At 70.6% G+C, this 56,977-nt stretch carries 52 protein-coding genes and 1 riboswitch (2 of these 53 running past the window's edge); of the genes, 41 read left to right on the forward strand and 11 right to left on the reverse strand.

Going from position 1 to position 56,977, the window contains the following annotated elements; genetic code table 11:
- From thrS to ACFT2C_RS09395, 8 genes are all read left to right on the forward strand, one after another.
- On the forward strand, positions 1-816 hold the 3' end of the coding sequence (gene thrS / locus ACFT2C_RS09360) for a threonine--tRNA ligase (RefSeq protein ID WP_377206764.1). It extends 1,224 nt beyond the left edge of the window; 816 of the gene's 2,040 nt are visible here — the last part of the coding sequence; the start codon falls outside the window, past its left edge; its stop codon occupies positions 814-816.
- A complete protein-coding gene (locus tag ACFT2C_RS09365; RefSeq protein WP_377206765.1) occupies positions 816-1,388 on the forward strand; it encodes an HIT family protein in 573 nt (190 codons plus the stop codon). Before thrS ends, ACFT2C_RS09365 begins: the two co-directional genes overlap by 1 nt.
- A complete protein-coding gene (pgsA, locus tag ACFT2C_RS09370; protein WP_377206766.1) occupies positions 1,388-2,008 on the forward strand; it encodes a phosphatidylinositol phosphate synthase in 621 nt (206 codons plus the stop codon). The genes ACFT2C_RS09365 and pgsA overlap by 1 nt, the downstream gene beginning before the upstream one ends.
- Positions 2,008-2,961: a phosphatidylinositol mannoside acyltransferase gene (locus ACFT2C_RS09375; protein WP_377206767.1), complete on the forward strand. Its 954-nt coding sequence runs from the start codon at positions 2,008-2,010 to the stop codon at positions 2,959-2,961. The genes pgsA and ACFT2C_RS09375 overlap by 1 nt, the downstream gene beginning before the upstream one ends.
- A 29-nt stretch (positions 2,962-2,990) precedes the next feature.
- On the forward strand, positions 2,991-4,187 hold the full coding sequence (locus tag ACFT2C_RS09380) for a glycosyltransferase family 4 protein (RefSeq protein WP_377206834.1): 1,197 nt from the start codon (positions 2,991-2,993) through the stop codon (positions 4,185-4,187).
- A complete protein-coding gene (locus ACFT2C_RS09385) occupies positions 4,184-4,771 on the forward strand; it encodes a hypothetical protein (protein ID WP_377206768.1) in 588 nt (195 codons plus the stop codon). Before ACFT2C_RS09380 ends, ACFT2C_RS09385 begins: the two co-directional genes overlap by 4 nt.
- 100 nt (positions 4,772-4,871) lie before the next feature.
- Positions 4,872-5,786 (forward strand): pyridoxal 5'-phosphate synthase lyase subunit PdxS, encoded by a 915-nt coding sequence (pdxS, locus tag ACFT2C_RS09390; RefSeq protein WP_377206769.1) that lies wholly within the window; start codon positions 4,872-4,874, stop codon positions 5,784-5,786.
- Between the two features lie 583 nt (positions 5,787-6,369).
- Complete coding sequence (locus tag ACFT2C_RS09395; protein WP_377206770.1) at positions 6,370-9,396, forward strand: family 43 glycosylhydrolase; 3,027 nt, start codon at positions 6,370-6,372, stop codon at positions 9,394-9,396.
- A gap of 260 nt (positions 9,397-9,656) precedes the next feature.
- Here the strand turns inward: ACFT2C_RS09395 and ACFT2C_RS09400 are convergent, their stop codons facing one another.
- A complete protein-coding gene (locus ACFT2C_RS09400) occupies positions 9,657-11,474 on the reverse strand; it encodes a non-reducing end alpha-L-arabinofuranosidase family hydrolase (protein ID WP_377206771.1) in 1,818 nt (605 codons plus the stop codon).
- Positions 11,475-11,816: 342 nt separating this feature from the next.
- Between ACFT2C_RS09400 and ACFT2C_RS09405 the strand changes: the two genes are divergently transcribed.
- Positions 11,817-12,464 (forward strand): hypothetical protein, encoded by a 648-nt coding sequence (locus ACFT2C_RS09405; protein ID WP_377206772.1) that lies wholly within the window; start codon positions 11,817-11,819, stop codon positions 12,462-12,464.
- A 77-nt stretch (positions 12,465-12,541) separates the two neighbouring features.
- Positions 12,542-13,576 (forward strand): hypothetical protein, encoded by a 1,035-nt coding sequence (locus tag ACFT2C_RS09410; protein ID WP_377206773.1) that lies wholly within the window; start codon positions 12,542-12,544, stop codon positions 13,574-13,576.
- An 18-nt stretch (positions 13,577-13,594) separates the two neighbouring features.
- On the opposite strand, the gene ACFT2C_RS09415 is transcribed toward ACFT2C_RS09410, so the two are convergent.
- Together ACFT2C_RS09415 and ACFT2C_RS09420 are read right to left on the reverse strand one after the other, a co-directional pair.
- Entirely contained in the window at positions 13,595-14,614 is a 1,020-nt protein-coding gene (locus tag ACFT2C_RS09415) for a LacI family DNA-binding transcriptional regulator (RefSeq protein WP_377206774.1), read from the reverse strand.
- A gap of 325 nt (positions 14,615-14,939) precedes the next feature.
- Positions 14,940-16,439 (reverse strand): SDR family NAD(P)-dependent oxidoreductase, encoded by a 1,500-nt coding sequence (locus tag ACFT2C_RS09420; RefSeq protein WP_377206775.1) that lies wholly within the window; start codon positions 16,437-16,439, stop codon positions 14,940-14,942.
- Positions 16,440-16,535: 96 nt separating this feature from the next.
- A riboswitch (TPP riboswitch) is annotated at positions 16,536-16,649 on the reverse strand.
- Between the two features lie 87 nt (positions 16,650-16,736).
- Here ACFT2C_RS09420 and ACFT2C_RS09425 point away from each other — a divergent pair.
- From ACFT2C_RS09425 to hrpB, 4 genes are all read left to right on the forward strand, one after another.
- Positions 16,737-17,597, forward strand: coding sequence for a phosphotransferase family protein (locus ACFT2C_RS09425; RefSeq protein WP_377206835.1), 861 nt, complete (start codon positions 16,737-16,739; stop codon positions 17,595-17,597).
- Between the two features lie 39 nt (positions 17,598-17,636).
- A complete protein-coding gene (locus tag ACFT2C_RS09430) occupies positions 17,637-17,885 on the forward strand; it encodes a ribbon-helix-helix protein, CopG family (protein WP_377206776.1) in 249 nt (82 codons plus the stop codon).
- Positions 17,882-18,223: a type II toxin-antitoxin system PemK/MazF family toxin gene (locus ACFT2C_RS09435; protein ID WP_377206777.1), complete on the forward strand. Its 342-nt coding sequence runs from the start codon at positions 17,882-17,884 to the stop codon at positions 18,221-18,223. The genes ACFT2C_RS09430 and ACFT2C_RS09435 overlap by 4 nt, the downstream gene beginning before the upstream one ends.
- A gap of 465 nt (positions 18,224-18,688) precedes the next feature.
- Positions 18,689-21,214 carry an ATP-dependent helicase HrpB gene (gene hrpB, locus ACFT2C_RS09440; RefSeq protein ID WP_377206778.1) on the forward strand — a complete coding sequence of 842 codons (2,526 nt, stop codon included), beginning with the start codon at positions 18,689-18,691 and terminating at the stop codon, positions 21,212-21,214.
- Positions 21,215-21,259: 45 nt separating this feature from the next.
- Here the strand turns inward: hrpB and ACFT2C_RS09445 are convergent, their stop codons facing one another.
- The gene (locus ACFT2C_RS09445; RefSeq protein WP_377206779.1) at positions 21,260-22,441 is read right to left on the reverse strand and encodes an epoxide hydrolase; all 1,182 of its coding nucleotides are present in this window, start codon (positions 22,439-22,441) and stop codon (positions 21,260-21,262) included.
- Positions 22,442-22,633: 192 nt separating this feature from the next.
- On the opposite strand from ACFT2C_RS09445, the gene ACFT2C_RS09450 reads away from it, so the two are divergent.
- The 3 genes from ACFT2C_RS09450 to ACFT2C_RS09460 all read left to right on the forward strand — a co-directional run bounded on the left by ACFT2C_RS09450 (position 22,634) and on the right by ACFT2C_RS09460 (position 26,337).
- Entirely contained in the window at positions 22,634-23,671 is a 1,038-nt protein-coding gene (locus tag ACFT2C_RS09450; RefSeq protein ID WP_377206780.1) for a hypothetical protein, read from the forward strand.
- Positions 23,668-25,248: a CoF synthetase gene (locus ACFT2C_RS09455; protein ID WP_377206781.1), complete on the forward strand. Its 1,581-nt coding sequence runs from the start codon at positions 23,668-23,670 to the stop codon at positions 25,246-25,248. The genes ACFT2C_RS09450 and ACFT2C_RS09455 overlap by 4 nt, the downstream gene beginning before the upstream one ends.
- Positions 25,249-25,320: 72 nt before the next feature.
- On the forward strand, positions 25,321-26,337 hold the full coding sequence (locus tag ACFT2C_RS09460; RefSeq protein WP_377206782.1) for a serine hydrolase domain-containing protein: 1,017 nt from the start codon (positions 25,321-25,323) through the stop codon (positions 26,335-26,337).
- Between the two features lie 70 nt (positions 26,338-26,407).
- Here ACFT2C_RS09460 and ACFT2C_RS09465 read toward each other — a convergent pair whose 3' ends face one another.
- On the reverse strand, positions 26,408-27,091 hold the full coding sequence (locus ACFT2C_RS09465) for an SDR family oxidoreductase (protein ID WP_377206783.1): 684 nt from the start codon (positions 27,089-27,091) through the stop codon (positions 26,408-26,410).
- Between the two features lie 127 nt (positions 27,092-27,218).
- On the opposite strand from ACFT2C_RS09465, the gene ACFT2C_RS09470 reads away from it, so the two are divergent.
- The 6 genes from ACFT2C_RS09470 to ACFT2C_RS09495 all read left to right on the forward strand — a co-directional run bounded on the left by ACFT2C_RS09470 (position 27,219) and on the right by ACFT2C_RS09495 (position 32,354).
- The gene (locus ACFT2C_RS09470) at positions 27,219-27,821 is read left to right on the forward strand and encodes a TetR family transcriptional regulator (protein WP_377206784.1); all 603 of its coding nucleotides are present in this window, start codon (positions 27,219-27,221) and stop codon (positions 27,819-27,821) included.
- 95 nt (positions 27,822-27,916) lie between these two features.
- Positions 27,917-28,633 (forward strand): response regulator transcription factor, encoded by a 717-nt coding sequence (locus tag ACFT2C_RS09475; protein ID WP_377206785.1) that lies wholly within the window; start codon positions 27,917-27,919, stop codon positions 28,631-28,633.
- A 162-nt stretch (positions 28,634-28,795) separates the two neighbouring features.
- Complete coding sequence (locus tag ACFT2C_RS09480; RefSeq protein WP_377206786.1) at positions 28,796-30,076, forward strand: cytochrome P450; 1,281 nt, start codon at positions 28,796-28,798, stop codon at positions 30,074-30,076.
- Positions 30,069-30,293: a ferredoxin gene (locus tag ACFT2C_RS09485; RefSeq protein WP_377206787.1), complete on the forward strand. Its 225-nt coding sequence runs from the start codon at positions 30,069-30,071 to the stop codon at positions 30,291-30,293. Before ACFT2C_RS09480 ends, ACFT2C_RS09485 begins: the two co-directional genes overlap by 8 nt.
- Complete coding sequence (locus tag ACFT2C_RS09490; protein ID WP_377206788.1) at positions 30,290-31,534, forward strand: NAD(P)/FAD-dependent oxidoreductase; 1,245 nt, start codon at positions 30,290-30,292, stop codon at positions 31,532-31,534. Before ACFT2C_RS09485 ends, ACFT2C_RS09490 begins: the two co-directional genes overlap by 4 nt.
- Positions 31,518-32,354 carry an SDR family oxidoreductase gene (locus tag ACFT2C_RS09495; RefSeq protein ID WP_377206789.1) on the forward strand — a complete coding sequence of 279 codons (837 nt, stop codon included), beginning with the start codon at positions 31,518-31,520 and terminating at the stop codon, positions 32,352-32,354. Before ACFT2C_RS09490 ends, ACFT2C_RS09495 begins: the two co-directional genes overlap by 17 nt.
- 53 nt (positions 32,355-32,407) lie before the next feature.
- Here ACFT2C_RS09495 and ACFT2C_RS09500 read toward each other — a convergent pair whose 3' ends face one another.
- A complete protein-coding gene (locus ACFT2C_RS09500) occupies positions 32,408-33,121 on the reverse strand; it encodes a TetR/AcrR family transcriptional regulator (RefSeq protein WP_377206790.1) in 714 nt (237 codons plus the stop codon).
- Positions 33,122-33,232: 111 nt separating this feature from the next.
- Between ACFT2C_RS09500 and ACFT2C_RS09505 the strand changes: the two genes are divergently transcribed.
- The 14 genes from ACFT2C_RS09505 to ACFT2C_RS09570 all read left to right on the forward strand — a co-directional run bounded on the left by ACFT2C_RS09505 (position 33,233) and on the right by ACFT2C_RS09570 (position 47,107).
- A complete protein-coding gene (locus ACFT2C_RS09505; protein ID WP_377206791.1) occupies positions 33,233-34,516 on the forward strand; it encodes an FAD-dependent monooxygenase in 1,284 nt (427 codons plus the stop codon).
- On the forward strand, positions 34,491-35,147 hold the full coding sequence (locus tag ACFT2C_RS09510) for an NUDIX hydrolase (RefSeq protein WP_377206792.1): 657 nt from the start codon (positions 34,491-34,493) through the stop codon (positions 35,145-35,147). The genes ACFT2C_RS09505 and ACFT2C_RS09510 overlap by 26 nt, the downstream gene beginning before the upstream one ends.
- Before the next feature lie 360 nt (positions 35,148-35,507).
- Positions 35,508-35,762, forward strand: a complete 255-nt coding sequence (locus tag ACFT2C_RS09515; RefSeq protein WP_377206793.1) for a hypothetical protein — start codon at positions 35,508-35,510, stop codon at positions 35,760-35,762.
- Positions 35,759-36,406, forward strand: a complete 648-nt coding sequence (locus tag ACFT2C_RS09520) for a hypothetical protein (protein ID WP_377206794.1) — start codon at positions 35,759-35,761, stop codon at positions 36,404-36,406. Before ACFT2C_RS09515 ends, ACFT2C_RS09520 begins: the two co-directional genes overlap by 4 nt.
- 108 nt (positions 36,407-36,514) lie before the next feature.
- On the forward strand, positions 36,515-37,156 hold the full coding sequence (gene pdxT, locus ACFT2C_RS09525) for a pyridoxal 5'-phosphate synthase glutaminase subunit PdxT (RefSeq protein ID WP_377206795.1): 642 nt from the start codon (positions 36,515-36,517) through the stop codon (positions 37,154-37,156).
- Positions 37,157-37,236: 80 nt separating this feature from the next.
- The gene (locus ACFT2C_RS09530; protein WP_377206796.1) at positions 37,237-37,998 is read left to right on the forward strand and encodes a YebC/PmpR family DNA-binding transcriptional regulator; all 762 of its coding nucleotides are present in this window, start codon (positions 37,237-37,239) and stop codon (positions 37,996-37,998) included.
- Positions 37,999-38,075: 77 nt separating this feature from the next.
- Positions 38,076-38,642, forward strand: a complete 567-nt coding sequence (ruvC, locus tag ACFT2C_RS09535; protein WP_377206797.1) for a crossover junction endodeoxyribonuclease RuvC — start codon at positions 38,076-38,078, stop codon at positions 38,640-38,642.
- A gap of 132 nt (positions 38,643-38,774) precedes the next feature.
- Positions 38,775-39,401: a Holliday junction branch migration protein RuvA gene (ruvA, locus tag ACFT2C_RS09540; RefSeq protein ID WP_377206798.1), complete on the forward strand. Its 627-nt coding sequence runs from the start codon at positions 38,775-38,777 to the stop codon at positions 39,399-39,401.
- On the forward strand, positions 39,394-40,476 hold the full coding sequence (ruvB, locus tag ACFT2C_RS09545; protein WP_377206799.1) for a Holliday junction branch migration DNA helicase RuvB: 1,083 nt from the start codon (positions 39,394-39,396) through the stop codon (positions 40,474-40,476). Before ruvA ends, ruvB begins: the two co-directional genes overlap by 8 nt.
- A gap of 142 nt (positions 40,477-40,618) precedes the next feature.
- Positions 40,619-41,050, forward strand: coding sequence for a preprotein translocase subunit YajC (yajC, locus tag ACFT2C_RS09550; RefSeq protein WP_377206836.1), 432 nt, complete (start codon positions 40,619-40,621; stop codon positions 41,048-41,050).
- 81 nt (positions 41,051-41,131) lie between these two features.
- Positions 41,132-43,009 carry a protein translocase subunit SecD gene (gene secD, locus ACFT2C_RS09555; protein WP_377206800.1) on the forward strand — a complete coding sequence of 626 codons (1,878 nt, stop codon included), beginning with the start codon at positions 41,132-41,134 and terminating at the stop codon, positions 43,007-43,009.
- Positions 43,009-44,100 (forward strand): protein translocase subunit SecF, encoded by a 1,092-nt coding sequence (secF, locus tag ACFT2C_RS09560; RefSeq protein WP_377206801.1) that lies wholly within the window; start codon positions 43,009-43,011, stop codon positions 44,098-44,100. The genes secD and secF overlap by 1 nt, the downstream gene beginning before the upstream one ends.
- Positions 44,101-44,122: 22 nt before the next feature.
- Positions 44,123-44,695, forward strand: a complete 573-nt coding sequence (locus ACFT2C_RS09565) for an adenine phosphoribosyltransferase (protein WP_377206837.1) — start codon at positions 44,123-44,125, stop codon at positions 44,693-44,695.
- A gap of 75 nt (positions 44,696-44,770) precedes the next feature.
- On the forward strand, positions 44,771-47,107 hold the full coding sequence (locus ACFT2C_RS09570) for a RelA/SpoT family protein (protein WP_377206802.1): 2,337 nt from the start codon (positions 44,771-44,773) through the stop codon (positions 47,105-47,107).
- A 76-nt stretch (positions 47,108-47,183) separates the two neighbouring features.
- Here ACFT2C_RS09570 and ACFT2C_RS09575 read toward each other — a convergent pair whose 3' ends face one another.
- Positions 47,184-48,374, reverse strand: a complete 1,191-nt coding sequence (locus ACFT2C_RS09575) for an ATP-dependent DNA ligase (RefSeq protein ID WP_377206803.1) — start codon at positions 48,372-48,374, stop codon at positions 47,184-47,186.
- A 197-nt stretch (positions 48,375-48,571) separates the two neighbouring features.
- On the opposite strand from ACFT2C_RS09575, the gene ACFT2C_RS09580 reads away from it, so the two are divergent.
- Positions 48,572-48,841, forward strand: a complete 270-nt coding sequence (locus ACFT2C_RS09580; protein WP_377206804.1) for a Rho termination factor N-terminal domain-containing protein — start codon at positions 48,572-48,574, stop codon at positions 48,839-48,841.
- Between the two features lie 74 nt (positions 48,842-48,915).
- Here ACFT2C_RS09580 and ACFT2C_RS09585 read toward each other — a convergent pair whose 3' ends face one another.
- The 4 genes from ACFT2C_RS09585 to ACFT2C_RS09600 form a co-directional block, all read right to left on the reverse strand.
- Positions 48,916-50,019, reverse strand: coding sequence for a DNA polymerase domain-containing protein (locus tag ACFT2C_RS09585; protein ID WP_377206805.1), 1,104 nt, complete (start codon positions 50,017-50,019; stop codon positions 48,916-48,918).
- Between the two features lie 10 nt (positions 50,020-50,029).
- Positions 50,030-50,650, reverse strand: coding sequence for a hypothetical protein (locus ACFT2C_RS09590; protein ID WP_377206806.1), 621 nt, complete (start codon positions 50,648-50,650; stop codon positions 50,030-50,032).
- A gap of 75 nt (positions 50,651-50,725) precedes the next feature.
- A complete protein-coding gene (locus tag ACFT2C_RS09595) occupies positions 50,726-52,933 on the reverse strand; it encodes a DUF349 domain-containing protein (protein ID WP_377206807.1) in 2,208 nt (735 codons plus the stop codon).
- Complete coding sequence (locus tag ACFT2C_RS09600) at positions 52,930-53,703, reverse strand: peptidylprolyl isomerase (protein WP_377206808.1); 774 nt, start codon at positions 53,701-53,703, stop codon at positions 52,930-52,932. The genes ACFT2C_RS09595 and ACFT2C_RS09600 overlap by 4 nt, the downstream gene beginning before the upstream one ends.
- A gap of 298 nt (positions 53,704-54,001) precedes the next feature.
- Here ACFT2C_RS09600 and ACFT2C_RS09605 point away from each other — a divergent pair, with 298 nt between their 5' ends.
- The 3 genes from ACFT2C_RS09605 to ACFT2C_RS09615 all read left to right on the forward strand — a co-directional run.
- Positions 54,002-54,685 carry a DinB family protein gene (locus ACFT2C_RS09605; RefSeq protein WP_377206809.1) on the forward strand — a complete coding sequence of 228 codons (684 nt, stop codon included), beginning with the start codon at positions 54,002-54,004 and terminating at the stop codon, positions 54,683-54,685.
- 30 nt (positions 54,686-54,715) lie between these two features.
- A complete protein-coding gene (gene hisS / locus ACFT2C_RS09610) occupies positions 54,716-56,095 on the forward strand; it encodes a histidine--tRNA ligase (protein WP_377206810.1) in 1,380 nt (459 codons plus the stop codon).
- A gap of 67 nt (positions 56,096-56,162) precedes the next feature.
- Positions 56,163-56,977, forward strand: the 5' portion of a protein-coding gene (locus ACFT2C_RS09615) for an Rv2578c family radical SAM protein (RefSeq protein ID WP_377206811.1). It continues 319 nt past the right edge of the window; only the first 815 of its 1,134 coding nucleotides appear in the window; its start codon is at positions 56,163-56,165; the stop codon falls past the right edge of the window.

Genomic DNA, 56,977 nt, shown 5'->3' on the forward strand with positions numbered 1-56,977 from the left:
CTGACCCGCGTGCGCGGGCTGACCCAGGACGACTCGCACTCCTACGTGACGCCCGAGCAGGCGCCGGGGGAGGTCAAGCACCTGCTGGAGTTCATGCTCAGCGTGCTGCGCGACTTCGGCCTGGACGACTTCTACCTGGAGCTGTCCACGCGGGACGACTCGAAGCCGGACAAGTTCGTGGGCTCGGAGGAGGACTGGTCCGCCGCGACGAAGATCCTCGAGGAGGTGGGCCGCGAGACCGGCCTGGAGCTCGTGGCCGACCCGGGCGGCGCCGCGTTCTACGGCCCGAAGATCTCCGTGCAGGCCAAGGACGCCATCGGGCGGACCTGGCAGATGGGTACCGTGCAGTACGACTTCAACCAGCCCAAGGGCTTCGGGCTGGAGTACACGGCCGCCGACGGCACGCGCCAGCAGCCGGTGATGATCCACTCGGCGAAGTTCGGCTCGATCGAGCGGTTCATGGGCGTGCTCATCGAGCACTACGCGGGCGCCTTCCCGGCGTGGCTCGCGCCGGTGCAGGTCAAGATGGTTCCCGTGGCCGAGGCGTTCGACGACTACGTGAAGGACGTCGCCGCCCAGCTCACGGCGCGCGGCATCCGCGTCGAGCTGGACCTCTCCGACGACCGGTTCGGCAAGAAGATCCGCAACGCGTCCAAGGAGAAGGTGCCGTTCACGCTCATCGCGGGCGGTGAGGACGTCGAGGCCGGCGCCGTGTCGTTCCGGTTCCGTGACGGTACGCAGGAGAACGGCGTGCCGGTGGCGGACGCCGTCGAGCGCATCGCGGCGGCGGTGGCCGAGCGGTCCCAGCAGGCCTGATGGAACCCACCGCCCAGGACGCCGCGGACTTCGGCCCGCCGGGTGACGGGTTCCAGCGTCTCTGGACGCCGCACCGCATGGTCTACATCGGCGGGCAGGACCGGCCCGCCGACTCGACCATCGCGACGTGCCCGTTCTGCCGCATCCCGGAGGGCGACGACGAGATGGGCCTCGTCGTCGCCCGCGGTGAGCTGTGCTACGTGGTCCTGAACCTGTACCCGTACAACTCGGGGCACCTGATGGTGCTCCCGTACCGGCACGTGTCGGACTACACGGACCTGACCGACGTCGAGACGGTCGAGCTGGCGAAGATGACGCAGCAGGCCATGCGCGTGTCGCGCGCCGTCTACGCGCCGGCAGGCTTCAATCTTGGTATCAACCAGGGAGAGGTGGCGGGCGCGGGTATCGCTGCGCACCTGCACCAGCACGTGGTGCCGCGCTGGCAGGGCGATGCGAACTTCCTGCCCGTGGTGGCCCAGACCAAGGCGATGCCCGAGCTGCTGGGGGAGACCCGCCGTCGGCTCGCTGAGGCGTGGGAGACCACGGGGGGCGGAGAAGAAGAGGAGAGCTGATGCTGCGGGGCCTGCGTTCCTTCATGGCCATGGTGTTCACGCCCCTGGCCCGGTTGCTGCTCGCCCTGCATGTCTCGCCCGACGCCGTGACCATCGCCGGCACCGTGGTGGTCACCACCATCGCCCTGACGCTGTTCCCCGCGGGGTACACGCTCGTGGGCGGCCTGCTGGTCGGCTTCTTCGTCCTGTTCGACTCCCTGGACGGCGTGATGGCGCGCATGGCCGGGCGCTCCGGCCCGTGGGGCGCGTTCCTCGACTCGACGCTGGACCGCGTGGCCGACGGCGCCGTGTTCGCCGGGATCACCCTCTGGTTCGTGCTGCACCCCGACGAGCACCATGGCCTGTGGGGCCTCGCGGCCGCGCTGGCCTGCCTGGTGCTGGGCAGCGTCGTCCCGTACGCCCGGGCCCGGGCCGAGAGCGTGGGGGCCACCGCGCAGGTCGGCATCGCCGAGCGCGCCGATCGGCTGGTCCTGGCGCTCGTGCCGTTCACCTTCCTGCAGGTCGGCCTGCCCGTCGTGGTGCTCGAGGTGGTGCTGACGCTGCTGGCCCTCGCGAGCCTCGTGACCGTCTTCCAGCGCATGGCCACCGTGCGTGCGCAGCTCACGCGGCGGGAGGCCTGATGAACGTCGCGTCCTTCTACACGTTCGCGTGGCGGAACGCCACGAAGATCCCCGAGCCGGTCCTGCGGGGCCTGTTCACGGTCGTGGCCGACATCACCTGGCTGCGGCGCACCAAGGGCGTGCGCCGCATGGAGGCCAACTACGCGCGCGTCCGGCCAGACCTCGACGACGCCGCCGTCCGCAGGCTCTCCCGGGCCGGCATGCGCAGCTACATGCGGTACTTCCGCGAGGCCTTCACCCTCCAGGGCATCAGCCCGGAACGGCTCCAGGCGCGCGTGCGCGTGGAGGGCTACGACGAGCACGTGCGCCCCGTGGTCGACGCCGGGGGCGCCGCCTCGCTCGCGCTCGGCCACCTCGGCAACTGGGACCTGGCCGGCGCGTACGGCTCCCGCTACCTCGCGAGCGTGCTCACCGTCGCCGAACGGCTCAAGCCCGACGAGCTGTTCGAGGAGTTCGTGCGGTTCCGCAGCTCCCTCGGCATGCAGGTGCTGCCCCTGGGCAACGGCGACACGCTCGGCGCCCTGATCCGCGGCGCCAAGGAGGGCAGCAAGCTCATCCCGCTGCTCAGCGACCGCGACCTCACCGCCAGGGGCATCGAGGTCGACCTCGCCGGGCACCGCGCCCGGGTCGCCGCCGGACCGGCGCTGGTCGGGCTGGACGCCGGCGTCCCCGTGCACGCGGTGGGCATCACCTACGAGCGGCTGCGCGGCGCCCGCCGTCGGGCAGCGGGCACCCCGTGGGGGATCGTCATCCGGTTCCACCCGCCCCTGCCCGTGCCCGACGCCGGTCTGCCGCGCGACGAGCGCGCGCGCCTGCTCACCCAGGGCTGGGTGGACCAGCTCGCCGGGACCATCGTCGAGCACACCCACGACTGGCACATGCTGCAGCGGGTCTTCCTCGCCGACCTCGGGCCCGCCCGGCGGAGGGCCGCCGACGTGCGGGGCACCGGGTGAGAGGCGTCCGGCGGCGCAGCCACCGCGTCCTGCGCGTCGGCCTCGTCTGCCCCTACTCCTTCGACGCCCCCGGGGGCGTCCAGTTCCACGTGCGCGACCTCGCCGAGGCCCTCCAGGCCGCCGGGCACGAGGTCTCCGTACTCGCCCCCTCCAGCGACGACACCGAGCTGCCCGCCGTCGTCACCGCCGCCGGCCGGGCCGTGCCCGTGCCGTACAACGGGTCGGTCGCCCGGCTCACCTTCGGCCCGCTGACCGCCACGCGCGTGCGCCGCTGGCTGGAGGGCGGCATCGGGGGTCACCCCTTCGACATCGTCCACCTGCACGAACCGATGGTGCCGTCCCTGTCCATGCTCGCGCTGTGGCAGGCCACCGAGCCCGTGGTCGCGACCTTCCACACCTCGCAGGCGCGCTCGCGGGCGCTGCAGGTCGCCTACCCACTCGTGCGCCAGTCCCTGGAGAAGATCGCCGCCCGCATCGCCGTGTCCGAGGACGCCCGCCGCACGCTCGTGGACCACCTCGGCGGCGACGCCGTCGTCATCCCGAACGGCGTCTACACGCAGGTGTTCGCGGACAGCCCCCGGCGGCCCGAGTGGACCGGCACGCCCGAGGCGCCGACCGTCACGTTCCTCGGCCGGCTCGACGAGCCGCGCAAGGGCCTGTCCGTCCTGCTGCAAGCCGTGCCCGCCATCCTCGACGCCCTGCCCGGCACGCGGTTCCTGGTGGCGGGCCGCGGCGACGGCGCGGCCGCCGAGACCCGCGAGCTCCTGGGGGAGCGGGCCTCTTCCGTCGAGCTCCTGGGCGGTGTGTCCGACGCCGACAAGGCCGCGCTGCTGGCCTCCGCCGACCTGTATGTCGCGCCGCAGACCGGCGGCGAGAGCTTCGGCATCGTCCTCGTCGAGGCGATGAGTGCCGGGGCCGTGGTCGTGGCCAGCGACCTGGGCGCCTTCCAGCGCGTCCTGGACGACGGCGCCGCCGGCGCCCTGTTCCGCACCGGCGACCCCGCCGACCTCGCCGCGACAGTGCTGGCACTGCTCGCCGACCCCGCGCGCCGCGACGCCTACCGCGCCCACGCCGCCCAGTGGGTGCAGCGGTTCGACTGGTCCGGCGTGACCGAGCAGGTGCTCGCCGTGTACGACATGACGCTCGCCGCCGACAACGCGATCGGCGGCGACGTCGTCGGGCGCATCATGGGGCTGTTCCCGCGCCGGGTCGGAGGCGACGCATGACCTGGTCCGAGATCGCGCTCATCGCGCTGGCCGCGCTCGGCGTCGGCCTGCTGCTCGCCTGGCGCGGCGCGTCCCGGCTGGACCGCCTGCACCGCAAGGTCGCCGCGTCTCGGATAGCGCTCGACGCGCAGCTCGTGCGGCGCGCGTCCGCGGCGGTCGAGCTCGCGGCGTCGGGCGCGCTGGACCCGGCGAGCGCCGTCCTGGTCGCCGACGCCGCCTACGCGGCGTCGGACGTGGCGCCCGTCACCTCGCCCGCGGCCGCGCTGAAGATGGACGGGCTCGGCCCGGACCGCGAGCGGGCCGAGTCCGGGCTGACGGCGACGCTGCGGGAGGCAATGGGCGCCCCCGAGGCGATCCGGGTCCTGCTGTCGGGGCCCGCGGGCGAGGTGGTGGAGGCGCTCGCCGACGCCTGGTACCGGGCGACGCTGGCCCGCCGCTTCCACAACGAGGCCGTGGCGCAGGCCCGGCGGGTGCGCCGGGTCTGGTACGTGCGGCTGTTCTACCTGGCCGGCCGGGCGCCGATACCGCGCACCGTGGAGCTGGACGACGTCCTGCCGCACGCCCTGGAGCCCAACGGCGGGTGACGCTCTGCGGGTCCGGGCGGGCGATAAGATCAAGTCAGGGCGCCGACAGCGCCTGGAACGACCCCGTCGATCCCACCGGCGAGAACTATGCGAGGTAACCGTGACTGAATCCGTGACCGGCGAGAACACTGTGGGCACGGTCGGCACCGCGCGCGTGAAGCGCGGCATGGCCGAGATGCTCAAGGGCGGCGTCATCATGGACGTCGTCACGCCCGAGCAGGCGAAGATCGCCGAGGACGCGGGTGCGGTGGCCGTCATGGCGCTGGAGCGGGTGCCCGCGGACATCCGCGCGCAGGGTGGCGTGTCGCGCATGAGCGACCCCGACATGATCGACGGCATCATCGAGGCCGTCTCGATCCCCGTGATGGCGAAGGCGCGCATCGGGCACTTCGTCGAGGCGCAGGTGCTGCAGGCGCTCGGCGTCGACTACATCGACGAGTCCGAGGTGCTGACCCCCGCGGACTACACGAACCACATCGAGAAGTGGAACTTCACCGTGCCGTTCGTGTGCGGTGCGACGAACCTGGGCGAGGCGCTGCGCCGCATCACCGAGGGTGCCGCGATGATCCGCTCGAAGGGCGAGGCCGGCACCGGCGACGTCTCGAACGCGACCACCCACATGCGTCAGATCCGCCAGCAGATCCGCCGCCTCACGTCGCTCCCGGAGGACGAGCTGTTCGTCGCTGCCAAGGAGCTGCAGGCGCCGTACGAGCTGGTCAAGGAGATCGCGACCACCGGGAAGCTGCCGGTCGTGCTCTTCACCGCGGGCGGTATCGCCACCCCGGCGGACGCCGCGATGATGATGCAGCTCGGCGCCGAGGGCGTCTTCGTCGGCTCGGGCATCTTCAAGTCGGGCAACCCGGCGCAGCGTGCCAAGGCGATCGTGCAGGCCACCACGTTCTTCGACGACGCCGACGTGATCGCCAAGGTCTCGCGCGGTCTCGGCGAGGCGATGGTCGGCATCAACGTCGAGGAGGAGCCGGCGCCGGTGCGCCTGGCTGAGCGCGGCTGGTGAGCTAGGTCGTCGGAAGGCCCCGCGGACGTCGTGTCCGCGGGGCCTCTCTGCTTTGGGTCAGCAGGGTTGGCTGACTCGCGTTCAGTAGGTTTGGCGGAGCCATAATTCGTCCGATAAAGGTCGCCTGCCGCCTGCTGAATCAAGGTCAGGGGTCGCAGGGATGGTTTGCCCTGGCCTTGACCGGGGCAAACCAGGTGTCAGTCGCAGTTGTTGTAGTTGTACCCCGCTGCTCGCTTGACGCCGTCTCCGGCGTAGAACTCGTACCGGCCCTCAGTGTTGCGGGTCCTCGGTCGCATCCCGGGTGTTGTCACCGAAGAGCCCGTCGATGTCTGACTGGTCGAACGCCGTACCGCGGGAAGGTGCGAACGCCTTGACGAGGTGGCGTGTTAGCGCTCACAATCTGGTCAAAGCCGACGAAGCCGGGGCTACAGGGCATCTTGCTTCGTTCGAGTTTGGATCAGGCGTGGCCGCGCCATGAGCAGCACAGATGCGAGCGCTCACAGTTCTCCCGCAGGCGCACGGGTATGGGTCGCGGTGCACTCTCTCCGGGTGAACCGTCCGGCTTTCTTGATCAAGGAGGATCATGTCTGCCTTTTCTCGTTCTTCATCGGTCGCGCCGCAGTCGCGGCGACGACGCTGGTTCATGCGGTTCGTCGCCGCCGGGGTGGCGGCAGTGGTGGCCGGTGGCGGCGCGGTCCCGGTCACCGGACCGGCCGCAGCCGCCACGGTCGACCCCGACGTGTCCGCGTCGGCGGGCGCCGCCCAGGCCGCCGACGAATGGAATCCCGAGTCGTCGTACACGACGACGGATGCCGGCGACGGCTCCTACACGGTTCCCATGCTGAATTCCGACGTGCCGGATGTCAGTGTCGAGCGCGTCCCCGCGTCGCAGAACGACGAAGGGCGCGACACCTATTACATGGTCAGCACGACGATGCATCTCAGCCCTGGCGCACCGATCATGAAGTCGTACGACCTCGTCAACTGGGAGATCGTGAGCTACGCGTTCGATCGCCTCGACATCAGTGATGCCGCGTCCCTGCGGAACGGCTCGAACTCCTACGGGCAGGGACAGTGGGCGTCGTCTATCCGCTTCCACGACGGCACCTTCTACGTGCTGATCAATTCGCTGAACCTCGGCGGCGCCTTCCTCTACCGCACCGACGACATCGAGAACGGAGCGTGGACGAAGACGGCGTTCGGTCGAGGCTTCCATGATCCTTCGCTCTTCTTCGACGACGCCAACGGCGGAACGCCGTACATCTTCTATGGTGGCGGTGGCTCCAGCGCGGTTCGGTTGAACCCGACGCTGACGGCGGTCGAGCAGGACTATCCGGACGTGATCCGGCGCAGCGACTACGCGGACAAGCCGTACATCGGCACCGATACGATCTTCGAGGGCGCCCAGGTGTCCTACATCGACGGGTACTACTACGTGGTGATGATCACCTGGCCCGGCGACGGTCGACAGGTCGTCATGTTCCGCTCGACCGACCTGCTCGGGCGCCTCGCAGACACACCGGCGCCCTACGAGTCCCGCGGGGTGCTGAACTCGAACGGATTCGCGCAGGGCAGCCTTGTGCCCATCAAGAATGACGCGGGCGGCGACGACTGGCACGGCTTCTTCTTCCGCGACTCGTATCCGGTCGGTCGCATCCCGGCGCTGATCCCGGCGACCTGGAGCAACGGGTGGCCGACCTTCGGCAACAACGGCGTCGTGCCGGTCGACGGCATCTTCGAGAAGCCGATCAGACTCACCCCCGAGCAGGAGCGCTTCGAACGACTCAAGAGCGTCGTCGCGTCCGACGACTTCGACAACGATGCACCGCACCACGCCTTCCAGGACGAGCAGTGGACGCTGCCGACACCGCCCGACATCGATGAGGAACTGGTCGGCGTTGAACTCTTCGGCAATCCCGGCGTCGAGTCCGGAAGCACGGAGAGCTGGATCGCCAACGACGGCGCGACGCTCTCGCCGACGACGGACGCGCACACGGGCTCGACGGCTCTCGCGGTCACCGGGAGGACCTCCACAGGATCGGGGCCGGCGCAGGACGTCACCGGCAAGGTGCAGCACGGCGTCACCTACGACGTCTCGGCATGGGTCAAGTACGACAACCCTGCGAGCCCGGAGACCAAGCAGTTCCTCATCACTGCCCGGTACGGCGGCAACAGCACCACCTTCACCAACCTCACGCCCGCCACGGCCGTGACCCGTGGGAGCTGGGGCAAGGTGTCCGGGTCGTTCACGATTCCTGCGACGCAGGCCCTCTCCGACGTCCGCATCTTCGTCGAGACTCCCTGGGTGAGGGATCCGTCGTCAGACCCCAGCACCCACCTCATGGACTACAAGGTCGACGACGTGTCACTCGTCGGGCATCCCTCGGTCGGCGGGGAGCTGCCACATCCCGATGAGATCGCCCCGAACGGGTCGAACCTCGACATGGCCTGGGAGTGGAACCACACGCCTGACAATCGGTACTGGTCGCTCACCGATCGCGAGGGGTGGCTGCGTCTGACGGCCGGCAAGGTCGTCACCGGTGCGTACACGCACCGCGACTCCGGTGGCGAGCTCACCTGGCTCGAAGAAGCGCGCAACACGCTCTCGCAGCGCTCTTTCGGGCCTCGGCAGTCGGCCGAGACGAAGCTCGACATCTCTGGCATGAACGACGGCGACGTCGCCGGTCTTGCGGCGTTCGGCCAGGACTTCTCGTACATCGCGGTCCAGCGCGTGAACGGGGTGAACACGGTGGGGGTCGTCCATCGCGGACGTCCCTTCCCCGCATCGACCGACCAGGCGGCGGTCGAGACCTTCGTCCCGGGCACCGCTACGGCGCTCGGGGATGCCACGGAGGTGTACCTCAAGGCGGATCTGGACTTCACCCGGAGTGAGGGGCAGCTCTTCACGACCCTCTATTACAGCTTGGACGGGATCGACTGGACCAAGCTCGGCGACGCCGTCGGACCGCTCCAGTTCGGCGGATCGATACACTTCATGGGACACCGGGTCGCACTGTTCAACTACGCGACCCAGCAGACCGGCGGCCATGTCGACTTCGATCGCTTCCTGCTGAGCGACACCCTGACGGCGCAGAACCAGCCGCTCGACAAGAGCGACCTGGAGGCAGCGATCGCCTACGCCGAATCGCTCGACTCGGGGGACTACCCCGCCGAGGCATGGGCGGCGATGCTCGACACGCTCGCTGAGGCGCGCACGGTGGCGGCAGGGGTGGTCGGTACGCAGAACCAGATCGACGCCCCCGAGCGAGCGCTCAGCTATGAACTCGCTCGCCTCGGAACCCTGAAGGCACCGGCCCCGACACTCGACGTCGAACTGACGGCCGGCACCCGCTGCGTGGCCGGAAAAGTAGTGGTCACCGTGCGCGCGACCAACGCGGAGGAGGTGCCGATCACGGTCGCCTTCGAGACGCCGTACGGCAGCAAGTCCTGGGCGTCGGTCGCCCCCGGCGCGAACGCGGTACATGCATTCACGACCCGACAGGTGAGCGTGCCAGAGGGAGCGGCATCCGCTGAGTTCTCGGCGATCATCGACGGCGAGTCCGTCTCGACGGAGAGCGAGGCGTCGTACCCAGCCCGCACCTGCAATTGATCTGAGCAGCACGGACCCGCCGACCCGGGTCCGTGCCGCGCGGAGCCTCGATCCCAAGGCCTGCCTCGGGACCGGGGCTCTGTCGCGCATCAAGGGACTGATTTCTTCAGTCTCGAAGTCCGGGATGGCGTGGGACGAAGCCACGTCGTGATCTTCCCATCACGAAGGGGCATCGAGTCGTGGTTGACCCGATGCCCCTTCTGGAATGAATCCGACGTGCCGTCCGGCGAATTCCCGGCCCGCCGGACGGGTACCCGCCTCTAGCCCGCGGTGTACTCGATCGTGCGCTCGTACGAGACCGGTCCCGTCGCGCCCTCCTTCGTGGCGTCGACCGTGATCGTCCCGCTGGACTTCTCCGCGAGGCGCGTATTGAAGGCAACGGAGGTCGTCTTCCCCGGCATGAGATTGTGAATCGTCTTGGTTCCGAAGTCGGATGTGACGGTCAGCGACACCGGGGACGAGTCGTTGTTCGTCACGGACACGACGAGGTTGACCTTCCCGGCGACAGTCCTCTGCGACACAGACGACTCGACATCGACGCACATGTCGGAGATCGGGTTGTCGCCGACCGCCGTGAGGAGGCCGAGCTTGTACGGCAAGCTGATGTAGTCGGGCGCTTCTGCCGTGTGGGATACGCCCTGGTAGAGCATGCGCATCGGCTCGCACGGGTCGAGGGTGAGGTTCTGATCGGATCCGGAGCGGATCATCTCACCGTGCGACACCTGCTCCTTCGACCAGATCTCGTTCTCGAAAGTCCGGTTAGCGGGACCTGCGAAGGGGTCCGCCTCGGTCGCCGCGAGCGGCGTCCACGGACCTGCCAGATCGTCGGCGGTCCAGGAGCTGAAGTAGCGCCCCGGGTGCCCGATCGCCTCGACCATGGTGATGTACTTGTCGGAGCCGTCGAGCTTGTAGGTCATGCTGGCTTCGAAGACGTTGTCGGTCGTGTCCTGGAGCTCGAGCTCGGGCGCTCCGAAGCCGTTCGGGAACTGCTCGATCGACGTCTCTGCGCGCCAGAGCCTGCCGTTGTCGCCGGTAGCGAAGAGATGGCACAGCTCCGCGTCGCAGATGTTGAAGAAGTCGAGCCATCCTCCGGTCTGTTGGATGACCGTCGGGGTTCCGTTCGGGTACAGGGGACGGGGGGATGTCCAGGACATCGGGTCGTCGATGTTCGCCGTCGTGGAGTAGAACGGGTCGCCGGCCTGGTAGATGAGGTACCACAGGCCATCGGGCTCGAAGAAGAACACCTGCGGGGCGGCGGTGTAACCGGCGCCGATGGGTGAGTCCGCCAGATACGTGATCGGCGCTTCGGCTGCTTCGGACCAGTCTGTGAAGCTGGTGGTGGCCATGCTCCAGCCGTTCTGGCTGGCGGTCGTCATGAACACGTGGTACTTGCCGTCGGCGAACACGACAGTCGGGTCCTTGACTCCGAGCGACGGGTGCTCCTCGGTGGGCTGCGGCACGATCACAGGGTCGCTGGACGACCACTCGAACGTCGGCTCCACCTCGAACAGCGAGACGTCGTCGACGTTGAAGTCCATGAGGTTCGCCGCAGGGTCCGCGGAAGGATCGGGCACCCATGGTGTCTCGATGAAGACACGTGCGCCCGTGACAACCTGCTCCTCGGGAATCGTGAACGAGCCCTTGACGGTCGTCCACTGCCCTCTCGTCGCGACCGCGCGAGCGACGTTGATGTATCGATCGCTGTAGGCCAGCGTGAGGATGAACTCCTTGGTGTCCGGGCCAGAAGTGAACTTCACTGTCGCCGAGATGTCGTACGACGACCCGGGCGTGAGCTTTCCGCCGAGGTCCTGCCAGGGGCCGGACGACGTGCGCGTCCGCTCGGTCACCTTCAGGCTCGCCGCTCCGCTCGCAGCGACCTCCGTGTCGGTGGAAAGCACCCCACCATCCGGACTCGTCCAGGGTGCGACCCCGTTCTCGAACCCTCCGTTGCTCACCAGATCGGTGCGGACGACGCTGGCCTCGGCGCCCGACGGTGGCACGGCCAGGCCGGCCACGACAAGGGCGGCGGCGATCACGGTCGCGCCGAACCATCGAACTTTCATCGGTCTCACATGCATGACCAGCTCCTTTGCTGAGTGTTGCTGTTCCCGGCTCATCGCGCGCCCAGCGCGACGTCGCTGTCAATGGGTTCGTACAGACCGGCTGTCGCATGTTACCGGGAACAACAATTGTTTCGAAAGGGCGCCAGCGATTCGGTTTCGTCACCTCGCTGATGGATGAAAGTTGCCAGACCCGACCTTTGTTCCCGTTAACATGCCTGGAACGTGGTCCACAGACGGAACGCGACGAAGGCAACGATGCCGACCGAGGTCGCACGCGAAGCCTGAGGAGCGAATCGACAGCCTGGGGCTGATCGCTGATTCGGCACGGCTGACGCCGACCGAGAAACTGGAGTAGACATGAAGATCACCAAGGGAACCGCGGTCCGTTGCGCGGCAGGCATCCTCGGCGGAGTGCTGCTGGCAGGCGTTGGCGGCGCCGCCGCCTTCGCGGCGTGGCCGGACGAGGAGGACAGCTCGGGCGTCGACGTCAAGGTCGACATCGCCCCCGTGGCGGGCGGTGCGCTGAGCCTGACCGTCGACGGCACCGAGTCCGTGCTGACCGAGACCGGCTCGACGGCCACCTACCGTCAGTTCACCGGTGCCCTGCCGAACGTGACGGTGACGGACACTCGCACCGACGTGCCGGCCGGCGTGTACTGGTACGTCACTGGTCAGGCCGGTGACTTCACGGGGGCCGCCGGGCAGCCGAGCATCACGCCAGACCACCTCGGCTGGACGCCGGCGCTGGTGACGACCGGCAACGGCGAGGTCACCGCCGGCGATGCAGTCGCCACGTCGAAGGATGACCCGACGCCGCCGGTGCCGAACAACGTCGGTCTCGTCGGTCAGGAGATGCTTCAGCTCGCGCTCGACTCGGCCGAGGCGAAGGCCGCGGCCGGGCAGTGGACGGCGAACGCGGACCTCGTCCTCAAGACCGACGTGAACGTCGCTCCGGGCAGCTACACGTCGCTGCTGACACTGTCACTCTTCGAAGACGCGTTCTGAGCACCATCCGAACGAGGGGCTGGGTCCGGGCGACCGGCCCAGCCCCCGACCACCTGATCGGTATTCCCGTGAAATCTGTGCGACTCCGCCGTGTGCTGGTGAGCGTGCTGGCCGCGCTTGCCCTACTTGGCGCACCCGCGGCGGCTGGCGCCGAAGACGACGCGCCGATCTCGTGGTCGGTGACGCCTGCCGACGGATCCGGACCGGACGGGCGCTTGTTCGTGGAGCACGCGGTCGACCCCGGTGAAACCGTGGAGGACGATCTGGCGGTGCGCAACCTCGGCGCCGAGCAGGTCACTTTCCGCCTTTCCGCCGCTGACGGCTTCTACAACGCGAACGGCCGATTCGACATGCTCCGATCGGATCAGGAGTCGGTGGCGGCCGGAACCTGGATCAGGCTGCCGGACAGCGTCATCGTGGCACCGGGGGCGACAGCGGTGGTTCCGTTCTCGTTGACGGTCCCCGCGGATGCGGAGCCGGGCGATCATGCTGCAGGCATCGCCGCGTCCGTGATCTCCGGAGCGCACGGCGACGGCACCGGGGTGGGCGTGGAGAGCAGGGTCGGCTTCAAGGTGATGACGCAGGTCACCGGCCCGCTGATGCCGGCGTTCTCCGTCGAGCAGGTGCAGACCGACTACCTGCTCTCCTGGAATCCGTTCCGCGCCGGAGACATCGCGATGACGTTCACCGTGGTCAACACCGGGAACACCCGGCTGATGGTCGAGGGCGTGCTGGACGTGGCCGGCCGGAGAGTCGCGTTCCCCGCCGAGGGGGAGCGTCGAAGCGAGATCCTGCCGGGGGAGGAGAGACCGTACGCCTTGGCCGTCGACGACGTCTGGCCGTTGTTCGGCTTCCCCGCCGACCTCACGGTCGCACCTGTGGTGTCCTCCATCGCCGATGAGACGGCCGCGGTCCCACCCTCGGCCACCGCCCACTTCGTCTGGGCCATGCCCTGGCCCCAGCTGCTGACGCTCGCCGGCGTCGCCCTGCTGCTGATCGCGCTGCTCTGGAACCGCGTCCGTTCGCGTCGGCGGCTCGACACCCTCATCGAGAACGCCGTGGAGCGGGGACGAGCAGAGGCGCGCGCGTCGGACGCGGCCGAGCGCCTGTGACACATCCGCCCGCGGACATCAACGCACCTCCCGAGGCGGCGCCGTGGATGCTCGGGTGACGATCTCGGTCGGGATCCGTGTGAACGCGGGGATCTCCCGTTCCTCGATCGCCGCACGCAGCATCTCGACCACCGCGACACCGAGGGCATGGAAGTCCTGGCGGATCGTGGTCAGCGGCGGCAGAACGTGACGGGCAAGCGGGACATCGTCGAAGCCGACCACACTCAAGTCGTTCGGGACATCGAACCCCTTGTCGTGCAAACCGTGGATGAGCCCGACCGCCATTTCGTCGTTCGCAGCGAAGACGGCGGTGTAGTCGGGCAGTCGATCCAATCCCATCGCGAAGTCGTAGGTGAAGTCGGCGCTCCAGTCGCCCACCACGATCGGACGTTGGCGGATGCCCCACGACTTCGTCCTGAAGTGAAACGCGCGCTCCCTGGCACGCGCGTCGAGCCAATCGAGCGGACCGGAGATGTGCAGGATGTCTCGGTGTCCGAGCGCCACCAGATGGTCGACGAGCAGCATCGTTCCGGCCTGCTGATCGATCGACACCGTCAGGAAGGTGGGGTCGGCGTCGGCCTTCACGACGAGCATCGGCACGTTGATCACCACCCGACGCAGCGCCGCCACCGATGAGGATCGCGGCGCGATCACGCACAGCGCGTCGATCCCCTGCATCATCAGACTCTCGACCGCCGCCTGCGGTGACAGCCCGTCACCCTCGTGCAGTGGGATCTGAGCAACGGAGTAGTCCGCACCGCGCGCTGCCAGTTCGATGGCGCTCAGGACGCTGGTGGGTCCGAAGGCCCCGGAGCTGTCGACGATCACACCGATGCGGCGGGATCGCTGCGTCGCCAGTGCGCGGGCCGCGAGATTCGGCCGGTAGTCGAGCTCCTCGATCGCCTCGAGCACCCGCCGACGCGTGTCCGGCTTGATGTTCGGGTGATCGTTCAACACGCGAGACACCGTCATGTGCGACACCCCGGCGATCACAGCCACCTGCCGGATGTTGGGCTTGTGCGATCCGACGCTCACCATACGCACCTCCGTCGGCCGCACCTGCAGTGATGTTGCCGAGAACAGCTCCGTAGACGCAATCGTCGTGCTTCAGTCAACCATCTGGAAGATCGCATCGGCACGAGCGCCGTCGGTGACGATGGGATCCACCCAGGCTTGGAAGTTGCGATGATGCAGATACCTGTCGGGGATCCGCACAACGTTGACCGCCGCGGCCGCGGTCAACGTGCCAAGTCCGAGTTGATCGTATCCCGGATGTCTGCCAGGGCGGCAAGGTGGACCACTGGGGCGGTGGCTGGGTCGGGTTCAGTAGGCTCGGGCAGGCCCGGACCCCGGCGTCGCTGTTCTACCAGGGCGACGGCTCGTAGTCCTTGAGGAAGCAGCCGTACAGGTCCGTCCCGGCCTCGCCCTGGACGATCGGGTCATAGACGCGGGCGGCGCCGTCGACCAGGTCGAGGGGCGCATGCCAGCCCTCGGCGGCGATCCGCAGCTTCTCCTGGTGCGGGCGCTCGTCCGTGATCCACCCGGTGTCCACCGCGGTCATCAGGACCCGGTCCTTCTCGAACATCTCCGCCGCGGAGGTCCGGGTCAGCATGTTGAGGGCGGCCTTGGCCATGTTGGTGTGCGGGTGTCCCGCGGACTTGTAACGGCGGGAGAACTGCCCCTCCATCGCCGAGACGTTGACGACGTACCCGCGTCGCGCCTTGGATGTCGCGGCCCGCATCGCGGGCCGCAGCCGGGAGATGAGCAGGAACGGCGCGATCGCGTTGCAGAGCTGGACCTCCAGGAGCTCCAGCGGGTCGACCTCGTCGACGACCTGGGTCCACGAGTTGGTCGTCTGCAGGTCGGGGAGAAGCCCGCCGGCATCGACGGCCGTGCCGGCCAGGTGGGCATCCAGGGAGGCCGAGCCCGCCCGGAGCGCCAGCGCCGTCAGGGACGCCGCGGTGTGCATCGCGACGGCGTCGTCCTGCGACTGCCCCTCGTGGTGGGCGACCGACAAGGCGGTCAGTGCCCCCGCTATCGCGGCAGGGTGCGCCTCCGAGACGTGATCGAACGTGACCATCTCCGGCTGTTCCAGCCCGTGGGGAAGCGGGGCGACCGGCGACGACTCGCCCGCGACGAGCTGCGAGTAGGCACCCGGGGACCGGCGGACCGTCTGGCAGGCGTTGTTGACCAGGATGTCGAGCGGGCCCGCCGCGGCGACGTCGTCGGCCAGGGCGATCACCTGGGTGGGGTCACGCAGGTCGATGCCGACGATCTTGAGCCGGTGCAGCCAGTCGGCGGCGTCGGGCATCGCCGAGAAGCGGCGCACCGCGTCCTTCGGGAAGCGGGTGGTGATGGTGAGGTGAGCGCCGTCGCGCAGCAGGCGCAGCGCGATGTACATGCCGATCTTCGCCCGGCCCCCGGTGAGCAGGGCGCGGCGGCCGGTCAGGTCCGTGCGCTGGTCGCGCCGCGTATGGCTCTTCGCGGCACAGGCCGGGCACAGCCAGTGGTAGAACGAGTCGACCAGCGTGTAGTCCGTCTTGCAGATGTAGCAGCCGCGGGCGGTGCGCAGCTCCCCGGCGAACGCCCCCGGCGCGGTCGAGACCAGCGGGATGCCGGCGGTCTCGTCGTCGATCCGCGCCGCCGAACCGGTCGCCGTCTGCTCGATGACGCTCCGGTCGTGCGCCTGACGCTCCTCGCGGATCGCGGCCTTACGGGACTTCTTGAGCAGCTTCCACATGTAGCCGGTCGCCCGTTTGACCGTCTGGACGTCGGGATGGTTGGGCTCGAGGTCCTGGAGCCGGCCCAGCACCCGAAGGGTGGTGGCGAGCTCGTCCGGGTCGATCCCCGCTTTCGTTGGCACGCCGTAGGGTAACCGGCGCCCGGGCCTGGCGCCCGGCTCGGTCCACGTCAAGCGCCATCGCGGCTTGCCCGACGGAGGCTGCCCGTCAGGGCATGAAAGGACCTGCGAGGCGATTTCCCTTCGCCGGCATTGTCCGGATCAGGTTGTGGGGGTCGCCAGCCGGCCTTTCGACCTTCTGACCTCTCAGCCTCTCGGCTCCCTCGCCTGTCTCGCAGGCCAACAACCACTTTGCCCCTGCCCGGGCTGGTTGGGTAGGGACTTTAGTCCCTAGTTTCATGCCAAGATTCGTGGGTGGAGATGACGGACGTCACGCATGCGATCGCAGCTGCGACGTCGGTCGCCGCATCGCTGGATCTGCCAGCGAACGATGCGATCGTTCTCCACAACTCGAACAAGCTGGCACTGCGGCTGACGCCATGTGACGTCTTTGCCCGGGTCGCTCCTCTGGGGCAAGAGGTGGCACAGCTCGAAGTCGAGCTCGCTCAACGGCTCGCCGACGTCGGAAGCCCGGTGGGCCGGTTGGAGCCGAGGGTGGACCCGCGTGTGTACACGCGCGATGGCTTCGCAGTGACGCTGTGGACCTACTACGAGCCCGTGACACCCCACATCTCACCGGCCGACTACGCCAAGGCGCTGGAGCAGCTCCACGCCGGCATGCGCAAGGTCGACGTGCCGAGCCCGAGGTTCACGGACCGGATCACTGAGGCGGAAGAAATCGTCTCCAACCCGGACCGCTCGCCGGAGCTTGCCGACGCGGACCGCGTGTTCCTCAGCGGCACTCTGGCGAGCCTGCGACGAGCGATCGGCGGCCGCGGCGCCGTGGAGCAGCTGCTCCACGGCGAGCCGCATCCAGGCAATGTGCTCAGCACGAAGAGCGGCCCTTTGTTCATCGACCTCGAGACGTGCTGCCGCGGACCCGTCGAGTTCGACCTCGCCCATGTTCCGGAGGCGGTCTGCGAGCACTACCCCAGCCTTGACCAAGAACTGCTGGACGAGTGCCGGCAGCTCGTCATCGCGATGGTCGCCGCCTGGCGTTGGGACCTTGACGACCAGTTTCCGAATGGGAGGCGATTCGGGGTGGAGCTTCTGCGCTTGCTACGCGAGGGTCCTCCGTGGCCGACACTCGACACAGTGACCAGGCAACTCGATGGCCTGTAGATCCTGGCGAGCGGGTAGAAAAAGTTATACCGTTGATCCATGAAGACAGCGATCAGCCTCCCGGACCACACTGCGGAGCGCTTCGACCACATCGCGCAGAAGCACGGCATGACGCGGTCGGAGTTCTACCGGCGTGCCGCTGAGCACTACGCCGACGAGCTGACCGGTGCGGACCTGACCGCCCAGATCGACGACGCTATCGAGGCCATCGGCCAGCCCGGCGACGACGACGCCGACTTCCGTCGCACTGCGAACGCCCGCCTGGTCGAGGCCTCGGACGAGTGGTGATCCGGCGCGCAGAGGTGTGCTGGGTCGATTTCGGAGAACCCAAGGGGAGCACTCCCGCCAAGCGGCGACCTGCCGTCGTCGTGCAGTCCGACCAGTACAACAAGTCCCGCATCGCGACCGTCGTCGTCCTGCCGATCACCTCCAACACGGCCCATGCGCGGCATCCGGGCAACGTCTTCCTGCCAGCCCTGGCGTCCGGGCTGCCGAAGGACTCGGTCGTCAACGTGTCGCAGCCGATGACCGTGGACCGCTCTGACATCGAACCCACCGGACTTGCGCTTCCCGACAACCTGATGGACGCCGTCGACACCGGCCTTCGGCGAGTCGTGGACCTGTAACGATCGACCCGGTGGGTACAGGCGGAAGGTCTCGTGGAGCGGCACGCGGGCCGCGAAGTCCCGCCCGCCGTCGTGGACGACGACGTACGCGCCGTCCTGCCCGAACCGTCCCGGGGGCGACTCCAGGACGAGCCCGCTGTCGTCGCTGACGGCCGGGCGCAGGAACACCTGGACGTTGCCGGACTCGAGCGGGAACGCGACGTGGACGCTCGGCTGCGCGCTGCCGGGGAGCCGCCGCGCCGAGTAGCAGCCGCTGAACACGTAGCGGCCCGACGGCCGGAGCGTTCGCAACCACGCAGCGCCCACCTGATCGCCGAGCGGCTCACCGGGGCGCGCAGCCAGGAGTGGTCGCCGGCGAGGTCGACGGGCCTGCCGACCAGTCGCCAGAACTTCCGGGACCCGAGGTCCAGCAGATGGTTCACGAGAACGCATTGTTGCAGGGTGTCCGTCGGTTACGGTCGGTGCGTGCTGCTGCCTGATCTGTCGACGCCGGGGGCGGACCTGCCCGTCCGGGCGGTCCTGCCCGCCACGGTCGACGCGGTGCGGTCGCGCGGTGCCGCGGTGCTGGTCGCGCCGCCCGGATCGGGGAAGACCTCGCTGCTGCCCCTCGCGCTGGCCGACGCGCTCGGGGGCACGATCATCGTCGCCGAGCCGCGCAGGATGGCGACCCGTGCGGCCGCGACCCGGCTGGCGATGCTGGTCGGCGAACCGCTCGGGCAGCGGATCGGCTACGCGATGCGCGGCGAACGCAGTGGCGGCAAAGGACTCCGTGTCGAGGTGGTGACGACGGGGCTCCTCGTACGGCGTCTGCAGCGGGACCCGGAGCTGCCGGGTGTCGCCGCCATCGTGATCGACGAGTGCCACGAGCGGCACCTCGACGCCGATCTGCTGCTCGCGCTCTGTGTCGACATCCGGGCGAACCTTCGGGAAGACCTGGCGATCGTCGCGACCTCGGCCACGGCGGACACGATCAAGCTGAGCCGCGCACTGGGCACGGACGTTCCGGCGCCCGTGATCACCGCGTCTGCTCCGCTGTTCGACGTGGCGGTCGAGTGGGCTCCGCCGCCGGTCCCCGCGCCGCTGCTCCCCGGCGGGCGGGTCGACCCGCGCCTGCTGGATCACGTCGCCGCCGTCGTCCGAAGGGCACTGACCGAGAACGAGGGCGACATCCTCGTGTTCGTCCCGGGGGAGGGCGAGATCAACGGCGTGACCCGCCGTCTGGCCGGCCAGGACGTCCTGCCGTTGTTCGGTCGCCAGTCACGGGCCGAGCAGGACCGGGCGCTGGCGCCGGCCGCCACTCGTCGGATCGTGGTCACGACGTCGGTCGCGGAGAGCTCGCTGACCGTGCCCGGGGTCCGGGTCGTGGTCGACGCGGGCCTTTCCCGGGAGCCGCGGACCGATCAGTCCCGTGGCCTCGGTGCACTGGTCACCTGCCGGGTCTCGAGATCGTCGGCCGACCAGCGAGCGGGACGTGCCGGGCGGGAGGCGCCCGGCCGGGTCTACCGGTGCTGGTCCGCCACCGACCACGCCCGTCTCGACGACCATCCGGCGCCGGAGATCGCGATCGCCGACCTGGCGGCCTTCGCCCTCGACCTCGCGGCGTGGGGTGCGCCCGGCGGTGACGGCCTGACCCTGCTCGACGCGCCGCCGGTGGCCGCGATGACCGCGGCGACCGAGCTGTTGCGCCGCATCCAGGCCACCGACGATTCCGGCCGGATCACCGAGCGAGGCCGGCGGATGGCGGCGATCGGGGTGCATCCTCGGTTGGCTCGTGCGCTGCTGGACGGGACGCCGCGGGTCGGCGCCGACCGGGCACGCGAGGTCGTCGCGATGCTGTCGGACGACTCCGGCCGTGGCTCCGGCGATGATCTGCCGGCCCGCTGGCGGGCCCTTCGCCGTGGCGAGGACCGCGGAGCCACGGCCCGCTGGCGGGAAGAGACGAAGCGCCTCGGCCGAGGCACGACGACCGGCGACCCGTTGGGCGGTCCGGCCGGCCGGGGGACGCGCGGCGTCCCAGACGATCTTGCGGTGGGGATCGTGGTGGGGCTGGCGTATCCGGACCGGATCGCGCGGGCACGGGGGACCGACTCGGCGACGTACCAGATGTCTGGCGGCACGGGTGCCGCGCTGGATCCGCAGTCACCGTTGCGGACCACGACCTGGCTGGCGATCGCGGTCGCCGACCGGGCACCCGGTCGCGCCGACGCCAGGATCCGTTCCGCGGCGCCGATCGATGAGCCCACGGCGCGAGACATCGCAGGCGACCTAGTCTCGACCACCGACCAGATCCGCTGGGACGACGGCCGTATCGTGACGCGGCGCGTCGAGGCGCTCGGCGCGATCGTGCTGGGCGACGTCCCTCTGTTACATCCCGACCCGCTGCTGGTCCAGGCGGCCGTCCGCGACGGCATCCGGCGCAGCGGTCTGTCCGTGCTGCGCTGGTCGGAGGCCGCACTCGCCCTGCGGGAGCGGCTCGCGTTCTGCCACGCCCATCTCGGCGCCCCGTGGCCCGCGGTCGACGACGAAGCACTGCTGGCCGGCCTCGACGACTGGCTGGGTACCGAGCTCGCCTCTGTGCGCGGCGCTCGCGACCTCGCCCGCATCGACGTGGCCTCGGCGCTCCGGCGACTGCTGCCCTGGCCCGCGGCAGGCCGGTTCGGCGAGCTCGCACCGGAACGGATCCAGGTCCCGTCGGGCTCCGAGGTCCGGCTCGCGTACGACGGTGTCGAGCCGCCGGTGCTCGCCGTGAAGCTGCAGGAGGTCTTCGGCTGGACTACGACTCCGGCCGTCGCGGACGGTCGTGTCCCGGTCGTCCTGCACCTGTTGTCGCCCGCCCGGCGCCCGGTCGCGATCACGAGCGATCTCGCCTCGTTCTGGAAGCAGGGCTATCCCCAGGTCCGAGCTGACCTGCGAGCCCGCTACCCTCGCCATCCGTGGCCGGAAGACCCACTCACCGCCGTCCCGACCAAGCGAGTGAAACCCCGCCAGTGAACTGCAGCACGGGCATCGACGTCGAGGAGGAGCGGCCACCGCGCCCTACCGACTACCGCCGGCGGCCAGCACTGTCGCGAGGCCTTCTTGCAGGTCCTTGACGAAGTACTCGGGAACCTCCAGCGACGGGAAATGTCCCCCGGACTCGGGCAACGTCCATCGGACGATCTGTCGGTACCGCTCCTGCGCCCAGGCGCGCGGAGTCCGCGACTCGATGTCGCCGGGATACATGGTGATCGCCGACGGGACGTCGACCCGAAGCTCTGGATCCAGCGAGTCGGGGCTCTCGTAGTAGATGCGGGCCGCCGACGCGCCGGTCCGCGTCAGCCAGTACAGGGTGACGTCGTCAAGAATGCTGTCTCTGGAGATCGTCTCGAACGGGCCGTCGTCGGTGTCTGACCACTCGGCGAACTTGTCGAGGAGCCAGGCGAGAAGCCCGACCGGCGAGTCGACGAGCGAGTAGCCGATGGTCTGCGGCCGGGTCGCCTGCTGCTTCGCGTATGCCCGGTGGTGGCGCCAGAAGTCGCGGGTTTCGTCGGCACACTGGCGCTCGACCGCCGTCAGCCCCTCCGTCGTCAACCCGGGCGGTGGCAACGCGAGCGTCGTGTGGATGCCGAGAACGTGCTCCGGGAACCTGCCGCCGAGGACCGCGGTGACATTGCCTCCCCAGTCGCCGCCGTGGGCGACGAACGTGCCGTAGCCGAGCCTGCCCATCAGCTCCACCCAGGCCGCCGCGATCCTTTCGACTCCCCACCCGGTCGCGGCGGGCTTGTCGCTGTAGCCAAAACCTGGCAGCGACGGGACGACGACGTGGAACGCCGGCGCGTCCGCGTCCTTCGGGTCCGCCAGCTCGTCGATGACATGGATGAACTCGGCGATGCTGCCTGGCCAGCCGTGCGTCAGGACCAGAGGTGTGGCGTCCGCGCGGGTGGACCGGCGGTGCAGGAAGTGGATTCCCAGGTCGTCGATGGTCGTGCGGAACTGGCCGATCTGGTTGAGGCGCGTCTCGAACGACCGCCAGTCGTACTCGGTGCGCCAGTGGTTCACGAGGTCGACGAGGTCGGCGAGAGGAACCCCCTGTTCCCATCGGCGAGAGCCCGGCCCGGCGCGGTGGACGGTCTCGGCTTCCGGCAGCCGTGCCGCGGCCAGCCGCGCGCGCAGGTCGTCGAGGTCGGCGTCGGTCGCGTGCGCTTCGAACGCTTGGACGTCGCTGGTCAGACGGGACATGTAACCCCCTGGTCGTCGGGTGAGCCTGCTTGCGGCAGTCTGAACCACGGTTCTAACAGATCTCGAAGCGTGCCCCACAAAGCACGTAGACCCGTCGACTCGGTCGAGCGTCTTATAGGTGCCGCTGAGGCCGCCCTGCACTACGTTCTGTCTGACGAGGGCCGACGACGGCCGACGGCGTGCCGAACGGAGATGAACCTGGTGGCCCCAGCGGAACCGTGGCTTCGCGTCCTGGAGGATGCCCGCTACTACCCGTCCCCGCACAACTCGCAGCCCATCAAGGTCCGGCCCATCGACTCCCGCACCGCCGAGGTCTACTACGACCTCGAGCTGGGCCTGCCCGCCGAGTCCTTCGGCATCCCCTTCGGGCACGTCTGCGCGGGGGTCTTCCTGGAGTCGCTCAGCACGGTGGCGGGCGGGCTCGGCTACGACGTGGCCGAGAACCTCGACCACAGCGAGATGGACTTCGGGAGCACGGCCCGCCTGCACCCCCTGGGAACGGTGGCCCTCACACCTCGGACGGCGACCGAGGACGACGTCGCCCGGCTGGAGCTGTTCCGAGTCCGGGCGACGTCCCGCCGTCCGTATGACGCGCGACCAGTTCCGGCCGAGGTCGTGGCTGCGGCGACGGCCGTGGCGGATGCCGGCGGGCACATGTTCCGCACCACCTCCGACCGTTCGACCGTCCGCAGGCTGGTGCACATCAACCAGGCGACGCTGTTCTCCGACCTGCGCAACGACGCGGTGTATGACGAGATCATGGCCTGGCTGCGCTTCAGCAAGCAGGACGCTCGCGAGAGGGCCGACGGCCTGAGCGCCGAGGCGATGCTCATGCCAGGCGGTCTCCTCAGGTTCGCGATGACGCACCGCGGCCTGTGGGACGCGCCGGTCATCGGCGGGGCGATCCGCACCATGTACCTGAACACCATGCGCGGCGTCCGTCAGCTCGGCTGGCTGGAGGGCCCGTTCGCGAGCCCGTCCGACTACATCGAGGCGGGCCGCACCTTCATGCGGCTCTGGCTCGAGCTCACGGCTCACGGCGTCCGGCTCCACCCGTTCGGGACGGTCATCACCAACCCCGGCTCGCACCGCGCCTTCGCCTCGGCGGTGGCCGCCGACGAGGGCGGCAGCCGGATGGCCTGGATGCTCTTCCGGTTCGGATACAGCAAGACACCGCCCGTGGCGCACCGTCGTCCTGCCACATCGATGCTGATCGGAGCCGGCGCATGAAGCGTCTCCTCGCCTTCGCGCTCGTGGCCCTGGTCGACGGCGCCGTCCGCCCGCTGACGCACAGCGTGCACACGCACAAGGTGCTCCTCGGTCCGGGGATCGAGCCCTTGCGCTGGTGGCTGGGCCGGCTCCGTGCCTGGCGCACGTTCGAGTTCGCCGCCCGGCACGTACCCGCTTACCGCGCCTTCCTCGCGGAGCACGGTCGCGATGGCCGCCTGGTCGTCAAGGGCTCGCTGACCGAGGCGCTCCGGGGTGTCCCGGAGATGGACAAGGAGTCGTACATCAAGCGGTGGAGCGTCACCGAACGGTGCGTCGGGGGCAGGCTGCCCCGCCGCGGCGTCGTCGTCGACGAGTCCTCCGGAAGCTCCGGGACGCCCACGAGCTGGGTCCGGGGGCGTGAGGAGCGGGCAGCTACCCGGCAGCTTCTCCAGGTGGGGTTCGCGCGGACGGCGTCCACCCTGCGGAAGCAGCCGTTCCTGCTCAACGCGTTCTCGCTCGGTGCGTGGGCGACCGGCATGAACGTCACGACGTCGCTGACCGAGATCACGATGATCAAGTCGTGCGGGCCCGACAAGGACAAGGTCATCAGCACGATGAAGGAGTTCGGGACCGACTACACCTACATCATCACCAGCTACCCGCCGTTCCTGAAGTCGCTGTTCGAGGACGACCGGCTGAACTGGGCGGACTACGACATCGTGGCCGCGTTCGGCGGCGAGGGCATCAGCGAGAACATGCGCTCGCACATCCTGCGCTACGCCCACAGCGTCTTCGGTTCCTACGGCGCCAGCGACCTCGAGATCAACCTGAGCATCGAGACCGACTTCACGGTCGCGCTGCGGCGTGCGATCAGTGCGGACCAGCGCCTGTCCGACCGCCTGACCAGGACCGGCGAGTACGGCGTGCTGCCGATGATCTTCCAGTTCAACCCGTTCGACTACCTGCTGGAGACCAACGACGACGGCGAGCTGGTCGTCACGATCGCCCGCGACCGGAACATCAACCCGCGGATCCGGTACAACATCCATGACCGCGGTCACGTGCTGCGCATGCGCGACCTCCTGCCGGTCCTGAAGGAGCTGGGCCACGAGAAGGTCGTCGAGGAGAAGTTCCTCGACCTGCCGCTGCTGTTCCACTACGGGCGTTCCGACATGTCGGTCGACTACAACGGCGCGGTCATCGGACCCGACGCCCTCCGCGACGTGATCTACAGCGACCCCGAGCTGCTGGAGGCCGTCGAGAACCACCGCCTGATCAGCTACGAGGACGCCAACGGCGACCGGCAGCTCCACATCGCGATCCAGCTCACCGAGAGCGCGACGTCGGCGGCCGTCCTGGACCAGGCACGTTTCCGGGCGTTCGTGGCGGACGAGCTGCGCCGTCGGAACGGCGACTTCCACAACGGGATCCGCACCGCGCCGGAGGGCACGCTCCCTACCGTCGCGTTCTACGGGCACCACACCGGACCGTTCGCCGAGGACGGCGGCAAGCTGAAGAACGAGTACGTCTGGCAGCTCCCGCAGGGTGGCCTGGACCGGTGGGAGGCCGACCTCTCGCACGTGGTCGCTCGGGAGTGACCGCCCGTCAAAACGCTCCGTCGCAGGTCACCCGGTGGCTATGCTCCGGTTACCTGACGGGGAGGACACGACATGATCGACCTGGGCGAGCTGGACGCCGCGGCGCTGGAGCGGTCGTTCACTGGCATCGTGACGGTCGACGTCGGTGATCGCACAGTTCTGGAACGCTCCTACGGGCTCGCCCATCGTGCCCTCCAGGTGCCGAACACCTCGACGACGCGGTTCGCGATCGCGAGCGGCAGCAAGAGCTTCACCGCCCTCGCGATCATGCGGCAGGTCGTGTCCGGGACGCTGCGCCTGCAGGACCCGGTGCGCCGATACCTCGGTGACGATCTCCCGTTGATCGACGACGACGTCACGATCGAGCAGCTGCTCACCCACACCTCAGGGATCGGCGACTACCTCGACGAGGACGGCGACTGGGACCCCGCCGACTACGTCCTCCCCGTCCCGGTGCACACGCTCGAGACCGCCGAGTCGTTTCTCCCGATCCTGGACGGCTTCCCCCGCAAGCATGCGCCCGGTGCCCGGTTCACCTACTGCAACGGCGGCTACATCGTGCTGGCGATCGTGCTGGAGCGGATCACCGGGCGGCAGTTCCAGGACGTCGTGGATACCGATGTGATCCGGCCCGCCGGGCTGACGAGCACGGCATACCTGCGATCGGACGAGCTACCGGGGGACGTCGCCGTGGGCTACCTGTTCTCAGAGGGCGATCGCAGCAACGTGCTGCACCTGCCGGTGCGCGGCAACGGCGACGGCGGCGCCTACACGAGCGCCGCCGACCTGCACCGGTTCTGGCGCGCGCTGCACGCCGGGGCGATCGTGCCGGCCGACGTGGTCACCGAGATGACGCGTCCGCGTTCAGACGTGCCGGAGGAGGACCTGCGGTACGGCATGGGATTCTGGCTTCACCCGGACGATCCTGCGGTCGTGATGGGCGGTTTCGACGCGGGCGTCGCCTTCCGTTCGACGCACGATCCCGCGACCTCGACGACGGTGACTGTGCTGAGCAACTGCACCTTCGGGTCGGGACTCGTCATCGAGCTGCTCCAGAAGTCCTGGCCGGAGCTGTTGTCCATGGCGTGACAGCGAGGGGCCCCGCGGACATCGTGTCCGCGGAGCCTGCCCGTCTGTCGCGGCCGCGATGTTCCTGCGGTCAGGTGACCAGCAGGCCGCCGTCCATGTGCAGGTCGTGGGCGTTGATGCCGGTGTTGCTGAGCAGGAAGTCAGTCGCGTCGGCGATCTCCGCCATCGTCACCAGGCGTCCGATCGGGGTCCGGTCCGAGTGCGGCGGGTTGGGGACGTCGCGCCACCGGGGGCTGTCGCCGATCAAGCCGGGGTGCAGGGCGTTGACGCGGTGCGGGGCGATCTCGACGGCGAGCGTCCTGACCAGGCCGGTGATACCGGCGTTGAAGGTGCTCACGATGGTCGAGCCGGGGTAGGGGCGTTCCTTGGCGAGCCCGCCGAAGAGGACGACGGACCCGTCCGGGGTGAACCGGTCGTGCAGCACCCGCACGGTCTCCGCATAGCCGACGAGCTTCATGGTCACCGCGGACACGGCATCCGTGATGCTGAACTGCGCCAGGGTGTTCGCCGCCTGGCCGACGGCGGTGATCACGAGATTGTCGACCTCGCGCACGTCCGCCAACGAGGCCTCGATCGTCTCGGGCTGGGCGAGGTCGAGCGCCAGCCCGCGGGCGCCGCCGAGCCGAGCTGCTGCGTTCTCGGCGCGCGCCTTGTCCCGGCTGGTGACGATGACGTCGTCGCCGCGGCTCGCGAAGTGCTGGGCAATGGCGCCACCCAGCCCTCCGCTGCCGCCGACGATGAGTGTGGTGGTCATGCGATGGCGGTCCTTCCGTCAGTGGCGGCCTTCAGGCCATGCCATTTAGTATCCAGTTGGATACTAACTCACGCGGCGACGATGCGATGCGCCCCCCAGTAGCGTGACCTTTCATGCAGGAGCAGCCGTGAACGACGCAGAGCTTGTCCAGGAGCCGCGGCGGCGGGACCCCGAGGGGCGCCGGGCGGCCATCATCGAGGCGGCCCGCCAGACCTTCACCGAGCGCGGCTACGCCCGCACCACCCTGCGCGAGGTCGCGCGCCGGGCCGGCGTCACGCACGGCCTCATCACACGGCACTTCTCGTCCAAGGAGCGGCTCTTCCTCGCCGCGGTGCCGGGCAACCGCGACCTGGAACGAGTGGCGGCCGGAGACCCGGCCACACTGCCCGACCGGATCGCGCACGCCTTCGTGCTCCGGATGGAGACCGACGCCGCAGGCGACCCGCTGATCGCCCTCCTGCGCAGTGCCGCATCTGACGAGCAGGCCGCCGCCCGGCTCCTGGTCGCGATGCAGGAGTACAGCGCGGCCGTCTACCGCTCAGTCCTCACGCCGGGGGAGCCCGCCGCGTCCGACGACGATCTGGACATCCGCGTGGCGCTCGTGGGTTCGCAGCTGATCGGCGTGGCCTTCAGCAGGTACATCGCGCGGACCGAACCGCTCGCCTCGATGCCGCCCGACAGGCTCACGGAACACCTCATCCGGATCCTGCGGCACGTCCTGTTCGGCTGACGGCCGCGCGCGCTCGGTCCTGCGTGGGGCTGCCTGAAATCACCCGTGGCCGCGTACGCTGATCCGGAGGTCCTTGTCCGGCTCTGGAGGGATGGATGGCAGCAGTCTCGGGGCAGGTTGCCGCTGGGGCGCCGGTGGCCGGAGCCGGGAGCGGGCGGGTCCTGGTGGTCGCCTCCGACGAGGACCTGCTGGATCTTCTGCTCACGACCTTGGGCCTGGCCGGCTACGACGTCGAGCAGGTGGGCAGCGGGCCGGAGGGCGTGACTCGAGCGCGGGCGGCGCAGTTCGATCTCCTGATCGTGGACACGAGCCTGCGCGGTCTGCGGCACATTCCCCGGTGGGCGCCGCAGGACCGCGAGATGCCCGTCCTGTTCCTGGTGCCGGGCGACCAGATCGACATGGTGGCGTCCGAGGTCGGATTCAGCGGTGATGACTACCTGAGCAAGCCGCTGCGCGTGGGGGACCTGCTGGCTCGCGTCGGGCTGCTCCTGCGTGGTGGCTCCTCGGCGGGGCAGCACAAAGTCCTCGTCCAGGGCGATCTCCGGCTGGACGAGGCGACGTGCCGGGCGTGGCGTGGGGAGCGTGACCTCGATCTGGGCCCGGCGGAGTACCGGCTGCTGCGCACCCTCCTGCTGCACGCCGGGACCGTCCTGTCGAAGGAACAGATCGCCCGCCGGGTCTGGGGCGACGTCCGGGACGACAACGCGATCGAGCGGCTGGTCTCGCGTCTGCGCCGGAAGGTCGATCGCGAGCAGCCGGCGCTGATCCGCACCCAGCGCGGGTTCGGCTATTCGCTGGTCGTCGGGGACTGATCTCGCGCTCCCGAGGGCGCACGCGCGTGCTCGGTGTGCGGGCGGGACGTGAAGAAGCGCGAGGCCGCGGCAGCCGTCAGGTTCGCGTCAGGTTCGCGTCCGGTCGGGGTCAGCCCTGCCTGGTGTGATCGGCGTACCCGATACCCCCCCAGGAGGCTGATCGTGACCGACACGACGCTCACCGATGCAGACCGGACGCCGGACGTCGTCGACTACCCGACCCCGCGTGATCCGCGCCGCCCCTTCGCCCAGCCCGCCAACGTGCTGGCGACCACCGAGACCGGCCGGATGGCGCGCGCCCGGATCTGGGACGGCTCCACACCGTGGCTGGTGACCAGGTACGCCGACCAGCACGCGCTGCTGACCGACCAGCGGCTGTCGATCGACGAGAAGCGCGAGGGCTACCCGCACATGACCCAGGGCCGCAGCGTGAGCGCGCAGCACACGCCGCCGCTGATCACCAACACGGACGCCCCTGAGCACACCCAGATGCGCCGCACGGTCAACCTGCCGTTCACGGTGAAGCGCGTCGAGGCCATGCGCCCCAGGCTCCAGGAGCTCGTGGACGACCTGCTCGACGAGATGTTGGCCGCGCCCGGGCCCGTCGACCTGGTCCAGGCGTTCGCGCTGCCCGTGCCGACCATTGTGATCACCGAGATGCTCGGCATGGACTACGGCAACCGTGCGGACTTCCAGCACGCCAGCCACACCCTCGTCAGCCACGAGGCCACCGACGAGGAGTCCGCGGCGGCGGGCGCCGTCCTGGGCGGCCATGTCGCCGCCGCGATGGAGGCCAAGATGGCCGAGCCCGCCGACGACGTCATGTCCGAGCTCGCCGCGCGCGTCAAGGCCGGGGAGATGACCATGCGCGGGGCGCTGTCGATGTCCACCGCCATCCTGATCGCCGGGCACGAGACCTCGGCCAGCATGATCAGCCTGGGCACCCTCGCCCTGCTGCAGAACCCGGACCAGCTGGAGTACTTCCGCTCGATCGTCGACGACCCGAAGGCCGTGGCCGCCGCCGTCGAGGAGCTGCTGCGCTACCTCAGCATCGTGCACACCGGCGTGCGCCGGATCGCGAACGAGGACATCCAGGTGGGCGCCGACGTCATCCGCAAGGACGAGGGCCTGATCCTCGACGTGGCCGCCGCCAACTGGGACCCCGCCCAGTTCCCGGAGCCCGACCGGCTGGACCTGACCCGGTCGGCGCGTTCGCACCACGCCTTCGGGTACGGCGCCCACCAGTGCCTGGGCCAGACCCTCGCGCGCGTCGAGCTGCAGGTGGCCTTCCGGGCGCTGGTGAGCCGCGTTCCGGACCTGAGGCTCGCGGTCCCGGCGCAGGACGTGGACTTCGCCTACGAGGGCGTGGCCTACGGCCTGCACTCGCTGCCGGTGACCTGGGGACCCGCCGACCGAACCGGAGAGGAACTGACCCATGAGTGACGAGACAGTGACCGCGACCCACCGGGTCGAGCTGGACGAGCCGAAGTGCGTGGCGTCGGGCCAGTGCGTGATGGTGGCGCCCGACGTCTTCGACCAGCGGGACGAGGACGGCGTCGCCGTCGTGCTGGACGCGACGCCCGCGGCCGACCTGCTCGACGACGTGCGGGAGGCCGTGGCCGTCTGCCCGGCGGCCGCGCTGCGCCTGGTCGAGCTGTGAGCGCGGCAGCGGTGCGTGACGTCGTCGTGGTCGGCGCGTCGGCGGGCGGCCTGGCCACCGCCGAGGGCCTGCGCCGGGGCGGGTTCGACGGGCGGATCACGCTGGTGGGTGCCGAGCCGCACCTGCCGTACGACCGGCCGCCGTTGTCCAAGCAGGTCCTGGCCGGGCAGTGGGAGCCGGACCGGCTCCCGCTACGACCCTCGTCGGACATCGAGGCGCTCAACCTGGACCTGCGGCTGGGCACGGCAGCCACCGCTGTGGATCTCCGCGCCCGCACGGTCGCCCTGGACACCGGGGAGGAGGTCGGCTACGACGCCCTGGTGGCGGCCACCGGGGTGACCCCGCGCCGGCTGCCCGGCGGCCGGGGCCATGTGCTCCGGAACCTGGAGGACGCCCTGGCCCTGCGGGACCGGCTGCGACCGGGCCGGCGCCTGGCGGTGGTGGGCGCCGGGTTCCTCGGCGCGGAGGCGGCTGCCGTGGCCCGTGGCCTGGGCTGTGCGGTCACGGTCGTGGAGCCGGCCCCGGTGCCCCTGGCGCACGCAGTGGGCGCGCGGGTCGGCCAGGTGCTGACCCAGGCGCATCGCGAGCGGGGCGTGGACCTGTGTACCGGCGTCGGAGTCACGCGGGTGCACGACGGCGGGCTGGAGCTGGCCGACAGCTCGACCGTCGAGGCCGACGACGTGCTGGTCGCCGTCGGCTCGGTGCCGAACACCGGGTGGCTGGAGCTGAGCGGGCTGCCCGTGGCGGACGGTCTGGTCTGCGACGAGTACTGCGCCGCGGCCCCGGGCGTGTACGGCGTCGGGGACGTGGCGCGGTGGGACAACCCGCTGTTCGGGGTCTCGATGCGGATCGAGCACCGCACGCATGCGGGCGAGCAGGGCCTGGCGGTCGCGCGCAACCTGCTGAACCCCGAAGCACCCCGGCCGTTCGCGCCGGTGCCGTACTTCTGGTCGGACCAGTACGACATGAAGATCCAGGCCTACGGGTACCTGCGCGGGCACGACGAGGTCCGGATCGTCGAGGGCGACCTCGCCGAGCGGCGCTTCCTGGCCGCCTACCGCACCGGCGACCGGCTCGCGGGCGTGCTCGCGATCGGCATGCCGCCCCGGGCGCTGCGCCCGTGGCGGCAGCACATCGCGGCTGGTGCCACCTGGCACGACGCCGTCGGCGACCTGCCCGACGGCGAGGCGCGCCACGCGACCACCGCACGGGAGGTGGTCAGCGATGGCGCACCGGCCTGACGTGCAGGAGGAGGTGGTGGTCGTCACCGGCGCCGGGGGCATGGGCGAGGCGATCGCCCGCAGGATCGGCGGCGGGCGCCGCCTGTTCCTGGCGGACTACTCGCAGCAGGCACTCGAGCGCGGGACGCAGGCGCTGGACGAGTCCGGGTACGCCGTCACGGGCCTGGTCACCGACGTCTCCGACCGCGCTTCCGTGGACCGGCTGGCCCACGCCACGGCCGACGCGGGCCGGCTGGTCGCCGTCGTGCACACCGCCGGAGTGTCCGCCGCTACCGCCACCGTCGAGCAGGTGCTCGCCGTCGACCTCGTCGGCACCGCTCACGTGATCGACGCCTTCGAGCAGGTGGTCGTGGCCGGGCTCTCGCTCGTCTGCGTCGCGAGCATGGCCGGGCACTACGCGCGGCTGACCGGGCAGCAGGAGCAGGAGCTGGCCACGGCTCCGACCGGCGAGCTCAGGGACCTGCCGGTCGTCCGGGCGGCCACCGACTCCATGCAGGCCTACATCCTGGCCAAGCGCGCCAACCAGGTCCGCGTCCAGGCGGCAGCGCTCGCCTGGAACCTGCGCGGCGCCCGGGTGAACACCGTGAGCCCCGGAGTGATCTCCACGGCCATGGCCAAGGCCGAGGCCGCCTCGGCGTCGGGCAGCCACATGCTCGGGATGCTCGATGCCTGCGGCATCGGCCGCATGGGCAGCACCGGCGAGCTCGCCGAGGCCGTCGCGTTCCTGGCCGGACCAGGTTCCCGGTACGTCACGGGGACGGACCTGCTGGTCGACGGCGGGCAAGCCGCCTGGATCCGGCACCACATGCCTGTTCCTTAGCGCGAGCGTCGCCCGTCCGTCGCGGGCTGAGGTGGACGTGGCGCCCCGAGGCATCAAGGACTCGGGGCGCCAGGCGTGGAGCGGTCGGCGTCGATCAGGTCGTCGAGCAAGGTTGCGGTGGCGGTGGCGACGTCTCGCAGTGTCGTGACCGAGGGTTCGGGCTCGCTCTCGAACGCGCGCCGGACGATCTTGGCGAGGAGGTGTGCCCGCGTGTCGGGGCCGCCCGCGCCAGGGCTGTCCTCGGCCCGCAGGAAGCCCTCGAAGGTCGCCTGGTAGGCGTAGCCGATCTCGTCGACAGTCATGTCGTCGCGGAGCAGGCCGTGCTCGGCGAGGAGCCCGACATACTGGCGCGCCATCGTGCCGTGACGGTCGTCGCGGGCGGCGTCGGCCGAGGCGGCCAGCTTGCCCAGCAGGTCGGGATCCTCCAGGAGGAATCCGTGCAGCAGCGGGCGGTTCACGATGGCCAGGAAGTAGGTCTGTGCGAAGCGGTGGAGCAGGCACACCTTCGGCTCCTGCCGCAGGGCCTGACGGAGCTCGTCCATCGCGCGGAGCACCTCCCGCTCGAAGACCGCGCCGAACAACTGCTCCCGGTTCTTCCAGTGCAGGTAGATGGTGCCTTTGCCGATGCCGGCTCCGGCGGCCACGTCGTCGATGGTCACGCGCCGGTAGCCGTGACGGTGCAGCAGGTCGGCGGTCACGTCGAGGACCCGCATGGCACGTTCGGCCCGCTGCTGCGGGTCGCGAAGTCGTCCGATGGTCGCGCTCATGTGGCCAACCTATACCCGAGCTGACTGTTGACCAATTTTCGAATCTGGTCATATCCTCAACACTGGCGCACCAAGACGGCGGCCATCCATCCCCTGCGACGGGAACTCGTGATGAACACCAAGACCAACCCGACAGTCCTGATCTCCGGAGCCGGGATCGCCGGCACCACGCTGGCGTACTGGCTGGCACGGCACGGATTCCAGCCCACCCTCGTCGAGCGCGCGACGGGCCTGCGCTCCAGCGGCAACCCGGTGGACGTGCGCGGGCCTGCCGTGGAAGTGGCCGAGCGCATGGGCGTGCTGCCGCGGCTGCGCCAGGCCGGCACCCGGGTGACGGCGCTGAGCTTCGTCAACGGCTCCGGCCGGCAGGTGGGCCGAGTCAACATGCGGGCCCTGCAACAGGCATCCGACAGCCGGGAGGTGGAGGTGACCCGCACCGACCTCGCGACGATCCTGTACGAGGCCGGCCGGGACTCCGCCGAAATTCTGTTCGGTGACACGATTACTGCACTGAGCCAGGACGGCGACGGCGTCGACATCACCTTCGAAAAGGCCACGCCACGCCGGTTCGACCTGGTCGTCGGAGCCGACGGCCTCCACTCGACGACCCGTCGCCTGGCCTTCGGAAAAGAGTCGGATCTCGTCCGGCACATGGGCCTCTACGTCGCGACCATGCCGCTGGACAGTCCGGCCGACGACGAGCATGACGTCGTCATCCACAACGCCCCCGGCCGGATGGCCTCCCTGCACCCCGTCCACGGCCGTGCGCTGGCGGCCTTCATCTTCCGCCACCCGGAGGTGACGGGCTTCGACCACCGCGACCTCGCGCAGCACAAGCGGGTCCTCACCGACATCTATTCGAGCGACGGCTGGCGCGTGCCCGAACTGCTGGAGCGGGCCCGCGCCGCCGACGACCTCTGGTTCGACTCCGTCAGCCAGGTCCGGGTCGACTCCTGGGCGAACGGCCGCATCGCACTGCTGGGCGACGCCGCATCGTCCGTGTCGCTGTTCGGCGACGGCTCCACCCTGGCCATGGCAGGCGCATACACGCTCGCCGAGGAGCTGGCCGCCACGCCCGCCGATCCACACATGGCCTTCGCGCGCTACGAGGCCAGGCACCGCACCCTGGTCGACCCCAGGCAGGGAAACGTCGCGACCGCCGCCGCGCTGATGGTCCCCGCCACCCGCGCCGGAGTCGTCGTACGGAACGCGGCCACCCGGCTCTGGCCGACCGCCGCGGCGGTCGCCCGGATCCGCAACCGGCTCACCCCGCGCGGCCAGGGCTCGCACCGGCGATCGCCTGACCCCGACCGGGCCGGAGGGCATCCGGCGCGGGACTTTACCCAGGCGCGAACGTATCGTCATCGGCATGACCTGGCGCAGCGACCTTTCTGATCAACATCGAGGAGGAACCGGTGCCCGTCCGCCTGGCGGAGCGGGGCTGGCGACAGATGTCCCGGCACAGCCGTCCGACCTCGGTACCCCGCCATCGAGCGCGTCGCTCGGCGACGACTGGGTACCGGGGCCGGACGGCGTCCGCGAGCGCTCGGCGGCCCGCGTCATCCTGATGGACGACGACGGGCGCGTCCTCGTGATGCGCGGGCACGACGTGAACCAGCCGGAACGCTCCTGGTGGTTCACGGTGGGCGGCGGCATCGACCCGGGGGAGACCCCGGTGCAGGCTGCTCTGCGCGAGACCCGCGAGGAGGTGGGCGTCGCGCTGGCCGCCGAGGACCTGGTGGGCCCGGTGCTCACCCGAACCGGCATCTTCGAGTTCTTCGCCGAGACGTGCCGCCAGTACGAGGTGTTCTACCTGGCCCGGACGGCGGGCGCGGTCGAGGTGAACGCCGACGGCTGGACCGACGCCGAGCGCGAGCTGCTCGACGAGGTGGCGTGGCTGACCGCGGCGGAGCTGCGCGACCAGCCGCTGGAGGTGTTCCCGCCGGAGCTGCCGGACGTCGTCGACCACCTGGTGGCCGGCTGGGACGGCGAGGTGCGACACCTCGGTGAGCAGTTCGACGACTGAGGGGATCGTCGCTGCAGGGCCCGCCTTTCATCGTTTTGCGCAGAGCGGGAATGTCATTTCTTGTGCGGCGTTGCGATGATATTCATCGACCGTGCCGCGGTACTTCTCTGCGTGCAATTCTGGTCCGACCTCGGTGATATCCGATTCGCCGCTATCCGGATCGCCGAATGCGTCGCCACAGGTAGATACGTCGTCGTCGACGCATCAACCGTCTCATTGCGGGACGGATCGGCAATTCCGGCGTCCGGCCCAGAGCAATAGCGGGTGAAATCCAGAAAGGGTCGCCATATCGGCGCGCACACCCGTGGAAGCTGTGCCTAGCGTGAGTGGCAGGGGGAAATTCCACGGAAGGTGTTCCTCATGGCCGGCGCGTTCACCGGGCAGCGCGAGGCGATTGCCACAGTCGTCGCGGTGCTGCTGTTCGGCTACGCGGGCTGGCAGGTGCTGCGCACCGTGCGTGAGCGTTCCACACGGGCGATCGGACTGCCCGTCGCCGTCGGCTCTGGGGTTGTCGACGGCGACGGGCCTGCTGGACGAGTAGTTCCGGCCGCAGAGGCCGGGCCGGCCGGGCGAGCTGGTTCAGCCGGCCCCGCCGGGGACGGGACTGCGCGATGATGCCGGGACAGCGGATGGTGCTGGTCGCCGTGCTCGTCGCAGGATCGGCCCTGGCCGTGCTCCCGGCGCACGCCGCCGTGCCCGCGGCCTCCGACGACCAGCTGGTCCTGAGCACGGACGGCAGCACGTGGGCGCCCGGCATCACGACGCCGCTGCTCGACCCGGGCCTGGTCTGGGTGCCCGGCGACGTGATGACAAGCACGCTGTACGCGCGCAACGTGTCGGGCGAGAGCGCGAGCGCGGTAATAACAGTCCACCTCGGCGGTGGGTCGGAGGGCGCGGGCTACTCGTTGGTCGACGAGCTGAACGTACGCACTCGGATGGGGGCTGCCCCGTGGACCGACGGGACGACATCCGTCATCACTGATCTCCCGCCCGGCGAGCGGCTGCCCATCGGCATCGAGGTCGAGCTCGACCCCGCCGCGACGAGCGCGTTGCAGCAGCGGACCACATGGATCAGCATGGCCGTGACCCTCTCCGCCGTCGGCCCGGGAGAGGACGGCGGGGGCGGTCCTGGTGAGGGCGCGCCGGGCAGCCTGCCACGGCCCGGGGCGGACCTGCTGGTGGCGGTGCTGGTAGCGGCCGGGGCGGTCGCCCTGGGCATGCGGCTGCGCAGACGGGCGCGGCATGACTGGCCAGGGTGAGGTCAGGAGCTGGGGAGTGCGCGCCGCGCCGCAGTGGCGGCGCTCGCAACGCTGCTCCTCTGCGCGGGCGGTGGGTCCCCGGGCGATTGGCGTCGCGCCGTAAGATGGATGGTTGTGGCAACCCCGACTATTGGAGTCCTCGCCCTGCAGGGCGACGTCCGTGAGCACCTGTTCGCCCTCGAGTCCGTGAAGGCGCGTGCGGTGACCGTGCGGCGGCCGGCCGAGCTGGCGGCGGTGGACGGGCTCGTGATCCCCGGCGGGGAGTCCACGACCATCGACAAGCTGCTGCGCATCTTCGAGCTGCGCGACCTGCTGCAGACCCGGATCAAGGAGGGCCTGCCGGTGTACGGCTCGTGCGCCGGCATGATCCTGCTCGCCGACCGGATCCTGGACGGGACCGCGGACCAGCAGACCGTCGGCGGCATGGACGTGGTGGTGCGGCGCAACGCATTCGGGCGGCAGGTCGACTCCTTCGAGACCGACCTCGACTTCGTCGGCATCTCCGACTCGGGAAACGGCGGCCCGGTGCGCACGGCGTTCATCCGCGCCCCCTGGATCGAGGAGGCCGGGCGCGACGTCGAGGTGCTGGCGCGCATACCGGCTGTGGATACGCAGGGCCGTCCGGTGGCGGCCGCCGGTAAGATCGTCGCAGCACGGCAAGGGCCGCTGCTCGCCACCGCATTCCACCCCGAGATCACGGGGGACACGCGCGTGCACGGGCTGTTCGTCGGCATGGTCGCGGGCGCCTGAGCGGTTGTCCCGCTACCGTTCGACGCCACTGAAGACGTCACTGCAAGAGCCAACGGAAATGCAAGGAGTCAGGTAGAGGCATGTCAGGTCACTCCAAGTGGGCCACGACCAAGCACAAGAAGGCCGCGATCGACGCCAAGCGCGGCAAGCTCTTCGCGAAGCTGATCAAGAACATCGAGGTCGCGGCGCGCACGGGCGGCGGCGATCTTGCCGGTAACCCGACGCTGTTCGACGCGGTCCAGAAGGCGAAGAAGTCGTCGGTCCCGAACGACAACATCGACCGCGCGCTGAAGCGTGGTTCCGGCGAGGGCGCCGACGCCGTCGACTACCAGACGATCATGTACGAGGGCTACGGCACCAACGGCATCGCCGTCCTGGTGGAGTGCCTCACCGACAACAAGAACCGTGCGGCCTCCGAGGTGCGCCTGGCGTTCACGCGCAACGGCGGCAACCTCGCCGACCCGGGCTCGGTGTCGTACCTGTTCTCCCGCAAGGGCCTGATCGTGGTGCCGAAGGCCGACGGGGTGGGCGAGGACGAGGTCATGCTCGCCGCGCTCGACGCCGGCGCCGAGGACGTCACCGACCAGGGCGAGGTCATCGAGGTGCTGACCGAGGCGACCGACCTCGTGCCGGTGCGTACGGCCATCCAGGAGGCGGGCATCGAGTACGACTCCGCCGACGTCATCTTCCACCCGTCGATGCAGGTCGAGGTGGACGTCGAGGGCGCCCGCAAGATCCTGCGCCTGATCGACGCGCTCGAGGACAGCGACGACGTGCAGAACGTCTATGCCAACTTCGACGCGAGCGACGAGGTCATGGCGGCGCTCGACGAGGAGGAGTGACGCTCCTCTCGCCGGTCGCGCCGCGCCGTCGGCCGAGCCTGCGAGGACCACGCCCGGCGTCGTGAGAATCTGACGCCATGCGCGTTCTCGGAGTCGACCCCGGCCTGACCAGGTGCGGCGTCGGCGTCGTCGACTCCCTGCCCGGGCGCCGGGCGCGGATGGTCGCGGTAGGGGTCATCCGCTCGGACGCCGACCTGTCGACCGACCTGCGGCTCCTGAAGATCGCCGAGGGCCTCGACGGGTGGCTGGACGAGCACGTGCCCGACGTCGTGGCGGTCGAGCGCGTCTTCGCCCAGCACAACGTCGGCACGGTGATGGGGACCGCCCAGGCGGCGGGCCTGGCCATGGTGGCCGCGGCCCGTCGCGGCGTGCCCGTCGCGCTGCACACGCCGTCCGAGGTGAAGGCCGCGGTGACCGGTTCGGGCCGCGCCGACAAGGCGCAGGTGACGACGATGATCACCCGCATCCTCGACCTGGACGAGGCGCCGCGGCCCGCCGACGCCGCCGACGCGCTGGCCCTCGCGCTCTGCCACCTGTGGCGCCCGGCCGGCGCCCTGCAGGGCGGCGACCGGCACGAGCTCACGCCCGCGCAGCGGGCCTGGGCAGCGGCCGAGCAGGCAGCCAAGCAGCGCCCGCGGCGCTGACCACCGCGCACCGCCAGCGGCCAAGTCTGCGGTCGGGGACTGGCGGCGTGGCACGCCCGGATGGCACCGGCGCGCTTGTTAGGCTCCTCGCACGAACGTTCGATAGTCCCAGGACGCAAGAAGGGGGAGCCCGTGATCGCCTCGCTGACGGGAACCGTGGCCCACATCGGCCTGGATCGTGCGGTGGTGGACGTCGGCGGCGTCGGCTACCTGGTGCACGCCACGCCCACCACGCTGGCCGGGCTGCGTGTCGGCGAGACGGCCGGCGTCGCCACGAGCATGGTGGTCCGCGAGGACTCGATGACCCTGTACGGGTTCGGCGACCCCGACGAGCGCGACGTGTTCGAGGTGGTCCAGACCGTCTCCGGCGTCGGGCCGCGGCTCGCGCTCGCGATGCTCGCCGTGCACACCCCGGACGCGCTGCGCCGCGCCGTCGCGGGCGAGGACCTCGCCGCGCTGACCCGCGTACCGGGCATCGGCAGGAAAGGCGCCCAGCGCATAGTCCTGGAGCTGGGTGACCGGCTCGGGCCGCCGTCCGGCGTCGCGCCCGCCGAGGCATCGCCGGGTGCGGCGGCCGCAGCCGGCGACCACTCCGAGCGGGTGGTGGAGGCCCTGGCCGGCCTGGGCTGGCCCGCCAAGCAGGCCGACGACGCCGTGGCGAAGGTGCTCGCCGACGCGGGGACCGACGCCGTCGCCGCCGACGAGGTCGCCTCCACTCTCCGCGCCGCGCTGCGCGTGCTGGGAGGACACCGTGGCTGAGGCCTCGACCACGACCGAGAGCTCCGGCAGCCGGATCGTCGCCCCGAGCGCCGACGAGATCGAGCGCGCCGCCGAGGCCGCGCTCCGCCCCAAGAAGCTCGACGACTTCGTCGGGCAGCGGGTGGTGCGCGACCAGCTCTCCCTCGTGCTGCAGGCCGCCATCGCCCGCGGCAACCCGCCCGACCACGTGCTCCTGTCCGGCCCGCCCGGGCTCGGCAAGACGACCCTGGCCATGATCATCTCGGGCGAGCTGGAGTCGCACATGCGGCTGACCAGCGGCCCGGCCATCCAGCACGCGGGCGACCTCGCCGCCGTCCTGTCCTCCCTGGAGGAGGGCGACGTGCTGTTCATCGACGAGATCCACCGCCTCGCCCGCCCCGCCGAGGAGCTCCTGTACGTCGCCATGGAGGACTTCCGGGTCGACGTCGTCGTCGGCAAGGGCGCCGGCGCCTCCGCGATCCCGCTCGCGCTGCCGCGGTTCACCGTCGTCGGCGCCACCACCCGCTCCGGCCTGCTGCCCGCGCCGCTGCGCGACCGCTTCGGGTTCACCGGGCACATGGACTACTACTCGCCCGAGGAGCTGGAGCGCGTGATCCTGCGCTCCTCCGGGCTGCTCGGCGTGCACCTCGAGCACGCGGCGGCGCACGAGATCGCCGGCCGCTCCCGCGGCACCCCCCGCATCGCCAACCGTCTGCTGCGCCGCGTGCGCGACTGGGCCCAGGTGCGCGGCGACGGGCGCCTCGACCTGCATGCCGCCAAGTCCGCCCTGGAGGTGTACGAGGTCGACCCCATCGGCCTCGACCGTCTCGACCGCGCGGTGCTCACCGCGCTGTGCACCCGGTTCGGCGGCGGGCCCGTGGGGCTGAGCACACTGGCCATGACGGTGGGCGAGGAGGCCGAGACCGTCGAGACCGTCGCCGAGCCCTACCTCGTGCGCGAGGGCCTGGTCGGACGTACCCCGCGCGGCCGCGTCGCGACCGCGGCGGCCTGGGAGCACCTGGGGCTGACGCCGCCCGCCCCGGCGCCGGGAAATGTCGCAGCGGCCCCCGAGACGGGAACTTTGCTCGACCCCTGACGTTGTTCTGGTGGCGCCCCAGGCGGGCGACCCGAGGATTCAGCCCCGGCACTACACTGGGTTGGATCCTCGTCGTAGTGCGCGACGCATGCGAGCGCAGCTCATCCGACACCGCAATCGAACAGGGACCCTTACCGTGGAAATGCTCATTCTCGTCGCGATCCTCCTCGTGGTGATGTTCTTCATGTCCTCCCGCACGCGCAAGCAGCAGCGCGAGGCCGCGGAGTTCCGGAACAACCTCACCGTCGGGACCAAGGTCATGACCGCCTCCGGCATGATCGGCACCGTCGTCGACGTCGACGACTCGAACGACCAGGTGACCATCGAGTCCTTCCCCGGTAACCCCACCACCTGGCTCCGTGCGGCCATCTCGAAGAAGATCGACGAGCCCGTCGCCGACGACGCGGACACCGACGACGCGGCGGACGAGTCCGACATCACAGCGAACGACGAAACGGCAAGTACCATCAGCCCGGACGCGAACGACGTCCCCGACGACCTGTCCGGCCTGGACACCGCCCAGCGCGAGTACCGGGAGCAGCAGCGGCGGGACGCGGACGCAGACGGCAAGTGACGGCCGCGCCGTCCGGTGATCCCGGGCGGCGCCGAACCCGCGCCGGACGTACCCCGGCGCGCACACGAGAAGAGACAGACGTTGGCGACTGACACCCGGCGCTCGCGGCCGGCTCGCACGATCGTGCTCCTGACGATCTTGACGATCCTGCTGCCTTTCGGCGTCCTATTGGCTGGTTGGCAGCTCGACGGAAAGTCGAGCGACAACCCGGACGGAGCGAGCCTGGCCCCCGGCCTCGCGCTCGACCTCCAGGGCGGCACCCAGGTCATCCTGGAAGCCGTGACCTCCGACGGCTCCGAGATCACCCCGGACGCGATGGAGGAGGCCATCGGTGTCATCCGCCAGCGTGTCGACGCCAACGGCGTGAGCGAGGCGGAGATCGCCGCCCAGGGCCAGCGGCAGATCGTGGTCGAGATCCCGGGCGAGGTGGACGACGAGACCGTCGCCCTGATCTCCCAGGCCGCGCAGATGAAGTTCCGCCCGGTCCTGATGGTCGGCAACCCGGTTCCGACGGCGCAGCCGTCGGCGAGCCCGTCCGCGTCCGGCGATGCCGCCGACAAGGCAGCCAAGGGCGACGGCGATGCTGCCGACGCCGGGGCCGCGGCGGACAAGCCGACCAAGAAGGAGATCGCCGAGCAGGAGAAGGCGATCAAGTCGGCGACCGACCCCTCCGACCCGGCGCAGATCACGCCGTCCGTCCAGGCCGCGTACGACGCGCTGGACTGCACCGACCCGAAGAGCCTCGAAGGCGGCGGCGGGGACCGCCCGGACCTGCTGCTCGTCACGTGCGACCAGACCGGTACGGCGAAGTACATCCTCGGCCCGGTCGAGGTGGACGGCACCGACCTGAACTCGGCGACGTCCGGCCTGGTGCCCGGCGCCAACGGCACGGTCTCGAACGAGTGGGGCGTCACCCTCTCCTTCAACTCCGAGGGCACGACGAAGTTCCGGGAGACCACCGAACGCCTGACGCCGCTGCAGCCGCCGCTCAACCAGTTCGCGATCGTGCTGGACAGCCTCGTCGTCTCCGCGCCGAGCAGCAACGCGGCGATCACGAACGGTCAGGCGATCATCTCCGGCTCCTTCACCCGGGACACCGCCGCCACGCTGGCCAACCAGCTCAGCTTCGGTTCGCTGCCGCTGACGTTCGAGGTGCAGGGGCAGAACACGATCTCGGCGACGCTGGGTTCCGAGCAGCTGCAGCGCGGGCTCTTCGCCGGTCTCATCGGCCTGGTGCTCGTGGTCATCTACTCGCTGTTCCAGTACCGAGCGCTCGGCCTGCTCACCGTGGCCTCGCTGGTCGTAGCCGCCGCCATGACCTATAGCGTGATCACCATCCTGAGCTGGGGGATGGGCTACCGCCTGTCGCTGCCGGGTGTCGCAGGTCTGATCGTCGCCATCGGCTTCACCGCCGACTCCTTCATCGTGTACTTCGAACGTATCCGTGACGAGCTGCGTGACGGGCGCACGCTCCGGCTCGCCGTCCAGCGCGGCTGGACCCGTGCCCGCCGCACGATCTACGCCGCGAAGTCGGTGAACCTGCTCTCCGCGCTGATCCTGTACTTCATGACCGTGGGCGGCGTGCGCGGCTTCGCGTTCACGCTGGGCCTGACCACGATCATCGACGTCATGGTCGTCATCTGGTTCACGCACCCGGTCATGGAGCTCATCTCGAAGGTGCCGTTCTTCCGCGACGGCCACAAGTGGTCGGGCCTGTCGGCCGACCGTCTGGACGCCGCGCCCTACCGCGGTGCGGGCCGGTTCGCGGGCCCGAAGCCGGACGCCGTCGCTCCGGCGGACGCCCCCGCGCCGGGCAGGGAGCGCGAGCTGGTCTCGGCGCGGTCGGTGCCTCCCGCGCCGCGCGTCGCCGAGGACGGCCGCAGGTTGACTATCGCGGAGCGGCGTGCCGCCGAGCGCAAGGCTGCCGCCGAAGCGGCTCAGAACGAGGAGAAGCACTGATGGCTCGCGGCGGCTTCGCCCAGTGGGGCAACGACCTTTACACGGGCCGTAGGTCCTACCCGATCATCCAGCGGCGCCGGGTCTGGTTCTCGATCGTCGCGCTGTTCTCGGCGGCGTCGATCCTCGTGCTGGTCTTCCAGGGCCTGAACCTCGGCATCGACTTCAGGGGTGGCTCCGAGTTCACCGTGTCGGGCACCTCGACCACGGACGAGGACATCGCCCTCGACGCGGTCGCCACGGTGGCACCGGACGAGGAGCCGCACGTCTCCAGCCTGGGCGCGGACGCGGTACGGGTCCAGACCTCACAGCTCAGCAACCAGCAGACGGACCAGGTCGCCGATGCGCTGGCCGACGCGTACGGCGTCGAGGCCCGCGAGGTCACGTCGAACTTCATCGGCCCGACCTGGGGCCAGTCCGTGAGCCTGCGGGCCCTCTGGGGCACCGTGGCGTTCGTCCTGGCGGCGGCGCTCTTCATGACCGTGTACTTCCGCGCCTGGCGCATGTCGGTCGCCGCCGTGGTGGCGATGCTCTGCGACGTGCTGATCTCGGCCGGCGTGTACGCGGTGATCGGCTGGGAGGTCACGCCGTCGACCATCATCGGCTTCCTGACCATCCTGGGCTTCTCGCTGTACGACAAGATGGTCGTCTTCGACAAGGTGCGCGAGAACACGACCGCAGTGACCGAGCAGTCCCGCAGCACCTACGCCGAGCGGGCCAACCTCGCGGTGAACCAGACCCTGGTCCGGTCCATCAACACCTCCGTGGTGGCGCTCTTGCCCGTGGCGGGCATCCTGTTCGTGGGTGGCTTCCTCCTGGGGGCCGGCACGCTGAAGGACATCTCGCTGTCGCTGTTCGTCGGTATCGCCGCGGGCGCGCTGTCCTCGCTCTTCCTCGCGACGCCGCTGGACGTGTCGCTGCGGGAGCGGGAGCCCAAGATCGCCGAGCACACCAAGAAGGTCATGGACCTGCGTGCCGGGCTGATCGCCGAGGGTGCCGACGAGAGCGTGCTGGCCGCCGCGGCGTCCGGTTCCGCTCAGCTCGTCCCGGGGCATCACCAGGGACAGACCGCTCAGCCCAAGCGTCGCCGGTAGGCTCCGCTTCGTGGCAGACGACATGACCGACGTCGCCCTCTCCGGCCTGCTGCCGGAGAGGGCGACGCGCGTTCGCGACCTGATCGCGGACGTCCCTGACTTTCCTTCCCCGGGCATCCTCTTCAAGGACATCACCCCGCTGCTGGCCGACGCCGAGGGCTTGGCCGACGTCGTGGAGGCGTTCACGCGCCTGGCCCTGGCGGACGGGGTCGACGTCGTTGCGGGGATGGAGGCCCGCGGGTTCCTGCTCGGCGCGCCGGTGGCGCACGCCCTGGGGCTCGGGTTCCTGCCCCTGCGCAAGGCCGGCAAGCTCCCGCCGCCCACCGAGCGCGTCTCGTACGACCTGGAGTACGGGTCGGCGTCCATCGAGCTGCGCTCGGGAACACTCACGCCTGGTGCGCGTGTTCTGATCATTGACGACGTCCTCGCCACGGGTGGTACCGCGGCGGCGGCCGCGCAGCTGATCGAGCAGTGCGGGGGAGTGGTGGCGGGGCTCGTGTTCCTGCTCGAGCTGGAGGCACTCCACGGGCGAGGCAGGCTTGAGGGCCGCAACGTCGATACTCTCCTGCGAGTAGACACGACGTCCGGTGAATGAGCCCTTCGGACGGGGAATAGAGGTCCAGGGCTAGACTGGCGACTCCGGGTTCCACCCGGGGAAGGAGGCGCGTACATGGCTGAGAACACGGTGTCACGCGCTCCTGTGCCCGAGAAGAGCCCGCCGACCCCGCCCGGTGGCAGCCGGATGCGGAACCGGCTGGTGCGCCTTGGCGTGCGCAGCGTGGGCGGCGGTACGCCCGCCGCGATCGAGCCGCTGCTGCAGGCGATCCGCAGCAACCACCCCAAGGCCGACGTGTCGCTGATCGAGCGCGCGTACGTCGTCGCGGAGCGGGCCCACCGCGGCCAGATGCGCAAGAGCGGCGACCCGTACATCACGCACCCGGTCGCCGTCTCGACGATCCTCGCCGAGCTCGGCTTCGAGGGCACGACGATCGCGGCAGCCCTGCTGCACGACACGGTGGAGGACACCGACTACGCGCTGGACACGCTGCGCGGCGAGTTCGGCGACGACGTCGCGCTGCTCGTGGACGGCGTGACCAAGCTCGACAAGGTGAAGTACGGCGACGCGGCGCAGGCCGAGACCGTGCGCAAGATGGTCGTGGCGATGGCCAAGGACATCCGCGTGCTGGTCATCAAGCTGGCCGACCGCCTGCACAACGCCCGCACCTGGAAGTACGTGCCGTCCAAGTCGGCGGAGCGCAAGGCGCGCGAGACCGTCGAGATCTACGCGCCCCTGGCCCACCGGCTGGGCATGAACACGATCAAGTGGGAGCTGGAAGACCTCTCCTTCCAGACCCTGTACCCCAAGGTGTACGACGAGATCGTGCACCTGGTGGCCGAGCGGGCCCCCGCGCGCGAGGAGTACCTCGGCGTGGTGAAGGGCCAGATCGAGTCCGACCTCCGCAGCGCCAAGATCAAGGCCACGGTGACGGGCCGGCCGAAGCACTACTACTCGATCTATCAGAAGATGATCGTGCGCGGTCACGACTTCGCGGAGATCTACGACCTCGTCGGCACCCGGGTCCTGGTGGACACGGTGCGCGACTGCTACGCGGCGCTCGGCGCCATGCACGCGCGGTGGAACCCGGTCCCCGGCCGGTTCAAGGACTACATCGCGATGCCGAAGTTCAACATGTACCAGTCGCTGCACACGACGGTGATCGGCCCGGGCGGCAAGCCCGTGGAGATCCAGATCCGCACGCACGACATGCACCGCCGCGCCGAGTACGGCGTCGCGGCGCACTGGAAGTACAAGGAGAAGACGCCGGCGGGCGGTGGCGCCGACCCGAAGAACCAGGACATGGCCTGGCTGCGCCAGCTCGTGGACTGGCAGCGCGAGACCGCCGACCCGGCGGAGTTCCTCGACTCGCTGCGGTTCGAGATCGGCGGCGACGAGGTCTACGTCTTCACGCCGAAGGGCATGGCGATGGCGCTGCCGGGCGGCGCGACGCCGGTCGACTTCGCGTACGCCGTGCACACCGAGGTGGGGCACCGCACCATGGGCGCCCGCGTGAACGGCCGCCTGGTGCCGCTGGACTCGCCGCTGGAGAACGGCGACGTCATCGACATCCTCACCTCGAAGTCGGAGACAGCCGGGCCGAGCCGCGACTGGCTCGGGTTCGTGAAGTCGCCGCGCGCGCGGAACAAGATCCGCCAGTGGTTCACCAAGGAGCGCCGCGAGGAGGCCGTCGAGACCGGCAAGGACTGGATAGCCAAGTCCATGCGCAAGCAGGGCCTGCCGATCCAGCGCCTCATGTCGCACGAGACCCTCGTCGGGGTCGCGAACGAGATGAACTACCAGGACGTGTCCGCGCTGTACGCGGCCGTCGGCGAGGGGCAGATCTCGTCCGCCCACGTCGTGGACAAGCTGGTCAGGGCGCTGGGCGGCGCGGACGGAGCGGAGGAGGACGTCGCCGAGGTGACCCGGCCCGGCGGGCTCACCGCCCGGCGGGTGCGCTCGGGCGACCCGGGCGTCATGCTCAAGGGCTCCGACTCCGCGGACGTGTGGGTCAAGCTCGCCAAGTGCTGCACCCCGGTGCCGGGCGACGACATCGTCGGCTTCGTGACGCGCGGCCAGGGCGTCAGCGTGCACCGCACGGACTGCGTGAACCTGGACGGGCTGCGCAAGCAGCCGGAGCGCCTGGTCGAGGTGGAGTGGACGCAGGGCGCCAACACGATGTTCCTGGTGCAGATCCAGGTCGAGGCGCTCGACCGGTCCCGGCTCCTCTCGGACGTCACGCGCGTGCTGTCCGAGAACCACGTCAACATCCTGTCCGCGTTCGTCTCGACGTCGGACGACCGGCTGGCCGTCTCCCGGTTCATCTTCGAGATGGCCGAGCCGGCACACCTCGCGACGGTGCTCGCGGCGGTCCGGAAGGTCGAGGGCGTGTTCGACGTGCACCGCATCACCGGCACCAAGCCGGTCGAGCGGCCGCAGCTCCCGGTCTGAGTCGCGACAGCCCGGGCCATGGGTGACCACTATGGCCCGCACTGACCGGGGCGTGGCACGGGCCGGCCGGCCCGCGTCAGGCGGTACCAGGCGCGCCCGGCAGCAGCTCGCCCAGGTCGTAGCTGACCGGCTCCTCGAGCTGCTCGTAGGTGCACGACGCCGGCTCGCGGTCCGGGCGCCAGCGCTTGAACTGGGCGGTGTGCCGGAACCGCGTGCCCTCCATGTGGTCGTACCCGACCTCGAGCACGCGCTCGGCGCGCAGGGGCGTGAACGACAGGTCCTTGCCGGAGCTCCAGCGGGACTGCGCGCCGGGCAGCCGGTCGCCCGCCTCGGCGTTCGCCGGGTCGGACCACCCGTGCCACGGGTGCTCGTCGGCGGCCGGCGTGCCGGGCTCGACGACGAGCGGCGCCAGCTCGGCGACGAGCTCCGCGCGCCGGGTCGCCGAGAACGACGCGGCGACGCCGACGAACTGCAGCCGCGGGCCGTCGTCGGACTCGTCCCACAGGCCCAGGAGCAGCGAGCCGATCAGCGGCGCCTCGGGGGTCGAGGTCTTGTGCAGCCGGTAGCCCGCCAGGACGACGTCGGCGGTGCGGGTGTGCTTGATCTTCAGCATGGCGCGCTTGTTGGGCGCGTAGGCGCCGTCCGCGGGCTTGGCGACCACGCCGTCCAGGCCCGCGCCCTCGAAGGAGCCGAACCACTCCTCGGCGACCGCGGCGTCGAGAGTGCGCGGCGTGGCGAACACGAGCGGGCCCTTCAGGCCCAGCCCGTCCAGCGCCTCGATCCGCTCGGTCAGCGGGCGGTCCATGAGCGACTCGTCGCCCAGCGCGAGGACGTCGAACACCACGAGCGCGGCGGGTGTGGTCTCGGCGAGCATGTTGACGCGGGACGCCGCCGGGTGGATGCGCTGGGACAGCAGCTCGAAGTCGAGATGTGCGCCGCCGGTCGGGCCGGGTTCGCCGGTCGGGCCTGGCGAGACCCCCGGCGTCCGGGCGATGACTATCTCGCCGTCGACCACGCACCGTTCCGGGAGCGCCTCGCGGACCGCCGCGACGACGTCGGGAAAGTAGCGGTCCATGGGCTTCGCGTTGCGGGAGTCGATGCGGACGTCGTCGCCGTCGCGGTACACGATGGCGCGGAAGCCGTCCCATTTCGGCTCGTAGACGTAGGCGGGTCCGACGGCGGTGTCCGACTGGGCGGGGACCGACGGCACGCTCTTGGCGAGCATCGGCCGGACCGGGGGCTGAACGGGCAGGTTGAGTGTGGTCACGGAACGAGCCTGCCTCAGCGCGGCACGTAGCGCAGGTAGACGCACCCGTCGGCGGACATGTTCGCGAAGTAGCTCAGGGTGCCCCTGTACGGTCCGACGCCGGAGCGGGGCGAAACTCATCTGTCCGGGAGATGCGAGCCAGTCAGGGCTGAACCACCGTGGGGAGTGAACCGTCAGTCCGAGCGGGAGGAGCAGCCATGCCGAGACGTGATCCTGGCCCGAGCGTCAAGGACAAGGAGCTGTACGAGAAGCTGCGCGACGAGGGCAGCTCCAAGGAGAAGGCGGCGCGCATCGCCAACGCCGCCGCGGGCTCGTCCCGCAGGAGCGTCGGCCGCAAGGGCGGCAAGTCGCCCGAGTACGACGACTGGACCGTCGAGGACCTGCGCAAGCGCGCGGCCGAGATCGGCATCGAGGGTCGGTCCACGATGCGCAAGGGCGAGCTCATCAAGGCCCTGCGCAACCACTGACCCTCACCTTGGTTGTGGGCGTGATCGTTGCGACCACACGTCCGGTATAGGCGCAACGGTCACGCCCACAACGGTCAGTCCTTGGCGGGGTCCTTTGATCGGTCCCGGTCCTTGTCGCGGCTGGGCTGGACCCGCTTGGGCTCGCCCGGCATCTTCGGGTACTCCGGCGGGTAGGGGAGGTCGTCGAGCCCGTCGGCCTCGTCGCGGGCCGCGAGGTCGAGGGCCGCGTCCAGCGAGCAGTCCAGCGCCGGGTCGCGGTCGGCGCGCAGCGCGGCGAACAGGTCCCCGCGCTCGGCGAACCTCGCCGGAGCGCTCAGGACGTCGAAGTCGTCCGGGTGCACGTCGCCCACCTCGTCCCACTCCAGCGGCATCGACACCGTCGCCTTGCCGTTGGCCCGGATCGAGTACGCGGAGGCGATGGTGCGGTCGCGCGCCATCTGGTTGTAGTCCACGAAGATCGCCTCGCCGCGCTCCTCCTTCCACCACCGCGTCGTGACCTTGCCGGGCAGACGGCGCTCCAGCTCCCGCCCGATCGCGATGGTCGCCCGCCGGCCCTGCGTGAACGTCCACCGCGGCTCCAGCGGCACGAACACGTGCAGCCCGCGGCCGCCGGACGTCTTGGGATACCCCGTCAGGTTCAGCTCGCCCAGCAGCTCGCGCAGGTGCGGGGCCACGGCGGCCGCCTCCGCGAAGGCCGTACCGGGCTGCGGGTCGAGGTCGATCCGTAGCTGGTCGATCGCCTCGACATCGTCCCGCCGGACCGGCCACGGGTGGAAGGTGAGCGTGCCCATGTTCGCCGCCCAGGCCACGACGGCGGGCTCGGTGGGGCACACCTCGTCCGCCGTCCGGCCCGACGGGAACGCGATGGTCGCGGTCTCGACGTAGCCGGGTGCACCCTGGGGGATGCGCTTCTGGTAGAAGCCGTCACCCTTCGGGTCGTTCGGCTTCGGCATGCGGGTGGCGAGGTGCGCGCCCTCGTGCCAGCCCTTGGGCCACCGCTCCAGTGTGGTGGGGCGGTGCAGCAGGGCGCCGGTGATGCCGTCGGAGACGGCGACGAAGTACTCGACGACCTGCAGCTTGGTGATTCCTCGGGGGAAGACGACGCGGTCCGGGCTCGTCACGCGGACCGTGCGTCCCGCGACGTCGAGCTCCACCGCTGGTGTCTTGGATCCGGCCATGAGACCGAACCTAGCCCGCCAGCCGCTCCAGCGCTGCTGAAAGCGCCCGGTGCGCCGCGGGCCGGCCCACCACCCGGGCTCGCCGGTCGAGCAGCTGCGCGGCGCCCCGCAGGTCCACACCGCGCTCCGCCAGGGCGACCAGGACGGGCACCGCGGCCTCCAGCGAGGCGGTGCAGGCGACGTCGACGGCGGTCCGGGCCAGCCGCGTGACGGGCACCCCCGCGAGGCGGACCGTGTCCGAGGCGAGCCCCGGCACGCGCCGCGCGACCCGCCCGGCACGCGGCGTCGGCCAGTGGACGCCGGGGGAGTAGGCCACCTCGATCGGCGCACCCTCCGGCCAGGCCGGCGCGGCGACGCCGTCGTACAACCCGGTGTGCACCCACCCGGCCGTCGCGGCGGCCAGGACGCTGCGCGCAGGAACCTCGCCCGCGAGCGCCAGCGCACGATGCCGGGGCCTCACCACCGAGCCGACGCCGACCGCCGCGCCGTCGTGCAGCTCGACGAGGGCGCCGGAACGCCGCAGGTCGGACCACGCCACCGGACCGCCCACGTGCGCGGGCGTGACCACGACCGGCGCGGGCCTCGGCCGGGGATCGAGGAGCGCGGCGAGCGAGGTGCGCGGGGGTGGCATGCGCAGAACCTATGCGCAGCGGGCCCGGTCGCGCAGTACGCGACCGGGCCCGCTGTGGACAACCTCCGAAGGCCGTCAGCCCCGGGAGTCCTCCGCCGCCTTGACTACCTGCTCCAGCCAGGAGCGGCGGGCCGTGACCGCTGCCTCCAGCTCGGAGACCTTGCGCTTGTCACCCTTGGCCTGGGCCCTGGCGAGGTCCTCCTCGAGGCCCGCGATCGCGGCCTCGAGCTGCGCCGCCGCACCCTCGGCACGCGCCCGCGTCTCCGGGTTGCTGCGCTTCCACTGCACCTGGTCGGCGTCGCGGATCGCGGTCTCGACCGCCCGCAGCCGGCCCTCGACGCGCTGGATGTCGCCGCGAGGAACCTTGCCCGCCTCCTCCCAGCGCTCCTGGATGTTGCGCAGCACGGCCTTGGCCTTGTTCAGGTCCTTGACCGGAACCAGCGCCTCGGCCTCCAGCAGCAGCTCCTCCTTGACCTTCAGGTTCTCGCCGTACTCCGCGTCGATGACGGCGTTCTCGGCGTCCCGTGCCTGGAAGAACCGGTCCTGAGCGGCCCGGAACTTGGCCCACAGGGCGTCGTCGTCCTTGCGGGACGCACGGCCCGCCGCCTTCCAGCGCGTCATGAGGTCGCGGTACGCGCCCGCCGTGTAACCCCAGTCGGTGCTGGTGGACAGCGACTCCGCCTCGGAGACCAGCTTCTCCTTCTCGATCTTGGCGGCGCTGTTGCGCTGCTCCAGGTCGGCGAAGAAGTGCCGGCGCTCGCGGTCGAACGCGGTGCGGGCGTGGCTGAACCGCTTCCAGAGGGACTCCTCCGTGGGGCGGTCGATGCGCGGCCCGGAACGCTGGGCGTCCTTCCAGCGGTCCAGGAGCGAACGCAGCTCCTCGCCCGCGGGACGCCACTGCATCTTGCTCGGGTCGGTCGCCGCGATCTTCTCGGCGGCCTCCACGATCGAGGTGCGGGCGGCGACGGCCTCCGCCTTCGCGGCGGACCGCGCCTCCTCGAGGGCGGTGCGCCGCTCGGCCGCGCGACCGCGCAGCGCGTCGACCCGGGTCCGCAGCCCGTCCAGGTCGCCGACGGCGGCGGGCTCCGCGGTCTCCTCGCCGAGCTTCTGGAGCGTCTGGTCGATCTCGCGCACCGACAGGTCCGCACTGTCCAGGCGGGCCTCGAACAGGCCGACCTTCGCGTTCAGGTCCAGGTACCGGCGCACGTACAGCGCCAGCGCCTCCTCGGTGGTGACCCCCGGGAACTGCCCGACGACGCGCTCGCCCGCGGACTCGCGGACGTACACGTTGCCCTCGTCGTCCACGCGGCCGAACTTCTCGGCCTCGGCGTGCGCCGCCGCGTCGGCTGCGACCGGCACGACCGGGGTGGGCGCGGTAGCCGGTGCGGCGGCCGGCGTCACGGGTGCCGCGGCGCCCGGCTTGGGCGGACGGGGCCGCGCGAGCGCGGCCGGCGACGGGATCGGCGGCTTGGGAGTCGCCGGCTGGGGGGTCGCGGGCTGGGGAGCGGGAGCCGGGACGGGCGCCTCGTCGGCAGCGGCCGGAGCCGCGGACGCCGGGGCCTCCTCGGCGGGAGCCTCGGCCTCGGCGGCAGGGGCGTCCGGTGCCGGGGCTTCCTCGGCGGGAGCTTCCTCGACCGGTACGTCGGCCGCAGGGGCCTCCGCGATCGGGGCAGCTGCCTCGTCCGCGGGAGCCTCGTCCGCGGGAGCCTCGGCCTCGGCGGCGGGCGCCTCCGGCGTCGGGGCCTCCTCGACGGGGGCTTCCTCGGCGGGAACCGCCTCGACGGCTGCGTCGGCCGCAGGGGCCTCCGCCGTCGGAGCTGCTGCCTCGTCCGCGGGAGCCTCGGCCTCGGCGGCGGGCGCCTCCGGCGTCGGAGCCTCCTCGACGGGAGCCACCTCGAGGGCGGCCTCCTCGACGGCTGCGTCAGCCGCGGGGGCCGCCGCCTCCGTCTCGGCCGCGGGGGCCTCTGCCTCGGGAGTCTCCTCGACAGCCGCCTCCGTCTCGGGAGCCTCCGCTGCCGGAGCCTCCGCTGCCGGAACCTCCTGCGCGGGTGCCTCTGCCTCGGCGGCCGGAGCCTCCTCGGCGACCGGCTCCTCCGCGGGGACCTCGGGCGTCTCCGCTACGACGGCCTCCGGTGCGTCCGCTGCGGCGCCCGCCTCAGGTGCCTCGGGCGCCTCGCTCACCGCCTCGGCGGGAGATTCGGCTGTGGTCGGAGTCTCGGCCACGGGCTCGGCGGGCGCGTCCTGCTGGACGGGCTCGGACGAGCGAGAAGTGGGTTCGCTCACTGGGTCTCAACTCCTTCGATGGTGACCGGGGTGGCTGGCGCACCGTCAGATGCGCCGTCCGCCGTTCCCGTGTCAGCGACTGCCCGGACGAAGTCCAGGCCGGATGTGATCGTGCCGAAGACCGTGTACCCGCCGGCGTCGTCGGAGGGGATGGTCGATTCCTCGTAGACGAGGAAGAACTGGGAGCCCATGGACTCGGCATCGCCGCCGCGGCGCGCCATGGCTACGGTGCCGGCGGGGTAGACATCGTCGTCCGGGGCGTTCTCGATGGGGCCGAAGCTGTAGCCCGGGCTGCCGGAGCCGGTGAACGTCGGGTCGCCGCACTGGAGCACGTGGATGCCCTCCGTGACGAGGCGGTGGCAGCCGGTGTCGTCGAAGTAGCCACCCTGGGCGAGCGTCACGAAGCTGGCGACGGCCTGCGGTGCTTTCTGCCCGTCGAGCTCGAGGACGATGTCGGCCTCGGTGTCGCCCGAGCAGGCCCGCAGCGTGACGGTCCAGGTGCGGTCCTCGGCGACCGACGGGTCGGCGAGCTCGTAGTCGTCCCGCGCCTCCTCGACACCCGCCGGGCAGGCGCTGGCGGCGGCCGCGGCGGACGCGTTGTTGTTGATCAGCGCGGCGATCACGAAGGCGGCCACGAGCGCGAGCACGGTGAACCCGGCAACCAGGCCCCAGACGCGCTGCCTGTGGGCGCGCTTGGCCGCCTGCCGCTGCGCCCGCTTCTCCGCCTGCCTTGCCTGCTGCGCGCGCTGCCGCTGCTTGGTGGACGCCACCGCGTTCCCTTCTCCGTGCTCTCTCGTGCTCGCCTCGACCCGGGGGCGGTCGTGCTGGACCGATTCACTGCCGGATCCGGGGCGAATCACCCCGTGCGGGGACAGTGTAGGCATCGGAGGCCAGGTCTTTCTGTCTGAGCCGTTCCGCATCGGGGTGAAGAAGGGTCCTGTCAGGGACGACGCCAGCCGCTAGCGTGGACGCCGTGGAGCTTCGCGCAGCGGTCGTACCGGGTCAGGGTCCCGGCACCGCTGTGGCGCGCGAGCCGGAGTCCGACGCGTTCCTCGCCGCGGACCGCGCATGAAGGCCTACGTCGACCAGCATGCCGGGATGGCCGTGGACGGCTGGTCGGCGGCGTGGACGTTCGACCTCGACCACTGGGGAACCTGCGGCCAGGGGCCCGACGACGACGCGGCGCTGGCCGACCTCGCCACCCGCTGCGGACTCGGCACCGATGCGCTCGACGCGGGGACGCTGAAGGTCGTCGAGCGCGTCGACCGCGCCAGGTCCGGGGACGAGACGGTGTTCGACCGGGACCGCGTGCCGGCGTCGGAGGCGGAGCGGGAGGCGACGCTCGGGATCCTCGACCGTATGCGGGCCAGGACCCTCGAGCTGGTGCGCGACGCGCCGGCCCGCGTGCTGGCGTACCGCGACCCCGACCGGGTGCTCCCGGTCTATGCCTGGTGGCACACCGTGGGGCAGCTCGCGCTGCACATCGCCGACACGGAGTCCCGCTACTACCTGCCGCTGCTCGGGCTCCCCGCGCGCGAGCGGGCGAACGACCTCGTGACCGAGCTCGAGCAGTCCGGCGCCCACGTGCGCCGCGTGGTGTCGCAGATGGCGCCGGACCTGGCGTCGGCGTCGGACCAGCACGGGAGCTGGACCAGCGTGAAGGTGCTCCGGCGGCTGGCCTGGCACGAGCGCGGGGAGCTGGACGTGCTCGAGCGGCTGGTCGAGGCGGCGGCTGTGGAAAAGCAGGGCTGACCACCCCGCGCTCGTGGGAGGATTTGAGGCATGGCAAAGCCCACTCCTCTCTCCGGTTTCCCCGAATGGCTCCCTGACGGTCGCATCGTCGAGCAGCACGTGCTCGACACCTTGCGCCACACCTTCGAGCTGCACGGGTTCGCCGGGATCGAGACGCGGGCCGTGGAGCCGCTGGACCAGCTGCTGCGCAAGGGGGAGACCTCCAAGGAGGTCTACGTGCTGTCCCGGCTGCAGGAGGAGGACGGCGCCGCGCGCGCCGGCTCCGAGAAGCAGCTCGGCCTGCATTTCGACCTGACCGTGCCGTTCGCGCGCTACGTCCTGGAGAACGCCGGCCGCCTCCCGTTCCCCCTGAAGCGCTACCAGATCCAGAAGGTATGGCGCGGCGAGCGCCCGCAGGAGGGCCGCTTCCGCGAGTTCATCCAGGCCGACATCGACGTCGTCGGCGCGGGCGAGCTGCCGTACCACTTCGAGGTCGAGGTTCCGCTGGTCATCGCGGAGGCGCTCGGCGCGCTGTCCGGGATCGGCCTGCCGCCCGTGCGGATCCTGGTGAACAACCGCAGGGTCGCCGAGGGCTTCTACCGCGGCGTCGGCCTGGAGGACGTCGAGGGCGTGCTGCGCCAGATCGACAAGCTCGACAAGATCGGGCCCGACAAGGTCTCGGGACTGCTCGTCACCGAGTGCGGTGCCACCGAGGACCAGGCCAAGGCCTGCCTGGCGCTCGCGTCGATCTCGGGGTCCGACGTCGGGGTGATCGCCGAGGTCCGTGCCCTCGCCGAGTCGTACGGCGCGGTGACGGAGCTGCTGGAGACCGGCCTGGCCGAGCTGGGCGCGCTGATCGCCGCGGCCTCCGAGCGCGCGCCGGGCGTGGTCGTCGCGGACCTGAAGATCGCGCGCGGCCTCGACTACTACACGGGCTCGGTGTACGAGACGGTGCTGGTGGGCCACGAGCAGCTCGGCTCGGTCTGCTCGGGGGGCCGCTACGACACGCTCGCTTCCGACGGCAAGAACACCTACCCGGGCGTCGGGCTGTCGATCGGCGTCTCTCGCCTGGTGTCGCGGCTCCTGTCGGCGGAGCTGGTGCGCGCGACGCGCTCGGTGCCGTCGGCGGTGCTGGTCGCGGTGGCGTCCGAGGAGGATCGCGCCGCCTCCGACGCCGTGGCCACGGCCCTGCGGGCCCGGGACATCCCGGTCGAGGTGGCCCCGAGCGCCGCGAAGTTCGGCAAGCAGATCAAGTACGCGGACCGCCGCGGGATCCCGTTCGTGTGGTTCCCGGGCTCCGTGGGCGAGGACGGCGGGCGCGGGGCGGACCAGGTCAAGGACATCCGCTCCGGCGACCAGGTCGACGCCGCCGCCGCGACGTGGGAGCCGCCGGCGGAGGACCGGTGGCCGAGGGTGGTCGCGAACGGCTGACCGCCCGGCGCCCTACGCCGAGGGCGTACCAACTTGACGCCCGTTCGAACGAGTGTTCGAATCGGGTATGCGATGGAACGGTCAGGCGATCAATCACGACGACGGTGCGCTGCCCGGGCTCGAGCTGCCCGAGCTGCGCACCGCCGGCCTGCTCCGCACCGTCCGGTCGCCGGAGTTCGCGGGCGTGACCTTCCACGAGGTACTGGCCAAGAGCGCGCTGTCGAAGGTTCCGGCGGCGTCGCAGATGCCGTTCCGGTGGACGGTCAACCCCTATCGTGGCTGCACTCATGCCTGTTATTACTGTTTTGCCCGAAATACCCACGAATATCTCGACCTGGACGCCGGGCACGACTTCGACTCCCAGGTCGTCGTCAAGGTCAACGCCGACCAGGTGCTGCGCGCCGAGCTCGCCAAGCCGTCCTGGACCCACGAGGCCGTCGCGCTCGGCACCAACACCGACCCGTACCAGCGGGCCGAGGGTCGCTACAAGCTGATGCCCGGCATCATCTCGGCGCTCGCGGACTCGGGCACGCCGTTCTCGATCCTGACCAAGGGCACGCTCCTGCGGCGCGACCTGCCGCTGCTGGCCCAGGCGGCCGAGCGGGTCGACATCGGGCTGGGGGTGTCGCTGGCCTTCGCCGACGAGGAGTTGCAGCAGGCGGTCGAGCCCGGCACGCCGTCGCCGCGCGCCCGGCTCGACCTGATCCGCGCGATCCGGGCCGCGGGCCTGCCGTGCGGGGTCATGGTCGCGCCGGTCCTGCCGTGGCTGACCGACTCGCTCGCGCACCTCGAACGACTCCTCGACACCCTGGTCGACGCGGGCGCCACCGGCGTCACCGTGCTGCCCCTCCATCTGCGGCCCGGCGCCCGTGAGTGGTACCT

Source organism: Promicromonospora sp. NPDC057138, from assembly GCF_042670845.1.
Classification (GTDB): Bacteria; Actinomycetota; Actinomycetes; order Actinomycetales; family Cellulomonadaceae; genus Promicromonospora.

Excerpts from the sequence above, each read along its gene's own strand:
- ACFT2C_RS09365 (WP_377206765.1), top strand. The coding sequence starts at position 816 with ATGGAACCCACCGCCCAGGACGCCGCGGACTTCGGCCCGCCGGGTGAC.
- pgsA (WP_377206766.1), top strand. The coding sequence starts at position 1,388 with ATGCTGCGGGGCCTGCGTTCCTTCATGGCCATGGTGTTCACGCCCCTG.
- ACFT2C_RS09375 (WP_377206767.1), top strand. The coding sequence starts at position 2,008 with ATGAACGTCGCGTCCTTCTACACGTTCGCGTGGCGGAACGCCACGAAG.
- ACFT2C_RS09385 (WP_377206768.1), top strand. The coding sequence starts at position 4,184 with ATGACCTGGTCCGAGATCGCGCTCATCGCGCTGGCCGCGCTCGGCGTC.
- ACFT2C_RS09395 (WP_377206770.1), top strand. The coding sequence starts at position 6,370 with ATGTCTGCCTTTTCTCGTTCTTCATCGGTCGCGCCGCAGTCGCGGCGA.
- ACFT2C_RS09400 (WP_377206771.1), bottom strand. The coding sequence starts at position 11,474 with ATGCATGTGAGACCGATGAAAGTTCGATGGTTCGGCGCGACCGTGATC.
- ACFT2C_RS09405 (WP_377206772.1), top strand. The coding sequence starts at position 11,817 with ATGAAGATCACCAAGGGAACCGCGGTCCGTTGCGCGGCAGGCATCCTC.
- ACFT2C_RS09415 (WP_377206774.1), bottom strand. The coding sequence starts at position 14,614 with ATGGTGAGCGTCGGATCGCACAAGCCCAACATCCGGCAGGTGGCTGTG.
- ACFT2C_RS09425 (WP_377206835.1), top strand. The coding sequence starts at position 16,737 with ATGACGGACGTCACGCATGCGATCGCAGCTGCGACGTCGGTCGCCGCA.
- ACFT2C_RS09430 (WP_377206776.1), top strand. The coding sequence starts at position 17,637 with ATGAAGACAGCGATCAGCCTCCCGGACCACACTGCGGAGCGCTTCGAC.
- ACFT2C_RS09445 (WP_377206779.1), bottom strand. The coding sequence starts at position 22,441 with ATGTCCCGTCTGACCAGCGACGTCCAAGCGTTCGAAGCGCACGCGACC.
- ACFT2C_RS09450 (WP_377206780.1), top strand. The coding sequence starts at position 22,634 with ATGAACCTGGTGGCCCCAGCGGAACCGTGGCTTCGCGTCCTGGAGGAT.
- ACFT2C_RS09455 (WP_377206781.1), top strand. The coding sequence starts at position 23,668 with ATGAAGCGTCTCCTCGCCTTCGCGCTCGTGGCCCTGGTCGACGGCGCC.
- ACFT2C_RS09460 (WP_377206782.1), top strand. The coding sequence starts at position 25,321 with ATGATCGACCTGGGCGAGCTGGACGCCGCGGCGCTGGAGCGGTCGTTC.
- ACFT2C_RS09465 (WP_377206783.1), bottom strand. The coding sequence starts at position 27,091 with ATGACCACCACACTCATCGTCGGCGGCAGCGGAGGGCTGGGTGGCGCC.
- ACFT2C_RS09475 (WP_377206785.1), top strand. The coding sequence starts at position 27,917 with ATGGCAGCAGTCTCGGGGCAGGTTGCCGCTGGGGCGCCGGTGGCCGGA.
- ACFT2C_RS09485 (WP_377206787.1), top strand. The coding sequence starts at position 30,069 with ATGAGTGACGAGACAGTGACCGCGACCCACCGGGTCGAGCTGGACGAG.
- ACFT2C_RS09495 (WP_377206789.1), top strand. The coding sequence starts at position 31,518 with ATGGCGCACCGGCCTGACGTGCAGGAGGAGGTGGTGGTCGTCACCGGC.
- ACFT2C_RS09500 (WP_377206790.1), bottom strand. The coding sequence starts at position 33,121 with ATGAGCGCGACCATCGGACGACTTCGCGACCCGCAGCAGCGGGCCGAA.
- ACFT2C_RS09505 (WP_377206791.1), top strand. The coding sequence starts at position 33,233 with ATGAACACCAAGACCAACCCGACAGTCCTGATCTCCGGAGCCGGGATC.
- ACFT2C_RS09510 (WP_377206792.1), top strand. The coding sequence starts at position 34,491 with ATGACCTGGCGCAGCGACCTTTCTGATCAACATCGAGGAGGAACCGGT.
- ACFT2C_RS09515 (WP_377206793.1), top strand. The coding sequence starts at position 35,508 with ATGGCCGGCGCGTTCACCGGGCAGCGCGAGGCGATTGCCACAGTCGTC.
- ACFT2C_RS09520 (WP_377206794.1), top strand. The coding sequence starts at position 35,759 with ATGATGCCGGGACAGCGGATGGTGCTGGTCGCCGTGCTCGTCGCAGGA.
- pdxT (WP_377206795.1), top strand. The coding sequence starts at position 36,515 with ATGGTTGTGGCAACCCCGACTATTGGAGTCCTCGCCCTGCAGGGCGAC.
- ACFT2C_RS09530 (WP_377206796.1), top strand. The coding sequence starts at position 37,237 with ATGTCAGGTCACTCCAAGTGGGCCACGACCAAGCACAAGAAGGCCGCG.
- ruvC (WP_377206797.1), top strand. The coding sequence starts at position 38,076 with ATGCGCGTTCTCGGAGTCGACCCCGGCCTGACCAGGTGCGGCGTCGGC.
- yajC (WP_377206836.1), top strand. The coding sequence starts at position 40,619 with ATGCTCATTCTCGTCGCGATCCTCCTCGTGGTGATGTTCTTCATGTCC.
- secF (WP_377206801.1), top strand. The coding sequence starts at position 43,009 with ATGGCTCGCGGCGGCTTCGCCCAGTGGGGCAACGACCTTTACACGGGC.
- ACFT2C_RS09565 (WP_377206837.1), top strand. The coding sequence starts at position 44,123 with ATGACCGACGTCGCCCTCTCCGGCCTGCTGCCGGAGAGGGCGACGCGC.
- ACFT2C_RS09570 (WP_377206802.1), top strand. The coding sequence starts at position 44,771 with ATGGCTGAGAACACGGTGTCACGCGCTCCTGTGCCCGAGAAGAGCCCG.
- ACFT2C_RS09580 (WP_377206804.1), top strand. The coding sequence starts at position 48,572 with ATGCCGAGACGTGATCCTGGCCCGAGCGTCAAGGACAAGGAGCTGTAC.
- ACFT2C_RS09585 (WP_377206805.1), bottom strand. The coding sequence starts at position 50,019 with ATGGCCGGATCCAAGACACCAGCGGTGGAGCTCGACGTCGCGGGACGC.
- ACFT2C_RS09590 (WP_377206806.1), bottom strand. The coding sequence starts at position 50,650 with ATGCCACCCCCGCGCACCTCGCTCGCCGCGCTCCTCGATCCCCGGCCG.
- ACFT2C_RS09605 (WP_377206809.1), top strand. The coding sequence starts at position 54,002 with ATGAAGGCCTACGTCGACCAGCATGCCGGGATGGCCGTGGACGGCTGG.
- hisS (WP_377206810.1), top strand. The coding sequence starts at position 54,716 with ATGGCAAAGCCCACTCCTCTCTCCGGTTTCCCCGAATGGCTCCCTGAC.